The organism is Pseudomonas asplenii, from assembly GCF_001293465.1.
Lineage (GTDB): Bacteria > Pseudomonadota > Gammaproteobacteria > Pseudomonadales > Pseudomonadaceae > Aquipseudomonas > Aquipseudomonas fuscovaginae_B.
Genome location: NZ_JSYZ01000021.1, coordinates 41,749 through 86,024, shown reverse-complemented (window position 1 = coordinate 86,024; position 44,276 = coordinate 41,749). Strand labels below are relative to the sequence as shown.

Genomic DNA, 44,276 nt, shown 5'->3' with positions numbered 1-44,276 from the left:
ACCTTATTCAGGACGGGACACCCGCAAACGAAAAAGCCCCTGTCACCGAAAGATGACAGGGGCTTTTTCATGCCCATCCGCTGCTGTTACTTCACCACCTTCAGGCTAGGACGCCCACTCGGACGCGGCGGCTCCGGCCCATCGTCATCCGGCTCGACTTCATTGTCGTCGTCTTCCAGTGGCGACTCGAGATCGAAGACCATGCCCTGGCCGTTTTCCCGGGCATAGATCCCGAGAATCGCGCCAATGGGCACATACAGCGTATGGGCCACACCACCGAAACGCCCCTCGAAACTGACCGCTTCGTTATCCATGTGCAGGTGACGCACGGCACTTGGAGAAATATTCAGGACGATTTGCCCGTCGCTGGCAAAGCCTTGCGGCACCTGGACCGAGGGGGCCTCGGAATTGACCAGGATGTGCGGCGTACAATCGTTATCCACTATCCATTCGTACAGGGCACGAACCAAATAAGGACGGCTGGAGTTCATTAAGCAGCTCCTTGGCGCATATCGCGTTCGACACCAGACAGGCTTGCCTGGAAAGCCTCACGCGCAAACTGGCGCTCCATATAATCGAGCAGCGGCTTGGCTTGCCGCGGCAGTTCAATACCCAGAATTGGCAAACGCCAGAGTATCGGTAATAGACAGCAATCGACCAGACTTTGCTCCTCACTCAGGAAGAAAGGCTTGTCGGCGAACAACGGAGATACCCCGGTGAGGCTCTCGCGCAGTTCCTTGCGCGCCTGCACACGCGCCGGCTCCTTGGTCCGCGAGTCCAGGATCAGGTCGACCAGCCCGCACCAGTCACGCTGGATGCGATGCATCAGCAGCCGGCTGTTGGCCCGCGCCACGGGATAAACCGGCAGCAGCGGTGGATGCGGGTAACGCTCATCCAGGTATTCCATCACCACAGTCGACTCCCACAACGCCAGGTCACGATCGACCAGGGTGGGCAGGCTGCCGTAAGGGTTCACTTCAGTCAGCTTCGCTGGCTGACGTCCCGCCTCGACACTGATGATCTCGGCACTGACACCCTTTTCCGCCAACACAATACGCACTCGGTGGGAATAGTGGTCGGCGGGGTCGGAGTAACAGGCCAACCGATTGGTCACGCCCATGGCGGTCCTCCTCGCTTGTTTGAAATGGTCGAAACGCAAAAACGAGCGCGCCCAAGGGAAGCCTCCCGTAACGAGTGGAGAAGACGGCCGGCGAAGCCTTTTCGGCTCCGCCCCCTCCACACCAGTTCGTTACGTCTCAGAGGCACCCTTGGGCGCGCACGATTGACTGACAGCTATATTACAACGTTATCAGTGCACATCCTTCCAGTATTCGCGCTTGAGCAGATAAGCGAATACGAAGAGGAAGGCCAGGTACAGCAGAACGTAAGTACCGATGCGCTGATGCTGCAGCTTCACCGGGTTGGCCGAGTAGGCCAGGAAGGTCACCAGGTTCTTGACCTTCTCGTCGAACTGCTCTTCCGTCAAGGCACCGGTTTTCGGCACGATGGTCAGTTGGTCGCACGCTTCATGAGTCAATGGCGTGCCGGTCAGCGGATCATACTGCTTCTTGCCATTCTCGACGATTTGCACCTGCTTGCAACCGACGACCTGACGACCCTGCAGGCCCACCAGCACGTTCGGCATGCCGACGTTCGGGAAGACCTTGTTGTTCACGCCCCATGGACGTGCCGGATCCTCGTAGAAAGAACGCAGGTAACCGTACAGCCAGTCGGTACCACGCACCCGCGCCACCAGGGTCAGGTCGGGCGGAGCCGCACCGAACCAGGCCTTGGCATCCGCCGGCTGCATGCCGATGCTCATGTGGTCGCCGATCTTGGCGCCGGTGAACACCAGGTTCTTGAGCATCAGGTCATGGGGAATACCCAGGTCATCTGCGACCCGCTCGTAACGCTGGAACTTGGCACTGTGGCAACCCATGCAGTAGTTGGCGAAGGTCCGCGCACCATCCTGCATGGCCGCCTTGTCGGAAACGTCGATGTCGACCTTTTCAAGCTCGGGACCACCATGCTCGGCAGCGAAGGACAGAACCGGCAGGGCCGCGAGCAGCAAAACAGCAAATAGTTTTTTCATCAGCCAGTCACCCTTTCCGGAACCGGTTTGGTCTTCTCGAGCCGGGTATAGAACGGCATCAGAATGAAGTAGGCGAAATACAGCACGGTGCACACCTGCGACAGCAGCGTACGCTCCGGCGTCGGCGCCATGACGCCCAGCCAGCCAAGGATCAGGAAAGACACACAGAAGATCACCAGCCAGATCCGGCTCAGCCAGCCCTTGTAGCGCATCGACTTGACCGGACTGCGATCCAGCCACGGCAGCACGAACAGCAGGGCAATCGAGGCGCCCATGGCGAGAACCCCCATGAGCTTGTCCGGCACCGCCCGCAGGATCGCGTAGAACGGTGTGAAGTACCAGACAGGGGCGATGTGCTCCGGCGTCTTGAAGGCGTTGGCCACCTCAAAGTTCGGTTTTTCCAGGAAATAACCGCCCATTTCCGGGAAGAAGAACACTACGGAACAGAAGACGAACAGGAACACCACCACGCCGACAATGTCTTTCACGGTGTAGTACGGGTGGAACGGAATGCCGTCCAGCGGTACGCCGTTTTCGTCCTTTTTCTTCTTGATGTCGACACCATCGGGGTTGTTCGAGCCCACTTCGTGCAGCGCCAGGATGTGCAGCACCACCAGGCCGAGAATCACGATCGGCAGGGCCACCACATGCAGGGCGAAGAAGCGGTTCAGGGTGATCCCGGAAATCAGGTAGTCACCGCGGATCCACTGGGTCAGGTCGTTACCGATGACCGGGATCGCGCCGAACAGCGAGATGATCACCTGCGCGCCCCAGTAGGACATCTGCCCCCACGGCAGCAGGTAGCCCATGAAGGCCTCGGCCATCAGCGCCAGGTAGATCAGCATGCCGAACAGCCAGACCAGCTCGCGCGGCTTCTGGTACGAACCGTAGAGCAGGCCACGGAACATGTGCAGATAGACCACGATGAAGAACGCCGAAGCGCCGGTGGAGTGCAGCAGACGCAGGATCGCGCCGTACTCGACATCACGCATGATGTATTCGACGGAGGCGAAGGCCTCTTCCGCCGAAGGGGTGTAGCTCATCGTCAGCCAGACACCGGTGACGATCTGGTTGACCAGCACCAGCAGCGCCAGGGAGCCGAAGAAGTAGAGGAAGTTGAAGTTTTTCGGTGCGTAGTACTTGCTGAGATGGTCTTCCCACATCTTGGTGGCGGGGAAGCGCGCATCAACCCAATCCATGAACTTGCTCATCACGCTTTCTCCTGATCGACGCCAACGACAATGATCGTGTCGGACTCATAGGAATGCGGCGGAACCGGCAGGTTCAAAGGCGCGGGCTGAGCCTTGTAGACACGACCGGCGAGATCGTAGTGGGAACCGTGGCAAGGGCAGAAATAGCCGCCTACCCAGTCCTTGCCGAGGTCGGCGGGTGCCACTTCCGGACGGAAGGTGGGAGAGCAACCCAGGTGGGTGCAGATACCGATCAGCAGCAGGACTTCCGGCTTGATCGAACGCGTCTTCGGATCGACGTAGGGGGGTTGTACCGAGTTCTTGGAGGTTGGATCGGAGAGCTGCCCCTCGATCTTCGTCAGATTCCCCAGGATCTCTTCGGTGCGGCGAACGATGAAGACCGGCTGGCCACGCCACTCGGCAATCATCTGCTGCCCCGGGTCGATCTTGGCGATATTCACTTTCACCGGTGCACCGGCGGCTTTCGCCTTGGCACTGGGAAACCATGACCCCACGAACGGGACCGCAGCCCCTACCGCTCCTGCAGCTCCTACCACGGATGTGGCTGCTACGAGAAAGCGACGCCGGCCTGCATTCACGCCGTCATTGCTCATTCAGTCCTCTCCCATCAGCTTTGTGGCCTGTTAAATCAGGCGTCTAAGTAAAAATCTATCGTTATAAAAATTTTGCCGAATGGTAATGAAAAGCCCCACCTCTGACAAGGTAATTACCCGGCACACAGTGCCCCAGGCCTTGTAGTATAGGGGGTCTACGGATGTGGCAAGTTGTCACAGCAAATATTTCGCCCATAAAAAAAGCCCGGTTCCACATGGGAACCGGGCTTCTTTTGAAGCGGGTAGCGAATTAACGCTTCGAGTACTGCGGACGCTTACGCGCTTTACGCAGACCCACTTTCTTACGCTCAACTTCACGAGCGTCGCGGGTAACGTAACCAGCTTTACGCAGGGTGCTGCGCAGGGTTTCGTCGTAATCCATCAGGGCACGAGTGATGCCGTGGCGGATTGCGCCAGCCTGGCCACTCACGCCACCACCGATGACAGTGACGTAGACGTCGAACTTCTCGACGGTCTCGGTCAGTTCCAGCGGTTGACGAACTACCATGCGGGCAGTTTCGCGACCGAAGAACGTGTCCAGGGAGCGGTTGTTGATGGAGATGTTACCGGTACCTGGACGCAGGAAAACGCGTGCGGTTGCGGTCTTGCGACGGCCAGTGCCGTAGTTTTGAGTCGCCGACATAATGAACTATTCCGTTAAATCTTCAGTTCTTGGGGCTGCTGAGCAGTATGAGGGTGTACAGCGCCCGCATAGACTTTCAGCTTACGGTACATGTCGCGACCCAGCGGGTTCTTAGGCAGCATGCCTTTTACCGCGGTCTCGATCACGCGCTCAGGGGCCTTTGCGATCAGCTTTTCGAAGTTGATCGACTTGATGCCGCCCGGGAAACCGGAGTGGGAGTAGTACATCTTGTCGGAGGTTTTAGCACCGGTCACACGAACCTGCTCGGCGTTGATGACGACGATGTAGTCACCGGTATCGACGTGCGGGGTGTATTCGGCTTTGTGCTTGCCACGCAGACGGCTCGCGATTTCGGTGGCCAGACGACCCAGGGTCTGACCAGCAGCGTCGACGACAAACCAGTCGCGCTTAACTGTTTCCGGTTTAGCAGTAAAAGTTTTCATTCTTTATAGCCTCAGGGGCCGCCTGTAAATAAGACGGCGGATCTTACTGAATAGTGCGTACTTTGACAAGGTCAAAGGCAGCCGGATACAGACGCTATCGGGGGCTCGGGTCGGCGCGTCCGTTCAACGGCAAGATTCTTTGGCGGCGGCGCATCACTTCCACTGCATAAAGAGGTGCGCAATTATCCAGATTGCCAAAAAAAATTCAACCTGCTTTTATGGGTGTTTTCCCACGGGAGCAGCCAATGGAATACCGTCAGCTAGGCCGAACCGACCTGAACGTGAGCGCAATTTGCCTGGGGACCATGACCTGGGGCGAGCAGAACACCGAGTCCGAAGCCTTTGCCCAGATCGAGCGCGCCAAGGCCGCCGGCATCAACTTCATGGACACCGCCGAGATGTACCCGGTGCCGCCCAGGGCCGAAACCTATGCCAGCACCGAACGCATCATCGGCAACTGGTTCAAGCAGCGTGGCGATCGCGACCAGTGGGTCCTGGCGAGCAAGATCGCCGGCCCCGGCAACGGCATCGGCTATATTCGCGACGGCAACCTCAAGCACAACCGCCGGCATATCGTCGAAGCCCTGGATGCCAGCCTCAAGCGCCTGCAGACCGACTGGATCGACCTCTACCAACTGCACTGGCCGGAGCGCAGCACCAATTTCTTCGGGCAGTTGGGCTACAAGCACAAGGCCGACGAGGCCTTCACGCCGATCGAGGAGATCCTCGAAGCGCTGGACGAGCAGGTCAAGGCCGGCAAGATCCGCCACATCGGCCTGTCCAACGAAACGCCATGGGGCACCATGAAATTCCTGCTCGAAGCCGAGCGCCGCGGCTGGCCGCGGGCGGTGTCGATCCAGAACCCCTACAACCTGCTCAACCGCAGTTTCGAGGTCGGTCTGGCGGAAGTCGCCCTGCGCGAGCAATGCGGCCTGCTGGCCTATTCGCCGATGGCGTTCGGCTTCCTCTCGGGCAAGTACGAAGGGGGTGCGCGCCCGGAAAAGGCCCGCCTGAGCCTCTACAGCCGCTTCAGCCGCTACTTCAACCCGCAATCGGAAGCCGCCTGCAGCCGCTACGTCGCCCTGGCCCGCGAACATGGCCTGGACCCGGCACAGATGGCCCTGGCGTTCGTCACCGGGCAGCCGTTCGTGACCAGCAACATCATTGGCGCCACGACCCTGGAACAGCTGGACAGCAACATTGCCAGTGCCGAACTGAAGCTGTCGGAGGAAGTGCTGGCGGGGATCGAGGCGATCCACAAGGATCAGCCGAACCCGGCGCCGTAAACCGGGAACGGGGTCTGCCATGAGATCCTGTTCGCGGATGAATCCGGCTCCCAGGAAGCGCGACGCATATCAGCCAGGTTCTGCAGCTTATCGGCAGTAAGCTGAAGACCGTTGGCCCCCACACGGCGTCGCGTAGATCACAGGTTCCGTGAGCGCCGAAAAACTGTGGGAGCCGGACTCATCCGCGAACGGGCCATCCCGGGCTGCGCTGCCTCAGCTCCCGCCCTCACAGCGACCGCGCAATGATCTCCTTCATGATCTCGTTGGTCCCCGCATAGATCCGCTGCACCCGCGCATCCGCCCAGGCCCGGGCCACCGGGTATTCCCACATGAAACCGTAGCCACCATGCAGTTGAACGCACTCGTCGAGCACCTTGCACTGCAGGTCAGTGCCCGAGTACTTGGCCATCGCCGCGGTCGGCACATCGAGCCTGCCCTCCAGATGCAACTCCAGGCAGCGGTCGACGAACACCCGGCCGATCTGGATCTCGGTGGCCATCTCCGCCAGCTTGAAGCGGGTGTTCTGGAAGTCGGCGATCGCCTTGCCGAAGGCCTTGCGTTCGCGGGTGTAGTCCAGCGTCCACTGCAACGCCGCCTCGGCCGACGCCAGCGCACCCACCGCCACGGTCAGGCGCTCCTGGGGCAGTTCCTGCATCAGGTAGGCGAAGCCCATGCCGGCCTGCCCCAGCAGGTTCTCCTTCGGCACGCGGACATCCTGGAAGAACAGCTCCGAGGTGTCCTGGGCCTTCATCCCGACCTTCTCCAGCCGCTTGCCCTTGGCAAAGCCCGGCGTATCGGCCTCGACCAGGAACAGGCTGGTGCCCTTGGCCCCGGCCTTCGGATCGGTCTTGGCGACCACGATCACCAGGTCGGCGAGAAAGCCATTGGTGATGAAGGTCTTCGAACCATTGAGGACATACTCGTCGCCATCGAGCACCGCCGTGGTCTTGACCCCCTGCAGATCGGAACCGGCCCCCGGCTCGGTCATCGCGATGGCCGTGACCATTTCGCCACTGACCAGGCGCGGCAGGTACTTGAGCTTCAGCGCTTCACTGCCGTAATGCAGGATGTACGGCGCGACGATGTCCGAATGCAGCGAGAAGCCGATGCCGCTCAGGCCCAGCCGGCTGATCTCCTCGATCACCACCGCGCTGTAGAGAAAGTCCGCCGCCATGCCGCCGTAGGCCTCCGGCAGGTGGGAGCAGAGCATCCCCGCCTGCCCCGCCTTGCGCCACAGCTCGCGATCGACATAACCACGCTTTTCCCACTGGGCATGAAAGGGCAACGCCTCCTGCTCGAGGAACTTGCGTACGCTGCCGCGGAATAGCTCGTGCTCGGAACTGAACAGGGTTCTGGGGATCATGCGGGCACCTTGCAGACACACTGAAGCCGGGATTGGCCCAGTGAGCCTATGCCAGCGTTTTGCCTCGAACCACTGGACACATGCGACAAAAAATAAGACGATCCAGCCGTTTGTTGACCACTATCCCTTATAAGAATAATCGAATCATGGCTAACACTTCCTCGACGTCCTTGCGGCGCGTCAGCATCCTGGCTACCGACCGGGTCTTCGCCTCGACCCTCATGCAAGCCAAGGACTTCTTCCATCTCGCCAGCCTGCGCCATGGCAAGCAGCTCGGCCAGGGGCTCACACCCGCCTTCGAGACACGCCTGGTCAGCCCGGACGGCAACCCCGTGGGCAGCTTCAGCGACGTGATCATGCCGGTGGACGGCGGCCTGGCCGATACCGATGTGATCATCCTGCCGGCGTTCTGGGACGACTTCGACAACCTCTGCCAACGCTACCCGCAGGTCCTGCCCTGGCTGCGCGAACAGCACGCCCGTGGCGCCGTGCTCTGCGGCGAGGCGACCGGGGTCTTCTGGCTGGCCGAAGCCGGCCTGCTCGACGGCAAGGAGGCCACCACCTACTGGCGCTTCTTCAACACCTTCAGTGAACGCTTCCCCAACGTCCACCTGAACCAGGACAAGCACCTGACCGACGCCGACAACCTGTACTGCGCCGGCGGCACCACCTCGGCCTGCGACCTCTACATCTACCTGATCGAGCGATTCTGCGGGGCCAACATCGCCCAGGCCGTGGCCCGCGACATCCTCTACGAAGTGCAGCGCAGCTACGCGCCGGGACGCATCGGCTTCGGCGGCCAGAAGCTGCACCAGGACGTGATCATCCTGCAGATCCAGCAGTGGCTCGAAGAACACTTCGCCGACAAGTTCCGCTTCGAGGATGTGGCCCGCGACCACGGCATGAGCATCCGCAACTTCATGCGCCGCTTCCAGACCGCCACCGGCGACAAGCCGCTGCACTACCTGCAGCGCCTGCGCATCGAGACCGCCAAGGGCCTGTTGTCCGGCACCCGCAAGAGCATCAAGACCATCAGCTACGAGGTCGGCTACGACGATGCCAGTTTCTTTGCGCGACTGTTCCGCCAGCACACCGAACTGTCACCGAACCAGTATCGACAACAGTTCCAGCAGGCCGCCTGAACCGCGGCGCTGCTGTCCGACTGCATAGGCAGGAGCGCCCTGAACCTCCATACCAGAATACCGCGCAGTCCCCACCTCGAAACTCCAGACTCGTTCGGCAACCCTCTCCCAACGGCCAATGACAAGGAGTTTCAAGGATGCCGTCCGAATCGCCCGCAACCCCCATACACGGTACGCCTCAACCGGACAACAATCGTTGGCGCCCCCCTTTCCCCAACCCGCCCGACTTGTGTTTCGACTATCGAAAACTGGTTGAACAACCCGGCGGCATTGCCGATGCCAGCGGTATCAATCACAAGGTCGCCATCGTTGGCGCCGGAATAACCGGGCTGACCACGGCCAGGGAATTGCTGCGCTGCGGCTTGCGCGACATAACCCTGTTCGAACAATCGAGCCGGGTCGGTGGGCGCCATCTGACAGTGGTGGACCGAAGCCTGCCCGCCGGCGCCGGCTCCACCCCCTTCGAAATGGGCGCCATGCGCCTGCCCTTCTTCAATCGACGCGGTGAACCGCCACTCGAAGGGCGATCCCTGCAGGCCTACTACACGAAGCTGTTCCAGTTGAAGATTTCCGACTTTGCCAACCCCGGCAGCGCCCATGTGAACGGCACCGGGATTTTCCTGCGCGACGGCCTGCTGGACACGCAAACCACTCCACAGATGCTCATCTGGAACAACCATGACGGGCAAACGCCGCCACCCGGTGAATCGCTGCAGCGGGTATATGGCAAATGGAGGGCCTTCGTTGCACGCCTGGACAAGCAGATACAGACACACTATGCCGGCCCGGGTTGGGAAAGCCTTTGGGCAGCCATCGCCCAGCGTTATGAAAGCCTGTCGTTTCGCAGTCTGCTGGCTCTGGCACCGCTGGAGAACTGGAATCCATCCAACCCCGGTGACTTCGGCGGGGTGGGTATGAACGCAGAGGAATCGGCGATCTTCTACGCGATCGGTATCGGCGACGGCAGTTGGGGAGCATTTTACGACGCGTGCTGCCTGTATCCGATACGAACCGCACTCTTCGGGTTCAGCGACCAGTTGCAACTGATCCACGGTCGCGTCGACGATCGAGGCAAGCCTCTACCGGCACCTCATCTGCACCAGTACGAACTGCTCGACTCCCACGGGCTGGCTTTCGATGGCCCCCGATACCTGGGAGTTGCAGCGCTGGACGAGTGCATGCTGTTCCTGGATATCGACAAGCCAGGCAGTTCCTTTTTCGACCATTGCAAACAACGCGGAGCGGGATTCTCCAGCCAATCCAGGGTCACGGGCCTGAGCAAACTGACCAACCAGAAGATCCGCGTGCACTACGAACGGCAATGGAGCGACCCACAGCGACGCCTGTCCTGCCACGAAGACTTCGACTCGGTTGTACTCACCCTGCCATCCTGGCTGATCGAAACCACGATCCAGCTCGTTGGCTTCACCGAGCAGATGCTGCCATTTCAAATCCGCAACGCCTACCAGACAGCGCACTGGGAAACCAGTTGCAAGGTATTCGCGCCCTTGCAGAAGCGCTTCTTCAGCGACGCCCATGGCATTCCCCAGGCGATGGTCACGGACAGCCTGATTCACGACGTCTACACCTACCGCTACAACGAGAGCTACCCCAACGACTGCATTCTGCTGAGCTACACCTGGGAGGACGATGCGACCAAGCTGGCGATATTCAGCGACCGGGAACTGGTCGCCAAGTGCATCGCCGAGCTGGACCGGATCCTGCTGCGCGCCAGCAATATCAACCGACGTATTTCTCCCTACATCGATGCCGACAAGGCCCGGGTCCATCGCTGGATCACTGATCGCAACGCTCTCGGCGCGGCACGGCTGTATCGCCCCGGGACCTACTACGATGTCATCGACCTGATGAGCTACAACCGCAACTACTCGGCCGGCAGTGGCCTTTACCTCTGCGGGGAGTCGTTCTGCGTCGACGCCGGGTGGACCGAACCCTGCCTGCGCGGAGCGGTGGACACCGTCATCCACCTCTGCGACAGGATTGGAGCCCGTTTCAACGGCGGGTTCAGATTGAATGATTACCCCATCTACGCCAGCCGCCCGAAAACGCCTGGGAACGTTCAAAATACCTCGCCGACATCAGGAAATACCCCGCAGAACTCAGAGGAAAAAGCCGACAGATAAATTTCGTTTGATGGCATCTCATAAACCCACCAATTCAATCGGATTGGGTAATAAGAATGAGAGCACATCAAATGAATGACTCCAGACACGCCATCAGCCCCGCCCGCATTGCCGTCGTACAGTTCGACCCCCAAGTCGGTATCACCCGACGCAAGCACAACCTGCAGCGCACTCTCGAGCTTGCAACCCAGGCGGCGAGCGCCGGAGCCAATCTCATCGTGCTGCCGGAACTGGCCAACACCGGCTACATGTTCCGCGACCGCGAGGAAGCTTTCGCCCACGCCGAGGAGATTCCGGCCGGAGACAGCGTACAGGCCTGGATCGACCTGGCCTGCAAGCACCAGGTCTATCTGGTCGCGGGTCTTGCCGAGCGTGATGGCATACAACTGTTCGACTCGGCAGTACTGATCGGCCCGCAAGGATTCATCGGCAAATACCGCAAGGCGCACCTATGGAACGCCGAGAAGCTCTGGTTCACTCCCGGTGATCTTGGCTTCCCGGTGTTCGATACCCCTATCGGGCGCATCGGCCTGCTGATCTGCTGGGACATCTGGTTCCCCGAAGTCCCGCGGCTACTTGGCCAACAGGGCGCAGACATCATCTGCAGCCTGAACAACTGGGTCTGGACCCCACCCCCACTGTTCGACCAAAGCGGCCGTTGCATGGCGTCCTACCTGACCATCACCGCCGCACATGTCAACAACGTCTTCATCGCCGCTGCGAACCGCATCGGCAGTGACCGTGGCGAGCGCTTTCTAGGTTGCTCGTTGATTGCCGGCACCAACGGTTGGCCGATTGGCGAAGTGGCAAGCGCCGAGGAGGAGGTCATCCTGTATGCCGACATCGACCTCTCCCAGGCTCGCAGCGCACCGATCTGGAACAGCCTGAACGACCTGCCACGTGACCGTCGCGCCGATCTCTATGACAGCATGCTCGGCTATACCCGCCATCCTGCCCTACCACGCTGACAAGGAGGCGGTCATGAACAAGCGGTCCTTTGAGAACCAACGTGACTACCTGCCTGCCTACCTGCTCACGCTCTACCTGGTGATTCCCTGCCTGCTGATTGCCTGGATGATGCTGTCGGGCAGCCTGCCGCCATGGCCGGACTACCAGCACATGATGGACAGCCTGCCAGCGCCGGGCGCCTGGCTGCGCTGGTGGGTCGGCGATATCAGCGAAGTGGCTTTCTACAAACACGAATTGGCTTCACTGGGGCTGCTGGCCGGCGCCGCCCTCGGCCACTGGGCCTACCGCCAGGGCAAGTCCTGGCAGGGCTTCGCCATCGCGTATGGCAGCGGACTGTGGCCCTGGCTGATCAGCAGTTCGCTGCTCGGCCTGCTGCTGAGCAACCTGTTGTGGGGCTGGACTGTTCCACGCTTCGGCTGGCAACCAACGTTCGCCGCTTTCGTCTCAGTGCCAGCGGCGACGGTGCTGCTGTTCGGTGCAGGCTGGAGAATCGCCGTTACCGGTGCGGTGATGGGCGCGCTGCTGGTCACACCACTGTGCCTGTTACTGGTCAATTTCCTGTGCACGCCACTGGAACTGCCCGCGGTCATTGGCAACGTGTCAGGCATGGCACTGGGTAGCGTGCTGGCCTTTCTCATCTGCCGGAGTTGGCCGATGCTGGTACGGCCTCTGCCGCCAGCCCGCGAAACATCGGCATCCCCCCAGCCAGCCCAAACGCACAAGTATGGCTTGGGCTGGGGCATGCGCCGGGTGCTGGCGGACTTCTCCGAAGCACCGTTCTTCGGCAACGAGTGGGCAAGTCTCGGCCTGCTGCTCGGCGTGCTGCTGGCCTATGTGCTGAACCCGCTCGCGCCGGCCTATGGCTCGGGCCTGCTGCTGTCGATACTTGCAGCTCAGGCACTGTCCTCGGTCATTGGCGTCACGCTCTGGCGCCAACAATGGATCGAACTCGGCTGGTATCCCACCTACATACCGATCGTATCGGTGGCTCCCGCTGCGGTCCTCAGCCACGGCGGCAGTCCCCTGGTGGTACTCGCCAGTGCGATGTTTGGTGCCCTGCTTGCACCGCCCCTGGCCGTGGCACTGTCAAGGCGTCTGCCCACTTACCTGCACCCGTACATCGGCAACGTGTTGTCGATGGCCATCAGCACCCTGCTGATCGTCCCGCTGGTGGGGGTAATGCTGCGCCTGACTTGATCCTCGCAGGCTCGCCAACGGAATTGCCCCATTGCGACCACTCCCCTGAACCGGCACTCCCCTTGGGTTGCCGGCCAGGTTCTTTCAGTCCTCAACCAGCGAGTACACCATGTCCCTTCCCTTGCTTTCCATCGCTGCCCTCGGCGGCACTGTCAGCATGCAGGCAGCCCGCCCGAACGGCGGAGTCATGCCCAGCCTGGACGGCCAGACTCTGCTGTCTCAGGTCCCGCAACTCAACGCAAGCGCCCGGGTCATCGTCGAAACCTTGTGCCTGCAAGCCAGCGCCTCGCTGGATTTCGAACGGCTGCTCGATGTCCTGGCCTGGGCTCGGGAACAGGTTGCCCAAGGGGCCAGCGGGGTACTGATCACCCAGGGGACTGATACCCTGGAGGAATCCGCATTCTTCCTCGACCTGCTCTGGCCGTTCGATACGCCACTGGTGTTGACCGGAGCCATGCGCCCGTCCTCGCAACTCGGCGCCGACGGCCCGGCCAACCTGCTGCAGGCCGGTCTGGTGGCGCTGGCTGCCGAGAGTCGAAAGCGGGGCGTCCAGGTGGTACTCAACGGCCAGGTTCACGCCGCTGCCCGGGTACGCAAGATCGACGCACTGGCACTGGAGGCGTTCAGCTCGCCGCTGTTCGGTCCGGCCGGGCTGATAATCGAGAACAACGTCCGCTACCTGCACCCACCGGCAGAGCGCAGGACCCTGCCACTGCCGCAGCGTCTCGACCAGCGAGTCGCCATGCTCGAGGCGACCCTGTCAGCCGACACCCTGCTGCTGGAGCAGCTCCCGGGGTTGGGTTACGAGGGGCTGGTCATCGCCGGCTTCGGCGCCGGTCATGTCAGCGAGCACTGGGCCAACATTGCCGCTGGCCTGGCGCGACATATCCCGGTGGTGGTGGCAACACGCACAGGTGCGGGCCCGACGGCGACCAAATCGTATGGCTTCATCGGCAGCGAGATGGATCTGCTCAAGCGCGGAGTGCAGATGGCTGGCGCCCTCTGCCCGCGCAAGACGCGAATACTGCTGTGGCTACTGCTCGGCTGCCAATGCATGGAGGAGTTGCCCGACTGGCTCGGGCATTTCGACCTGTAGTCGAGGGGGCGTCGAGCGACGCCCCGGACGCTGTCCTAGGGCTTGTGCGCCCGCGACAGGAATTCGTGGGACTGCATTTCCAGCAGACGGCTGAGGGTCCGCTGGAATTCGAAGGTCAGGCGACCACCAGTGTAGAGATCCTTGAGCTCGACTTCCGCCGAGATGATCAGCTTGACGTTGCGGTCGTAGAACTCGTCGACCATGTTGATGAAGCGACGGGCGATGTCGTCGGTGGTGACGCTCATCTGCTCGACGCCGCTGAGCAGCACGGCGTGGAAGATCTTGCCCAGCTCGATGTAGTCGTTCTGGCTGCGCGGACCGTCGCACAGTTCGCGGAAGTCGAACCAGGCCACGTCATCACAGGTGCGCAAGGCGCGGATCTCGCGGTTCTCGATGATCAGCACATCGTTTTCCACCGCCTGGGTGCATTCCGGCGTCAGCGCGCGGAAGCTCTGGCGCAGGCTTTCGTGGGCGGCTTCATCGAGCGGGAAGTGATACAGCTCGGCCTGTTCGAGGTGACGCAGGCGATAGTCGACGCCGCTGTCGACGTTGACGATCTCGGTGTTCTGCTTGATCAGGGCGATCGCCGGGAGGAAACGCGCGCGCTGCAGACCGTCCTTGTACAGGCCGTCCGGGACGATGTTCGAGGTGGCGACCAGGGTCACGCCGTTCTTGAACAGCTCTTCCATCAGGGTGCCGAGGATCATCGCGTCGGTGATGTCGGAGACGAAGAATTCATCGAAGCAGATCACCCGGGTCTCGGCGGCGAAGCGCTTGGCGATGATCGTCAGCGGGTTCTTCTCGCCGCCCAGGGTCTTCATTTCCTCGTGCACGCGCTTCATGAAGCGGTGGAAGTGCGTACGGGTCTTTTCCTTGAAGGGCAGCGCTTCGAAGAAGGTATCCACCAGGTAGGTCTTGCCGCGACCCACGCCGCCCCAGAAATACAGGCCCTTGACCGGCGCCTGGTCTTTCTTGCCGAACAGCTTGCCGAGCAGGCCCGGTTTGTTCTGCGAGGCCGCGACCAGGTCGTCGTACAGGCGCTGCAAATGGCGCACAGCCGTTTCCTGGGCCGCGTCATGAAAGAACTCGGGACGTTTCAGATCAGCTTGATATCGTTCTAGGGGCGTCATAATTTCGTTAGCGAGGTAACAAAAACGGGCCGTCACTTTAGCGATGGCCCGTAGGAATGGCAATCGGCCCTTGGTCGGGTCGAACGTTGGGTCAGTCCTGAACCGGCGTCAGAGCCACGCGCAGAGCCTCGATGGCCGCGTCACGGGCCGCTTCGTCGGTGAATTCGGGGCTGTCGGCGACACAGGCGCCTTCCAACCACACGCCGAAGCTGCGAGCCTCGCTGCGGATATCCAGGGGCTGGCCCGTCTGCAGTTGCCTGGTCACCGCACCCGCCGTCTTGCCGTCGGCAAAATTGCGCGACAACAGCAATTGCTCGCCATCGGCCGCCAGCAGGCGGAAACGGAAGCTGTCGTCCTCGCGGAAGCTGACGAAACGCGCGGCCTTGGCGGCCTTCTTCTTGCTCGTCTCGGCCACCTGCACCGGGTTGACGAACGAACGCAGGCCGACCGCTTCGCGCAGTTGCGAGAGGAAGGGCGTGGCCACCTTGCGGGCTTTCTGCGCACCGGCCTGGAGAATGTCTTCCAGGTCCGCCGGGCGGGAAATCAGTTCGTGATAACGCTCGCGCTTCTCGCCCAGTTCGGCATCGAGCAACTGGAACAGCCGGTTCTTCGCTTCGCCCCAGCCCAGGCCATCCAGCAGCTCGGCGCGGAAAGCGGCAGCCTGGTCGAGCGTGGCGAACGCCTGGTACAGGGTGAACAGGTGCGAGTTGTCCGGATCCTTGGCTTCGCCCGGCGCGCGGGAGTCGGTGACGATCCGCGAAATGGCGTCCTTCATGTCCTTGGCACTGGTGAACAACGGAATGGTGTTGTCGTAACTCTTGGACATTTTCCGGCCATCCAGGCCCGGCAGGGTCGCCACGCTTTCCTCGATCAGTGCCTCGGGCATGACGAAGAACTCCTTGCCCTGGCCGAACAGGTGGTTGAAGCGCTGACCGATGTCGCGGGCCATTTCCACGTGCTGGATCTGGTCGCGACCGACCGGCACCTTGTGCGCGTTGAACATCAGGATGTCCGCCGCCATCAGCACCGGGTAGCTGTACAGGCCCATGCTGATCCCGGCATCCGGGTCCTCGCCCGTCTCGACGTTCTTGTCCACCGAGGCCTTGTAGGCGTGGGCACGGTTGAGCAGGCCCTTGGCCGCGACGCAGGTCAGCAGCCAGGTCAGCTCGGGGATTTCCGGGATGTCCGACTGGCGATAGAAGGTCACGCGGTCCACATCCAGCCCACCGGCCAGCCAGGTCGCGGCGATTTCCAGGCGCGAACGCTGGATGCGCAGCGGGTCGTCGCACTTGATCAGCGCATGGTAGTCGGCCAGGAAATAGAAGGAGTCGGCATTGCTGTCGCGGCTGGCCAGGATCGCCGGGCGGATGGCGCCGGCGTAGTTGCCCAGATGCGGCGTGCCGGTGGTGGTGATGCCGGTGAGGATACGCGTACGAGTCGTCATGGGTAATCGCTTAGTCAGACTGCTATCAATTCGAGAGGCGCGGCAGGAGCAGATCCTTCAGATCGGTCAACTTGCCATGAAAAAAGTGTCCGCATTCTGCCACTTTCAGCAGCTCATGGGGACGATCCAGCGCAGCGGACCAGTCATAGACCAGCTGGGGATCGATCACTTCGTCGGCTTCCGGCTGGATCAGGGTCAGCGGGCAGCCCACTGGCAGACGGTCCTCGGCACGCAGACGCATCACCGCCGCGGCCACCATGAACAGGTGCCTGAGCGACTGGCCACGGGCTTCCAGACGACCGCCGAGGGTGGCCGCGACGAAACCGCCGAAGGAGAAACCGAACAGCGTCAGCGGCAGGTCCGGATGTTTCGCCAGCAACCACTGCGCGGCGGCCTCGGCATCATCGACTTCACCACTGCCCATATCGTGGCTGCCAGCACTGGCCCCGACACCGCGGTAGTTGAAACGCAGGGTGATCAGCCCGGCATCGCGGGCGGTGCGTTGCAGGGTCGAGACGACCTTGTTGAGCATGGTCCCCCCCTGCACCGGGTTGGGGTGGCAGATCAACGCCAGACCGCGGGGCTCGGGGTTGTCCAGGTACAAGGCTTCCAGTTGACCGACCGGGCCGTCGATGAAAAAAGCGGTTTCACGCATAAGCAAGGAATGAACTCCGTGACCTCTCTAGGGGTCGACTCGTCTAGCTAAAAGTCTGTGCCTGACAGCTTGCGACCAGAAGATCGCGGTATACAGCGCAGGTCCGAGCCGTTAACGTAAAGCAAAGCCGTTTATAGAGGAAGGACTCGTGGAACACTCGCTCTTAGTTTGGTTGTTGCCGACTCTTGCCCTGGTTGCCGGTGTCGCCATCGGTTTCCTGGTCGCCCGTCTGGTCCCGAGTGCCGCTCCCAGCAGCACGCAGCGTCAGCTGGACGATATCCAGGAACGTTTCGATACCTATCAGAATGAGGTGGTCACCCACTTCAACAGCACCGCTGCCCTGGTCAAGAAACTCACCCAGAGCTACCAGGAAGTGCAGGACCATCTCGCCGAGGGCGCCAACCGCCTGGCCCTTGACGAACTGACCCGCCAACGCCTGCTGGCCGCCCTGCATTCCGAAGCGCCCCAGGCGCCACGGGAACGCCTGACCCCGCCCCGGGAAAACCAGGAGCCGCCGCGTGACTACGCGCCCAAGGCGCCGAATGCGCCCGGCATGCTCGACGAGCATTACGGCCTGAAGAAATAAACCGACTTCAGCCCCACGAAAAAGCCCGCCCGATCAGTGATCAGGCGGGCTTTTTCATTTCACATCCGGCCTTCAGTCAGGCACTCAAGGATACTGCTGCACCGGCTGACCGTATTGCTGGCCCTGCGGATACTGCTGGTACTGACCCTGTTGCTGGTATTGGCCCTGCTGCTGGTACTGCCCTTGCGGCTGACCATACTGCTGGCCAGGAATGGCACGCAGGTTGACTTCCACCCGGCGGTTCTGCGCCCGGCCATTGACGTCGGCGTTGCTGGCAATCGGGTTGTCCGGGCCGGCACCACGGGCCGACAGGTTGGCACCGTTGACGCCCTGCGAGGTCAGGTAGTTGGCCACGCTCTGCGCGCGACGCTGGGACAGGTCCATGTTCAGCTGGCGGCTGCCGGTGCTGTCGGTGTAGCCGACGATCTCGATCTGGTTCTGGTTGAACTCCTTGAGCGAGTTGGCCAGGTTGTTCAGCGGCTGGTAGAAGCTGCTGGCGATGGCATCGGAGTTGGTGGCGAAGGTGATGTTGCCCGGCATGATCAGCTTGATCTGGTCACCCTGACGCTGCACCTGGACGCCGGTGTTGGCCATGCTTTCACGCAGTTTCTTTTCCTGCTGGTCGGCGTAGTAACCGTAGCCGGCGGCACCCGCGCCAGCGACCAGGGCACCGATCAGTGCGCCCTTGCCACGGTTGTTGTGGTCGATGGCGGCACCGGCGACGGCACCGGCCAGGGCGCCCAGGCCACCATACTTGACGGTTCTGCTCATGCCCGAGGAGCCACCCTGCTCCACCTGTCCCTGGTTGTAATACGGGTTTTGCGTTGCACAGCCGGACAGCATGGCAACGGTGGTTGCGACGAGAATCAAACGACGCGAGGTGAACATGGATCTAGCTCCTACTCATTGAAAGTGCAGAGGCCGTTGGCGATGGACCTGTGCTGGCGTTTGAACACGACCGACGGCAAAAATTCCATGAAACCTTTCAACCGCGCACAAAAGGGTTTTCACGCATCTCATCGCCCAGCCGGGTGTCGGGCCCGTGACCGGTGACCACCGTCGCCTCCTCGTCCAGCGTATACAGGCGCTGCCTGATCGAACGGACGATGGTGGCCTGGTCGCCACCCCACAGGTCGGTCCGGCCGATGCCACGGCGAAACAGCGTGTCCCCGGCAATCAACAGTCTAGCCTCGGAAAACCAGAAGCTCATGGAGCCCGGCGTATGTCCCGGCGTATGCAGGGCCACGCCACAGCCACAGGCCAGTTCCTCGTCATCGGCCAGCCACCGGTCCGGCGACGGTACCGGCGTGTAGGGCACGCCGAACAGGTTGCACTGCATCTCCAGGTTGTCCCAGAGGAACTGGTCGTCCTTGTGCAGATGCAGGGAGGCCCCGGTTTTTTCCTTCAATTGGCCGGAAGCCAGGAAATGATCCAGGTGCGCATGGGTGTGGATAATGCTGACCACCTTCAGGCCCAGGGCATCGAGCCGGGCCAGGATCAACTCATGGTTGCCCCCCGGATCGACGACGATGGCTTTTTTCGTCAGCGGATCACCGATGATGGTGCAGTTGCACTGCAACGGGCCGACGGGGAAGGTTTCGCGGATCAGCGCGGGTTTTGCGGCGTCCATGGGCTGCTCCTGCAACAGGCTCGAAAGACCATAAAAAGGCCCCTGGCGATTGAGGTGCCGAACCAGGGACTCTGTTGCGAAAAGTATAAGGAGTCGCCTCCACCGGCTTCAAGAACGCGACCCGGCGGCCATGTCCCGGGCTGAGTCGCCCCGGTAGCCGTTGCCGAACGTCGCCTGCAACTCATCGACGCTGCGCGCCAGCAGTTGCCTGAGTTCCGGCAGCCATTGCGGGTCGTCGAGCACCCGGGCAATCGCGGCGGCATCGCCATACATCAGTTCACGCTCCAGCGCCCCGGCACGCTGTGACAGGGCCTGGGCCCCCATGGTCCCGGAACTGCCCTTGATCGCATGCAGCACCGCGGCCAGCGCCGGCCCGTCACGGTCCTGCAGATGGTTGGGCAGCAGCGACAGTTGCTTCTCCAGTTCCGCCCCGAAACCGTAGAGGACCGTAGAGATCAGTTCGAGATTGCCGCCAAAGCGGGCCATGATCGACTGGCGCGCTTCCAGCACCGTGTCCGCCGCGCCACCGGCGGCTTCGGGCACTTTCGGTTGCGACGTTTCACGACCGGTCTGCAGACGCAGGGTCAGTACCAGTTCCTCCAGGTCGATGGGCTTGCTCACATGGTCGTTCATCCCTGCCGCCAGGCAGGCCTCACGATCGCTGCTGGAGGCATTGGCGGTCATCGCCAGGATTGGCAGCGAGGCGAAATCGGCCTGCCGGCGAATCCTCCGGGTCGCCTCCATGCCGTCGATATCCGGCATCTGGATGTCCATCAATACCGCATCGAAAGGAGTCGAAGCGCAAAACACCTGGCTGACACCTTCCAGGCCACCTTCGGCCAGGACCACTTGTGCACCCTCGCCCCTGAGCAGTTCGTCGGCGACCTGGCGATTGAGCGCATTGTCCTCCACCACCAGCAGGCGCATGCCGGCCAGACGCCGCTGGCGCACAGGCCCCGGCCGTACCTCGGGAACCGCTTCGCTGCTGCTGAAAGCCCGCTGCACGGCATCGGCCAACTGCAGGGGCGTCACGGGTTTGGTGAGGAAGCCGACGAAGGGGGCATCGCCTTCATGATGCACATCCGCCAACACCTCCCGGCCGTAGGCAGTGATCATGATCACCATCGGCGGTGGGGCGCTCTGTTCCTGCAGGCTGATCAATCGTGCAGCACTGAGCCCGTCCATGTCCGGCATGCGCCAATCCATCAGCACCACATCGTAGGGTTCGCCACGCATCTGGGCATTGCGCACGCTCTCCACCGCCCGCGTGCCGCCATCCACCGTGTCCGCCGTCCAGCCCAGGGAGCGCACGGTACGTAGCAGCAGCTCGCAGGCCATGGAGTTATCGTCGGCCACCAGCAGGCGCATCTGCGAATCCACACCGGGGCAGGACAACCGCAACGGCTCGGTGCGGGCCACGTCCAGGGTGATGTCGAACCAGAACCGGCTGCCGCTGCCCTCCTCGCTTTCGACCAGCAACTCGCCGCCCATCAGGCCGACCAGGCGCTTGCAGATCACCAGGCCCAGCCCGGTACCGCCAAAGCGGCGGGTGGTCGAGGCCTCCGCCTGGGTGAAGCCCTCGAAAATCCGCTGCTGTTGTTCGGCGCTGATGCCAATGCCGGTATCGCAGACCTCGACCCGCAGTTGTACCTGGCCCTCCAGGCGCTGCAACTGGCGGAGGCTGACCACCACCTGGCCCTGCTGGGTGAACTTCAGGGCATTGCCCGCCAGGTTGATCAGCACCTGCTGCAGACGCATGCTGTCGCCGACCAGGCTGCCCGGCAGCTCGGAATCGAGGTCGAACATCACCTCGACCTCCTTGCTGCCCTGGTTGCCCGCCAGCACCACGGCGAGGTCGCGCATCAACGCCTCGAGTTCGAAGGTGTGCAGGTCCAGGCGCAGCTTGCCGGCTTCGATCTTGGAGTAGTCGAGAATGTCGTTGAGCAACCCGAGCAAGGACTTGGCCGCAGTCTGGGCCTTGACCACATAGTCGCGCTGACGGGCATTGAGCTCGGTGTGCTGCACCAGTTGCAGCATCCCCAGCACCGCATTCATCGGCGTGCGGATTTCATGGCTCATGTTCGCCAGGAAGAACGACTTGGCCGCACTGGCGCTGTCGGCGCGGTCCCGGGCCTGGAGCAGGTGCGCCTCCAGCTCGCGCTGGGTGGTGATATCCCGATTGATACCGGTCACCCGGAGCGGCTGCCCCTGGGCATCGCGCTCGATCTGCGCACCGGCCTGGATGATACGGATCCGGCCATCCAGCGCGAGCACCCGGAACACCGGGTCGTAGACTCCCTCGCCGGCCACCGCCGCCGCCAGTTGCGCAGCGACCGCCTCGGCATCATCCGGATGCACGCGCTCGTACCAGTGCGCGTAGGTCAGGCCATTGTCCTTCAGGCTCAATGGCTGGCTGTAGAACTCGAACATCCGCTCGTTCCACTGCAGCGTGCCGTCGGCCAGGGTCCAGGTCCAGATACCCAGTTCCGCCACGTCGGCGGCCATCAGCAACTGGTCGCGAATCAGCCGCACCGATTGCAGGCTCAGGTCCAGCTGGTGTTCGGCCACCTTGCGTTCGGTGATATCGATCGCGATGCTCAGGTACCCGGTCAACGTGCCTTGCTCATCACGCAGCGAAGTCACCACCAGGTTCACCGGCACGTGCCTGCCATCCTTGTGCACATAAGTCCATTCGCGGATTTCCGAGTGCTCGAACTCCGGCTTGTGGGCAAACACCCGGAAGCCCTCGATGGCTTGCCCATATTCCCGACTCAGCTCGGCACTGCGCTCGGCGATTTCCTGCTCCAGATGCAGGATCGTCGGCGTGGCCTTGCCCACCAGTTGCGCGGCACGGTAACCGAGCATCTGTTCGGCGCCTTCGTTGAAGAGACTGATGACGCCATCCAGGTCGGTGGCGATGATCGCTACCCTGGAAGCCGAACGCAGCACGCTGCTGAACAACAGGTTGATACGCCGCAATTCCGAGGTCCGCTCAGCCACCTGCTCTTCCAGATTGGCATTGAGTTCGAGAATTCGCGCCTCGGCGGCCTTGTGCGCGGTGATGTCCCGCAGAATCTTCGAGGAACCGATCACCGCACCGCTTTCATCGCAGATCGGCGAGACATTCGCCGAGACATTGATACTGCGCCCGTCCTTGCTGTGACGCACGGTGTCGAGGTTGACGATCGTCTCGCCGAGCGCGATGCGCCTGAGGATCTCGGCCTCTTCCGCCGCCAGCCCGGGTGGCACGATCAGCTTCAGCAACGGCTGGCCGACCGCTTCCTGGGCGGTGTAGCCGAGCAGTTTTCGCGCTCCCCGGTTCCAGTTGGTCACGACACCGTCCAGGGTCGTGCCGATGATCGCATCCGCCGAGCTTTCGACGATCAGGGCCAGCCGCCGCTGCTCGGACAGCACCTGCAGGCGCCGCCGGGAACTGACTCCGGCGATGGCCACCAGTGCCGCCACCAGCACGCTGGCCAGGGTTCCAAGCACAAACACCACCAGCGGCGAAACCTGGTGCAGGCGCTCGATGAACAACGGCAGTGCCTGCAGCTCGATCTGCCAGCGGCGCCCGTAGATGTCGCGTTCCAGGGTCCGGCTCGGCAATCCTGTCGTCGCCGCCTCCGCGTCCTGAGCCGTCTGGTAGAACGCCACCGCCGGCCCCGGCCCGGTGATATCGCGCAGACGCAGATTGATCGCCTCGCTTTCCGGCACCAGGCCAGCCAGGACACTCTCGATCATCAGCGGGGCATAGCTCCAGCCGACGACTTCCGCCTCCCGCTCCGACTCGGTCTTGGGCACGATGCCGCTCCTGTAGATCGGCAGCAGGATCAGGAAGGACTGCTTCGGCTTGCCCACCGCCTGCACCAGCGTGATCGGCGAAGTGAGCCGCACCTCCCCGGTACGCGCGGCCATCCGCGCCGCTTCGGCACGATCAGGCTGCGAAGCGATATCCAGGCCGATGGCCACCGCCTGATCGCGGTTGGGCTCCAGGTACTGGATCACATACAGATCGCCCTCATGGGGAGCGAACTGGCGAATGCTGAAACTGGGCGAGCTGTCGTCACGCGCCCGTTGCAGAAACTGCTCCAGGTCCTGGGCCGGTACCCGCCGGATGAAGCCGAAGCCGCGGGCCCCGGGGAACTCGACCGGCACGTCACGGGTGAGGCTGTAACGGTGAAACGTCTCGCGCGTCAGGTTCTCTTCGCCACTGGCGACGATGGCGCCCCGCGCCCCGCGCAACCCGTACTGATACTTCTGCAGCCGGCCAACCACCGCCTCCACCGCGCTGTCGGCCGCGTTGGCCAGTGCTTCGCGGGCGCGCTGCTCGTTGGTGTTCTGCAGGATCTGACAACCCACGAAAGTCGCAACCAGGCCGATGACCAGAAGCGTGATGGCGCGCCCGTTCAGGGCGTACAGATGAAATCGGTTCAACTCGGGCTCCCTCGGGCAGTGGGCTTGTGCCGGTGACGGCGTGCCGCTCAACGGCTCATGTCGCCTGTGACCAGGAGGCCAGCAGGGTACGTATCTGGGCAAACGGAACCGGCCGGCAGTACAGGTACCCCTGCATCACCCGACATCCCAGTTCCAGCAGCAACTCGGCCTGCTGCCAGGTCTCCACGCCCTCGGCCACCAGCTCGAGCCCCAGTGCCTGGCCCAGCTTGATGATCGCCTCGACGATGGCCAGGTCGCTCTTGTCGGTAAGCATGTCGCGCACGAAGCTCTGGTCGATCTTCAGCACATCGATGGGAAAACGCTTGAGGTAGGCCAGGCTCGAATAGCCGGTGCCGAAATCGTCGATGGCCACGTGCACACCCAGCGCCTTGAGCGCCATCAGGGTTTCGCGGGCGTTGTCGGTGTCACGGGCCAGCACCCCTTCGGTGATTTCCAGCTCCAGCCACTGCGGGGCGAGCCCGGAATCGAGCAGGATGTCCTTGACCATCCCCAGGAACGACGACTCGCGGAACTGCACGGCACTGATGTTGACGCTGACGCAAACCGGAAAACCCTGCTCGTGCAGTTTGCGCGTCTCCTTGCACGCCTGGAGCATCACGTATTTGCCGATGGGGATGATCAGCCCGGTTTCCTCGGCCAGCGGGATGAAGTCCGAGGGCGAAACCAGATTGCCGCCACCATCGCGCCAGCGGATCAGTGCCTCCATGCCGACCACCCGATGCTCGCGGACATCGACCTTGGCCTGGTAGAAAACCTCGAACACCCCATCGTCGATGGCGGCGCGCATATGCCGTTCCAGCAGATGCCGGGCGCGCATACCGCTTTCGATGGCCGGCGAGAAGAACTGGTAGCGATTGCGTCCGGCCTGCTTGGCCTGGTACATCGCGGAGTCGGCATGGCGGTAGAGCGACTCCAGGTCTTCGCTGTCCTCCGGAAACACGCCGATGCCGATACTGGCGCTGAGGTCGTAGCGATTGCCTTGCAGCGAGAAGGGGTTGGAAATGGTGGTCAGCACCTGCTCGGCAAAATCGCCGACCGCCTCGAAACTGTCGACCTCCGACAGCAGGATGATGAACTCGTCCCCACCCTGCCGGCTGAGGGTGTCCATGCTGCCGAGGATCAGCGACAACCGCGTGGCCACGTACTTGAGCATCTGATCACCGACCGAATGCCCCATGGAGTCGTTGATGGCCTTGAAGTTGTCCAGGTCCAGCAACAGCATCGCCAGCCGACCGTGATTGCGCCGGGCCATTTTCAGCGCCTGTTCCGCCCGGTCCTGCAGCAGCATGCGGTTGGGCAGGCCGGTGAGGGCGTCATGATTGGCCAGGCGCTTGGCCTCGTTGCGCAGGGTCAGGTGGGCGTTGATATGGGCCCTGGCCACCGGCAGGTTGAGGGGTTTCTGGATGAAATCGATCCCCCCGTAGCCCAACGCCTGCAGCTCGTAGTCGGCCTGGGCATGGGAGGTGACGAAAATCACCGCGGCGTCGGACAGCTTGGGGTCGGCCTTGAGTGCCCGACAGACTTCGAAGCCGCTCATGTCGGGCATTTCTATGTCCAGCAGAACCACATCCGGACGAAACTGGCGAGCCACGCGCAAGGCTTCCTCACCACTGCTGGCGACATACACCTGTGCCAGGTCCCGCACCGACTCACTGAGAATAAGCGCATCGGTTGTCTGGTCATCGACTATCAGCACAACCGGAGCGGGATTGAAGGAGGTTTCACGCATTCCTTGCTCCCAGACATTCCTTGGTAACTCATGATCGAAGGGCGCCGGAGGTTTCCCGCCCTCTGGGCCACCACAGGACGTGCGGCGCGGCAGGCGTCGCAAAGGAAATCACACGTCTATTGGTTATAGCGCAGACAAGGCGTATAGCCACCCCCTGGACGGGGATTACGCCGCAAACTACTGCAGCAGCCCCAGGTCCTGGGCCCGCGCCACGGCCTGAGTGCGCCGCTCTACGCCCAACTTGCTGTTGATGTGGCTGGCGTGGGTTTTCACGGTGTGCAGCGAGATGAACAACTGGTCGCTGATTTCCTGGTTCGAGCAGCCCTGGGCGATCAATTGCAGAACCGCCAGCTCGCGGGCGCTCAATTGTTCGCTCGGATGGCTGGGCTCACGTACCACCTGGGCCGGCAACAGCCCCAGCAGACTCTGGCGCAGGGGCGTGTCCGGCCCCGCCAGCAACTGCTCGCGCATCCACTCCGGATGGCTGCCGCTCAGGGCCTGGAACGGCAGCAGGGCTCCGCCGGTTCCGGCCTCCATGGCCCGGGCGAACAGCGAACGGGCCTGGGCGTCCCGCGACTCGGCGAGCGCCAGCACCACCAGTTGATTCCAGGCCAGGATGCTGAGCAGTTGCCCCCCGCTGGCCTGCCCCTGGGCCACCAGCCTGCCCAGGCGCTGCCGGGCCGCCTCGGGTCGGCCCTGGCGCACATCGAGTTGCGCCTGCTGCAACTCGATGTGCGCCGGCAGTTGGGGATGAAACTCCGGCGCGGCGGCCGGCTGCTCGCCGGTGTAGGTCTGCCCCAGGCGACCGAGCCAGGCTTCGGCCAGGTCGACACGCCCTTGGGCCAGCCACAGCTCGCATTTGACCAGGGTGATCATCGCCAGGTAGTAGATCGGCGGCACATCCCAGACATGCATCAGCCGCTCGGCTTCGGCCAGTTCGGCAAAGGCCCTGGCAAAGTCGCCGCCCTGGCCTTCCTGGCAGGCGATCACGCAATAGCCGATCAGCACGCTGACATCACGACAGGCCCGTGCTTCGTGCAGTCCGGCCAGCAGGCGCTGGCGCGATGCCTGCGGTTGCAGGCGCAGGTTCAGCAGGTAGCCCTCGTATATCGTCAGCCGCGCCCGTGCCGCATAGACCCGTTGCGCGGGCAGGCCCTGCAGGCGCTGCAAGCCTTGCCGCACCTCCTCCAGTGCCCGCAGCACTTCGCCGCGCGCCTGCAGCACCCGCGCCCGGTCATAGTGGGCCAGCGCCTCGAACAGCGGGTTGCCGACCCGCTGGGCCAGTTCCAGGGACTCCCGGTTCAGGCTCCGGGCGCGCCACAGGTCGCCCTCGGCAATCGCCAGGTTGGACAGCGTCGACAGGCACAGCAGGCGCTGCCCATAACGCTTGTGGGGCAGGCTGAGCAAGGCCTCGCCGCAATAGGCCAGGGTCCGCTCACGATCACCGCGACCGCGGGCGATGATGCCACTCAGGGCCAGCCACTGGGCCAGCATGGACTGCTGCGCGGTGGCCGACGGTGCTGGCAGGAAGTTGCTCAGGTTGCTGGCCAGTTCCTGCGCCGCATCCAGTTGACAGGCCAGCCCCAATGCCCAGGCGTACAACACGATCAAGCGTGGCGAACTGGTCAGCAGGCTGTCGGGCAGGTCCATTTTCCAGCGCAGCAGCATGCCGACGTTCTGCTCGGCCAGCAGTTGCTCCTCGGAAAGGTTCTGCACCAGGTTGGCCGCCACATCCAGGTGACCGGCGCGCAAGGCCTGCTCCACCGCTTCATCCAGCAACCCCTGGGAGCTGAACCAGCGGCAGGCGCGCAGATGCAGGCTGGCGGGTGGGACCAGGCCGTTGGCCGCGGGGCGGCTGCGCAGCAGGTCGGAAAACAGATGGTGGTAGCGGAACCAGTGGCCATGCTCGTCCAGCGGCACGAGAAAGACCTGGTGCGATTGCAGGTAATCGAGAATCTGCCCGCTGTCATGGGACTCGCGGATCGCATCGCACAGCTCGCGGCAAAAACGCTCCTGGGAAGCGGTGTCGTAGAGAAAGGCCTGGACGTGCGCCGGCAGGAAATCGATCACCTCCTCCAGCAGGTAGTCGCGAATCAGGCCCTCGCCGCCATGCAGGACCTGGGGCAGTTGCTCATCGTTGGCCTGTGCCGCCAGCAACCAGAAGCGCAGACCGGCGACCCAGCCCTCGCTGCGCTCGATCAGGGTCTGCAGGGCTTCGCCGCTCAAGGCGTTGCGGTGCCGGTCGAACAACGCCATGGACTCGCCGAGCGTCAGCCGCAGGTCCTGTTCGCTCAGTTCCAGCAATTGGCGCGACAGGCGCAGACGCGCCAGGTGCCATTCCGGTCGCTGGCGACTGGTGACCAGCACCAGCAGCCCCGGCGGCAGGTGGTTGAGAAAGAATTGCAGGCAACGGTCGAGCACCGGTCCCTGGGCCAGGTGATAGTCATCGAGCACCAGCAGCAGGGGCCTGTTGTTCGAAAGCTGTACCGCCAACTCATCGAGCAGCCCGTCCAGCCACTCCTCGAAGGCGAACGGCTGATGACGCTGGCGCATTTTCAACAGGCCCAGCGCCCGGCCACCCAGGTCGGGAAAATACTGTTGCAGGCCATCGAGCAGACGCTCCAGGAAACGTCCCGGATCGCTGTCGCGCGGACTGAGCCCCAGCCACAGGCTTTGCCAGTGGCCGGGCAGGCTCTGGCAGAACTCCACCGCCAGCGAACTCTTGCCAAAACCGGCCGGGGCACTGATCAGCAGCAGACGGCCATTGAGCCCCTCGCCCAGACGTTCGCACAGACGAGGTCGCAGCACATGCCCTTCTGGCAACGGCGGTCGGTAGAAGCGTCCTTCCAGTGCAGGTATGGCCGGGACCACGGGGTCTGGCATACGGAACAGATCAGTCATGGCCGGCTCTTGTCAAAGGCGGTTATCGGCAAGGCACATCAGCGCAGACTAGCGGGAATGGTCAGCGCAATGAAGGTTTTTTAGCGTAAATGTGTCGAAATGCCTGCATATTGAAATATCTAGCCACAGTTTTGCCGGGCAAAAAAACGCCCCGAACCTGTCGGGGCGTTCTGACAGAGGATGCGCCTCTGTCCTACGAAAAACCTCAGCGAACGCCGTCCTGGCGCAATGCTGCGGGGGTGAAGTCACTGGTGCTGGCGGTGAAGCCGAAGTCATACGCCTGCTTCTCTTCGTTCTTCATGCCCAGCGCCAGGTAACGGCCGGACTGCAGGTCGTAGAGGGTTTCCAGGGCGTACCACGGCACCTGCTTGTCGTAGTAGTTCTCGGCATGGGCCTCGGCCACGCGCCACAGTTGGCCACGACCGTCGTAGTGGTCGATCACCGCCGCCTGCCAGGTGTCCTCGTCGATGTAGAAGTCACGCTTGGCATAGATGTGGCGCTGGCCTTCCTTCAGGGTCGCGACCACATGCCAGACCCGGCGCAGCTCGTAGCGAGCCAGGTCCTGGTTGATATGACCGGCCTTGATGATGTCGGTGTACTTGAGTTTCGGATCGTCGAGCTTGTAGCTGTCGGAGGCGATGTACATCTCCTTCTTGCCTTCGAGCTTCCAGTCGTAGCGGTCCGGTGCGCCGTTGTACATGTCGAGGTTGTCGGAAGTGCGCAGGCCGTCGGCCGCGGTACCCGGGCCGTCATAGGACACCTGCGGGGCACGCCGCACGCGACGCTGGCCGGCGTTGTAGACCCACGCCGAACGCGGCTCCTTGACCTGGTCGAGGGTTTCGTGAACCAGCAGCACGCCACCGGCCAGACGCGCCGGCGCGGTCACCTTCTGCTTGAAGTAGAACAGGATATTGCCCGGGTTGGCCGGATCGTAGTCCTTCATCTTGTCGCGGAAAACGAACTGGTCCTGGAAGTACACCAGGCTGAACGAACCGTTGGCCTGGGGCGTGGCCTGGGTCACCAGGCGGGTCACGCTGCCGCCGCGATAGCGGGTGATGTGGTTCCAGATCACTTCCACGCCGCTTTTCGGGATCGGGAACGGGATCGCCGTCTTGAAGTTCTCCAGGCCGTTGCCGCCGCTGACCAGGTTGGTCTTGGTGGCGTTCTCCCTGATCGCGGCAAACACGTCATCCGGTACCGTGGCACCGCGGTGGGACGGATACACCGGCATCTTGAAGGTGTCCGGGTAGCGCTTGATCATCGCGTACTGGCCGGGCGCCAACTGGTTCTTGTACTGCTCGACGTTCTGCGCGGTGATGGTGAACAGCGGTTTCTCGCTGGCATACGGGTCGGAGAGGAAACCCTTGCTGTCGACGCTGCCGATGTTCTTCGGCATCGGTTTCCAGGCCGGGATGGTGCCGGCCGCGTTACCGGCCATTTCCGCACCCATCGGGGTCAGGCTGGTGCCGAGCTTGGCGGCTTCGTCGGCCGACACCGCCGCCATCACGCTGCTCGCCAGCATGGACAGCCCGAGTACGCCGACCTGCAACAGATTCTTGGTCATTTTCATGTTCTTGTTCTTCCTGAAATTCAGCCCGCTTAGAAGTTCACACCGACGCTCAGCGCCACGAAGTCACGGTCATCCACCGTGCTGTAGTCGCCGCCGAAGAAGTTGGTGTAGGCCAGGCTCGCGGTGTAGGTGTTCTGGTACTCGGCATCGAGGCCCAGGCTGACCGCCTTGCGACCTTCCTCGAAGTTGCCGCCAGGACCTGGCGAGTAGCCTTTCACGTCGTGGGACCAGGCCACGTTCGGCTTGAGGTTGACCCCGGCGAAAACGTCCGGGTATTCCCAGATCGCCCGGGCGCGGTAGCCCCAGGAGGTGGCGGTGGTGAAGCCGTCGTTGTCGCAGTTGGAGGTACGGTTGCTGCCATCCGCGCCAGCGCCAGCACCCGCAATCGTCGAAGTATTGAGGGCTGCGCAGAAACCATTCGGCAGTCGGCCAGGGCCGAATACCGGATCGCGACCGTAACGAGCCTTGGACTTGCTCTCAAGCCCGCCTACATGGGTCACACCCACCTCTCCTACCAGGGTCAAGCGACTCGCGCCCATGACCTGGTCAAGAAAATGTGTGAACGTGGTCTGGAATTGAGTGATTTCCTTGCGGTTGTAGCCGTGCAGGTCCTGACCGATCACCCCCTTCAGCGGGGAGGCATTGCCAAAACCGGTGAGCGGGGTAACGCCGGCATACAGGATGTCCGTGGTATTCAATTGAACTGGAGCGTTTGGACGATAGCTCAGTTCGCCGCTCCAGGCGGTGCCTGTAGGCAGCGTGGTGGAGAAGCTCAGGCCATATAGACGAATGTCCTCCGGATACTCGACGAAATAACTGGAGTTACCCGCAATATAGACCGGGGCAAGTGAACCGAATGCGGGTGCGGTGAGAAACGCCGCACGGTTTGCCGCCGTAGCGCTGAAGATCGGCGCACGGCTGTGGTAATTCATGAAGTACGCGCCGAACTCCGTATCCAGCGGCTCATAGTTATAGTGGAACGCGACACCGAATTGACCGCCGTCGCGTGCATCGCGGTCACCGGCACGACGAACCAGCGTGCCCTCTTCGTTGATGTCCAGGCCCCTGGCAGTCAAACCCGCGAGGGCAGCTGGACTGGCCGCACCGATGGTCGAGCGCTTGGCCAGCAGGCGCAGGTTGTCTTTGCAACCATCGGAAATCACATCGGGCTGCGAGAAGAACGTCCCACAGTTATCCGTCACCGTCTGGTCCCATTCCAACTGATAGAAGGCCTCGGCTGACAGGTTGTCGGTGAGCGTCTGGGACACATAGAACATGTTGACCGGAATCAGGCCTTCCTTGATCTCGGCCCCCGGACGACGGAACGCCGACACGTCGATCGGGTTGATGGAGTTGATACCGCCACCAATGAAGGTGCTCTCACCCCAGCTCACCACCTGCTTGCCGAAACGCACGGAGCCCGGCAGGTCAGCAATGGAATAGTTGTGGTAGACGAAGGCATCGAGAATCTGCCCGCCGGACGACTTGGCGCCTTCCTTGCGGTTGTCGTTGCTGACGTTCTTGAATCTCAGGTCCTCGTCTTCCAGCTTGAAGTCGTACCAGTACTTGCCGCGCACGAACACACCGGTATCGCCGTACTTGAGTTCCAGGTCATGGATACCCTTGAAGATCTTCGAGAAGGTATCCCCGGCCTTGAAGTTCAGGTGTCCGTCATCGGAGGTCTGCGACAGGCCCTTGCCGCCGTTGTTGACGCCAATCAGGTTCTTGTTGGGGTTCTGGGTCGACCAACTGGCCCCCAGCGACAGCGACGAGTCGAAACTGCCCTCGATTTCACCGATGTTGAAACTGACACCGAATGCGGGGCAAGCGAGCGTAGAGGCGAGGCTGACGGCCAGGGGCAACTTCGCCCGGCGCCAGAACTGGTTTACTGAGATCATCGACACTACTCCATGTACTTTATTGTTATGGCAGTGAGCACTTTCAAGAACGCCCCGTCACATGGAAATCCCGCTTTCCTGTCTCGTTCGAGGTGGCACGTTCATAGCGCGTGCCTGCTCCGTTATTGAAAATCCCTGGGCGGACTATAGCCAGCAGGTAGTACTGCTTGATCCCTCTAAAGTGTGATTTGCAGTCGCAACCACTCTGGCACAGCCTTTTGACCCGCCTCGCCACAATCGGCTCGGCAAGCATGGCCGAAAAAAATCATTTGGCAAGGCAAGCGCTTGCTTGGTCGGGGATTGCCACGCCCGGACGGGCGTGGCGAGAAGGAATTACAAGGTGGAAAGGAAGGCGCTGTTACTCTCCTGCCATTCGACGATATCGAGGCGGATACGCTTCTTGTCGAGCTTGCCGACGCTGGTCTTGGGAATTTCAGTAACAACGGCGATCTGGCTTGGGATCGCCCACTTGCTCAGGTGGCCCAGCTCGACGAACGGCTTGAGATGTTCCTTGAGTTCCCGCGCATCGAGCTGATGGCCCTCGCGCAGTACCAGCAAGGCAAACGGACGCTCGCCCCATTGCGGATCGGCGATACCCACCACCGCCACTTCGCGGACGCCCGGATGGCGGCTGACCAGATCTTCCAGGGCCAGGGACGACACCCATTCACCGCCGGTCTTGATCACATCCTTGATCCGGTCGCGGATGTCGATCACGCCCATGCTGTCCAGGGTCGCGACATCGCCGGTGTGCTGCCAGCCCCCGGCCCAGAGCTGGGCGCCCTTCTCCGGCTCGTTGAAGTAGCCTTCGCTCAGCCACGGTGCACGCAATACCAGCTCACCCTGGCTTTCGCCATCGGCGGGGAGGAAGTTGCCGTCATCGTCGATGATCGCCGCCTCGACCAGCGGCCCCGGCACACCGGCCTTGATCCGGTAGGTGGTGCGCTCGTCCTCGCTGCCGGCCATCAATTCCTCGTTGAGGTGGGCGCAGGACACCAGCGGCCCGGTCTCCGACATGCCGTAGGCGGCCGTCAACTGGATGCCGCGGCTCTTGGCCGTCTCGTACAGCGTGCGATTCAATGCGCTGCCGCCGATGACCATCTTCCAGCCCTTGAAATCGACGCCCTGCGCGGCTTTGGCGTTGAGCACCATCTGCAGAATGGTCGGCACGCAGTGGGAAAAGGTGACCTTCTCCCGGCGCCACAACTCCACCAGGTACTCCGGATCGTAGCGCCCGGGATAGACCTGCTTGAGCCCGAGCATGGTCGCCACATAGGGCAGGCCCCAGGCGTGCACATGGAACATCGGGGTGATCGGCATGTATACGTCGTTGGTGCCCAGCAGCCGCACGCTGTCGACACTGCCCATGACCGTCGCAACGCCCATGGTGTGCAGTACCAGTTGCCGATGGCTGAAGTACACCCCCTTGGGGTTGCCGGTGGTGCCGGTGGTGTAGAAGGTGGTGGCGACGGAGTTCTCGTCGAAGTCCTGGAAATCGTAGACCGGACTGGCCGCCGCCAGCAGTTGCTCGTACTCGCCGACCAGGTTCGGCAGATCGGCCGTGGTCGAGTCGGTATCGGTGAGCAGCAGGGTCTTCTCCACGGTGGTCAGTTGCCCGGCGATCGCCTGGTACAACCCGACGAACTCGCTGTTGACCAGCACGAAGCGGTCATCGGCGTGGTTCATGGTGTAGAGGATCTGCTCCGGCGACAGACGCACATTGATCGTGTGGATCACTGCACCCAGCATCGGAATGGCGAACATGCACTCCAGGTAGCGATGGCTGTCCCAGTCCATCACCGCCACGGTGTCGCCGGCCTTGACCCCGGCCTGTGTCAGCACGTTGGCCAGGCGGGCGACCCGTTCGGCCAGGGTCGGATAGCTGTAGCGCACCTTGTCGCGGTAGACGATTTCGCGGGTCTTTTCATAGCGGCTGCCGGACATCAGCAGCCGCTTGATCAGCAGCGGGTATCGATAAGCGCCTTCGGCGGGCGGAATTACGCGTGTCTGCAACATGGAGTTCCCTTTCTCTGACTGCACGGTCGTGGCTAAAGATAGGCACTCTAGAGGCGCCGCGCACTCTCTAAATCAGCCAAAGGGATGATTTGCAGACGGACGCGAATAATGGCTAGGGGACATTATTCACGCCGAAACAGCGCGAACCTCAGGCCACCTGCCCCGCCGGCAACTGTGCCGGGGTCCTGGGAAACACCAGTGCGGCGATGAAGGTCAGGGCAGCGAACCCGGCCAGGACCAGGTACAGCCCGCTCAATCCCTGGCGCGGCTCGAGGTAGGCGATCAGCGGAATCGCCGTGGCGCTGGCGCCGAAGGACAGGCAGTAGCGCAGGGCAAATACCCGCGCCTGCCACTGCGGCGCGACGAAGTTGGCGACCATCGCGTCGTTCACCGTGACCTGGCCGAACACCACGAACATCAGCGCCGCCCCCAGCACCAGCACCGACAGGCCATCGACCTGGGCCAGACCGAACAGCAGCGGCGCCTGGCACAGCGTCAGCAGCACGAAGGGCCATTTGAGGCTGACGCGGTCGATCACCCGGCCGATGCTCAACTGCGCGACCGCGCCGAAGGCATAGGCCAGGCTGACCACCAGGCCGAGAGTCTGCGGCGAGGCGAACAGCTCATGCAGGCGCTCCTGGAACAGCTTCGGGTAGGTCATGGTGGTAGCGTTGAACACCACCCCACCGGTGGCGGTGACCAGCGCCAGCACGCTGAACACCATGACCATCGAGATCTGCCGGCCATTTTCACCCTTGGGGCGGGTGTGGGCGGTCAACGGAATCGGCTCCTCGCGAACCTGCAAGGCAAAGCCCACGCCCAGCAGGATCGAGATCGTTCCGGGCAGGATGAATGCGGCGCGCCAGCCGAAGTACGCCACCAGCAGACCGGTGATCAACGCCGAGAATGCCACGCCGAGGTTGCCCCACATGCCGTTGATGCCGATTTCACGGCCGCGGTTGCGTGCGTAGCTGACCAGCATCGCCGTGCCGACCGGGTGATAGATCGCGGCGAAGACGCCGATCAGCGTCAGCCCCAGGGTCAGCATCGGCGCCGTGCGGGTGAGGCCGGTGAACACCGCCGCAGCGCCGATGCCGAAAAAGAACAGCAGCATCATGCTGCGTCGACTCCAGCGATCGCCCAGCCAGCCGGCCGGCAGCGAACAGGCGCCAAAAGCGATGAAACCACCAAGGGACAGGCCGATCATCGCGGCAAAATCCAGGCCGAAGGTCTCGCCCATACCCAGCACGGCGGCGGGAAAGATCAGCATGAACATGTGATCGATCACATGGGCGGCATTGATGTAACGGATCACGTTTCTGGCTTGGTGCATGAAGGCACGCCTCACGAAAGTCGGGGGGAGCCTTATGCTAGGTTGGCAATAAAACGCATTTCTGCCATATAAGTCATCGAATCGGACAGAGTGAGTCTGGCGCACATGCTGATCAGCCATTTTCTCCACGCCCCCGTCAGTGCCTACCCGCGGGACTACCCCGATGGCGCTCACCAGGAGCGGCACCGGCATGCCGAAGCGCAGTTGCTGTACGCGGTCTGCGGCGTGATGCGGCTGGTGACGGACCAGGGGGCCTGGATCATACCGCCGACCCGGGCGGTGTGGATTCCACCGCAGGTGGAACATGAAATCTTCATGAGCGGCGAGGTGCGCATGCGCTCGCTGTTCGTCGCTGCCGAGCTGTCACCGGCCAACCTCCAGGGCTGCTGCGTGCTGGCGGTCACCCCGTTGCTGCGCGAACTGATCATGCGTGCGGTGCAGGGGCCGAAACAGGCCGGCAACCCGCTGATCCAGCAACTCATGCTGGAGGAACTCGCCACCCTGGAAAACCTGCCGCTGCACATTCCCATGCCCAGCGACCGTCGGCTGCAGCGGATCTGCCTGGCCCTGCTGCAGACCCCGACCCACCCCAACACCCTGGAGGACTGGGCCCTGCAGGTCGGGGCCAGCACCCGGACCCTGGCCCGGCTGTTCCAGCAGCAACTGGGGATGAACTTCAACACCTGGCGCCAGCAGTTGCGCCTGATGGAAGCCTTGCCCCGACTGCTGGCCGGAGACAGCGTGCAGCAGGTGGCCAAGGCCTGTGGCTACGGCAGTGCCCGGGCATTCAGCTCGATGTTTCGCCGCCTGCTCGGGGAGAATCCGCGGGAGTACGTCGCCAATCTGAACCAGTTCAGCGCACTCAACGCATCTCGCTGAACGCCAGCTTCACGCCAATGGCGATCAGCACCGCGCCCATGGTCCGGTCGAACCAGTGGCCCATGCGGGCGAAGCCGGCGCGAACCCGCGGCTGGCTGAACAGCCGCGCCACCAGGCAGAACCACAGCGCGGTGGCGGCAGCCAGGTAGACGCCATAGCCGGCCTGGATCGCCAGTGGGGTATGGGGGTTGATCACCACGGTGAACAACGACAGGAAGAACAGCGTCGCCTTCGGGTTCAGGCCATTGGTCACGAAGCCCGCCACGTAGGCCCCACGCGCCGTGCGCTCGCCAGCCTCTCTGCCCAGCGCCTCGGTGCTCGCCGCCGCCGGCCTGGCGCGAAGGGCCTTGAAGCCGATGTACAGCAGGTACGCTGCTGCCAGCCATTTCAGCACGTTGAACAGCACGATCGACTGCGACACGATCAGGCCGATGCCCAGCAGCGAATAACCGACATGCAGGAAGATCGCGCTGCCGACCCCCAGGGCGGTCCAGGTGCCGGCACGGCGCCCGTGGGTCACGCTTTCCCTTACCACCACGGCAAAGTCGGGCCCCGGACTGGCCACCGCCAGCAGGTGGATCAGCGCAACGGTCAAGAATTCGGTCAGGTACATGGACACGTCGGTGGACTCCTCGGTAACGAGTGGCCTGTACGGTTAATTCGAACACTCAAGTTCGGGTCCAGGGGTTTGCCAGACAAGGCGCCATGACGAGTCGTAGCAGGGCTACGGCGAGGAGTGGCAGCGCAGTCTGGCGAAGCCTGGGCCCGGAGTGGGGTATGCGAATTTAGCCACACAGGCCACTGGGCAGGTCATCTGTTAGGCTGGCTACCTTACGCGTTCACCCGACAGCAAAAAAGGTACAGTTGATGAGCCACCCTCGCCGCGCGGTATTTCTCGATCACCCGTCCCTGGACCTCGGCGATCTCGACCTCGCCCCCCTGCGCAGTTGCTTCGATGAATTGCGCCTGTGCAGCCGGACCACGGCGCAGAACCTGCTGGAAAACCTGGAGGGCGCGACCGTCGCCATCAGCAACAAGGTGCCGCTGGATGCCGCGACACTGGCGGCCTGCCCCGAGCTGAAACTGATCCTGGTGTCCGCCACCGGTACCAACAACGTCGACCTGGTGGCTGCCCGCAAACAGGGGATCACCGTCAGCAACTGCCAGGCCTATGGCACGCCGTCGGTGGCCCAGCACACGCTGATGTTGCTGCTGGCCCTGGCGACCCGTCTGAACGACTACCAGAAGGCCGTGGGCGAAGGCCGCTGGCAGCAGGCGACGCAGTTCTGCCTGCTGGACTTCCCGATCGTCGAGCTGCAGGGCAAGACCCTCGGCCTGCTCGGCCATGGCGAACTGGGCGGAGCGGTGGCCAGGCTGGCCGAAGCCTTCGGCATGCGCGTGCTGCTGGGGCAGATTCCCGGCCGGCCGCAGCGTGACGACCGCATCCCCCTGGCGCAATTGCTGCCACAGGTCGATGCCCTGACCCTGCACTGCCCGTTGAACGAACACACCCGCCACTTCATCGGTGCCACCGAGCTGGCCCTGCTCAAGCCGGGCGCCTTCGTGGTGAATACCGCCCGCGGCGGCCTGATCGACGAGCAGGCGCTGGCCGATGCCCTGCGCAACGGTCATCTCGGCGGTGCCGCGACCGACGTGCTCAGCGTCGAGCCGCCCAGCGCCGGCAACCCGCTGCTGGCCGGCGACATTCCGAGGCTGATCGTCACCCCGCACAACGCCTGGGGCAGCCGCGAAGCCCGGCAGCGCATCGTCGGCCAACTGGCGGAAAACGCCCGGGGCTTTTTCGCCGGGGCAGCGCTGCGGGTCGTCAATTGATAGACTGCCGGACTTTTTTTCAGGGAGCAGACCATGGATCCGCGCAGTGAAGTACTGCTTCGTCAGGCCGAATATTTCCAGGGCAACCTGCTGCTGGTGGGCCTGCCCGCCGACGACCTGCTCGGCCACCTGCCCAATGCCCGCGGCTGGTGCTGGCATGCCGGTGACCAGGCGGCGCTCGACGCGCGTTTCGCCGGACGCAGCCACTTTGGCGTAACCCCACCCGAGGCGGCGTTCGACGCCGCCGTGGTGTTCCTGCCCAAGTCCCGCGAATTGGCCGACTACCTGCTCAATGCCGTCGCCGCCCGGCTGCCTGGCGGCGAGCTGTTCCTGGTCGGCGAAAAACGCGGCGGCATCGAAGGCGCGGCCAAACAGCTGTCGGTACTCGGCAAACCGCGCAAGCTCGACAGCGCGCGGCATTGCCAGCTGTGGCAGGTCACCGTCGCCGAGGCCCCGCAGGCCAAACCGCTGGAAAGCCTGGCCAGGCATTACCGGCTGGACCTGACGGACGGCCCACTGACCGTGGTCAGCCTTCCGGGTGTGTTCAGCCATGGCCGGCTCGACCGTGGCACGGCCCTGTTGCTCGAACACCTGGACAATCTGCCTGGCGGCCCCCTGCTGGATTTCGGCTGCGGTGCCGGCGTGCTCGGGGCCGTGGTCAAACGCCGCTACCCGGACAACCAGGTGATCCTGCTCGACGTCGATGCGTTCGCCGCCGCCAGCAGTCGCCTGACCCTGGCGACCAACGGTCTGGAAGGCGAAGTGCTGACCGGGGACGGCATCGAGGCCGCCCCCCTCGGTTTGAGTACGATCCTGAGCAATCCACCGTTCCACACCGGGGTTCACACCGACTATCAGGCCAGCGAGAACCTGCTGAAAAAAGCCGGTAAACATCTGCAAAATGGCGGCGAACTTCGCCTGGTCGCCAACAGCTTCCTACGCTATCAGCCGCTGATCGAAGAACACCTGGGCCCCTGCGTGACCCAGGCCGAAGGCGACGGTTTCCGAATCTACAGCGCCCGGCGTCGCTGAAAAATAAACGCTTGCGCAATGGGTTTTGCCTAGGCAGAATCCGCTCCGTCCTAGGGGAGTAGTCTCCCACGAGCGCCACGCTCGTCCGGCATGCGTCAACATACTTGGTCCTCAGACCATGGCGCATGCGACCCACGGTTCGCACAGACGAGCCCGGGGTTTGACAAGACCTATGACACGCACACCTTACCCGGGGCGGGAAGGCTGTACGTGTCATAGCCGTGTCGACCCGCCCCTTAGGAAAACCTGATGCTGGATTCCCTTCTCGTTCCCACCGCAATCGTTGCCTTGGCCGAAATCGGCGACAAGACGCAATTGCTCGCGCTCATCCTGGCAGCTCGTTTTCGCAAACCCTGGCCGATCATCGCCGGTATCGTCGCCGCGACCCTGGCCAACCATGCCGCAGCCGGTGCGGTAGGCGCCTGGTTCGGCAGTTTCTTCTCGGATGCGGTCCTGCACTGGATTCTCGCCGCGAGCTTCACCGCCACCGCGTTGTGGACCCTGGTACCGGACAAGATGGACGATGACGAAGCCAGCACCAGCCGCCGGTTCGGCCCGTTCCTGACCACGCTTATTGCCTTCTTCCTCGCGGAGATCGGCGACAAGACCCAGGTCGCCACGGTCATGCTGGCGGCCCAGTACCCGGAACTGTGGCTGGTGATCATCGGCACCACCCTGGGCATGCTGATTGCCAACGTGCCGGTGGTGCTGGCCGGCAACTTCGCCGCCGACAAGCTGCCGCTGACCCTGATCCGTCGCCTGGCCGCCTCGGCGTTCTTCATCCTGGCGCTCGTCGCGGTGTACAAGGCACTGCAGAGCAGCGGCTGGATCTGATGGGAACCACGGTGGCGAGGGGCAGCCCCCGCCACCGTGGGCAATGGACAGGCTCTGCGGTCCTCAGGACTTGCGGGCCTGCTGGTACAGCGGCATGACCTTCGGAATGGCCGCCTGCAACGAGGCGATCCGGCTGCTGGACGCCGGGTGAGTGCTCATGAACTCCGGCGGCGCGCCTTCAGAGGCCTTGCTCATCTTGTTCCACAGGCTGATGGCCGCATTCGGGTTGTAGCCGGCGCGAGCCGCCAGTTCCAGACCGATCAGGTCGGCCTCGTTTTCGTTTTCGCGGCTGTTGGGCAGGGTCATGCCATAGTTCGCCACGGTATCGGCCAACGCCAGGCTGTCCTTGCCCAGGCCGAACAGGGCACCCGCACCCTGCTTGGCCATTTCCAGCCCGTAGGCCTTGGACATCGCTTCGCGCCCATGCTCCCGCAGGGCGTGGGCGATTTCATGGCCCATCACTGCGGCGATCTCGTCGTCGGTCAGCTTGAGCTGGTCGATCAGGCCGCTGTAAAAGATGATCTTGCCGCCAGGGCCGCAGTTGGCGTTCAGTTCATCGCTTTTGATCAGATTGACTTCCCACTGCCACTGGGCCGAATCCGGACGGAATGTCGGCGCCTGGGCGATCAGCCGGTTGGCGATGGCCTGAACCCGCTTGGCATTGGTGCTGGTCTTGTCCAGCACCCCCGACCCCTTCGCCTCACCCAGCGTCTTCTGATACGACTGGGCGTACATCTGATCGACTTCCTGGCTCGACAACATGCTGAACATATATTGTTGGCGCTGGACACCCACGGCACCACCACTGGTGGTATTCACCGCCTGGCACCCGGCCAGCAGCAGCCCTGTCGTCAACGCACACAAAACCAATCGTTTAGTCATGAACACTCTCCCTGAAAACTGCCGGCTATCCTAGGCGGTGATGTGTATCGACGCCAGATACAAAGCATCTGTAGTCCTGGATTTCAGACGAGCTTCAACATTTGTAGGAAAAAATTCACGATCAGCGCCACAGCGCGATCCATCAGAGCTGGGGACTTACTCATTTACGACATGGGCACACTCAAAACAGTCATTTCCTGCCCGCCCCCTAATGCCCGGCCGATGCCCTGCCGATATAACCGTACAGACGTCACCTACCGCGTCCGGAGCCTCCATGAAATTCAAGTCGATTCAGTTTTCCGTCGCGGCCCTGGCCGGCGCCATCGTTCTCAGCGTGGTCGCCGCCCTGGTGATCTATGCCCTGGTGTCCGGTGCCAAGACCCAGGACATGGTGCAACAACGTACCCAGGAACAGTTCGAACAAGTCATCGAACAACGTCTCAATGCCCTGGCCAGAACCCAGGTCAGCCAGATCCAGCGCGAGCTCGAGGCGCCTCTGCTGATCGCCTCCGGCCTGGTGCATGTCAACGCCCTGATCGGCACTCCGGACGCCGACGGCAAGCCGGTCCTGAGCATCAGCCGCGAACAGCTGATCAGCCTGATCAAGGAAAATGTCGAGCGCAATCCCAAGGTGCTCGGCGCCTATATCGCCTGGGAAAAGAACGCCCTGGATCACAACGACGCGGCCTATGCCGGCAACGCCACGGCCGGCGCGGCCAAGGACGGGCGTTTCCTGCCCTGGTGGTTCCGCAACGACGACGGCAGCCTGGGCTTCTCGACCCTGGTGGACGTGGACGACCAGAAGTTGCTGTCCACCGGCGTGCGGGCGAGCGAGTACTACCTGTGCTCCAAGGAAACCGGCAAGACCTGTGTGATCGACCCGGCGCCCTACAAGGTCGGCGACAAGATGGTGATGCTCGCCTCCTTCATCCAGCCGATCATGCTAGGCGGCGCCTTCCAGGGCATCGTCGGTGCCGACCTGTCGGTGAACTTCATCCAGGACATGCTGCTGGCGGCCAACCAGAAGCTGTACAACGGCGCCGGTAACATGGCCCTGGTCGGTACCAACGGCCGACTGGTGGCCTACACCAAGGACCCGAGCAAGTTCGGCGAAAAGGTCAGCGATATCCTCGATGCCGATAAAGTCGCGACCATGGGCAAGCTCAATCGCGGCGAGGTGACCTACAACGTCGACAAGAGCAAAGGGCTGATCGAGCTGTACCTGCCCTTCGGCATCGGCCAGAGCGATGCACGCTGGACCCTGATGATGCAACTGCCGCTGAACGCGGTGATGGCCGACCTGCAGAAACTCCAGGGCGAACTGGACGAACAGCGCAAGGCCGACGTGTTCGGCATGGCGGTGGTCGGCCTGGTCATCGCCGCGCTCGGCCTGCTGGTGATCTGGCTGGTCGGCCACGGCATCGCCCGGCCACTGCGGCAGATGGTGGCGATGCTCGACGATATCGCCCAGGGCGAAGGCGACCTGACCCGCCGCCTGAGCAGCGACCGCGCCGACGAACTGGGCTCGATCGCCAAGGGTTTCAACACCTTCCTGATCAAGTTGCAGGCGATGATCAGCCAGGTGGTGACCTCGGTGCAGAGCGTCAGCGACTCCTCGGAACACACGGCCGACATCGCCATCCGCACCAACCTGGGCGTGCACAAGCAAATGGCCGAGATCGATCAGGTGGCCACCGCCGTGCAGGAAATGACCGCCACCGCCCAGGACGTGGCCCGCAACGCCACCCAGGCGGCACAGGCCGCCAGCCACGCGGACATGGCCGCCAGCGATGGCATGCGCATCGTGCGCGATACCTCCGCCGCCATCGGCGACCTGGCCGTGGAAATCGGCCGCGCCGTGGGCGTGGTGCAGACCCTGGCCAAGGACAGCGAGAACATCAACGCGATCCTCACCGCCATTCGCGGCATTGCCGAGCAGACCAACCTGCTGGCGCTCAACGCGGCGATCGAGGCGGCCCGCGCCGGCGAACAGGGGCGTGGTTTTGCCGTGGTCGCCGACGAGGTGCGCAACCTGGCCCAGAAGACCCAGCAGGCCACCGAAGAAATCCAGTCGATGATCCAGCAGTTGCAGCAGGGCACCCGCGAAGTGGTCAGGGTCATGGAGGACAGCCAGCACAAGACCGACGAAAGCGTGCAGCACGCGGCCAAGGCCGCCGAGGCGCTGGAAACCATTACCCAGGCGGTGTCGGTGATCAACGACATGAACACCCAGATCGCCAGCGCGGCCGAGGAACAGAGCGCGGTGGCCGACGACATCAACCGCAACGTGATCAACATCGGCCAGGTGGCGAACGAGGTGGCCGGCGGGGCCGACGAGTCGAGCACGGCCAGTGCGCAACTGACCAAGCTGGCGGAGCAGCAGCGGCGCCTGATCAATCAGTTCAAGGTCTAGCCTGAAAAAGCCCACCCCCTGTAGGAGCCGGGCTTGCCCGCGAAAGGGACCTCCAGGCCGCTAAAAGCTTCGCGGGCAAGCCCGGCTCCTACAGGGTTTCCGGTTCAACACCCAGCCCGGCCCCGACAGGAGCCAACTCATTGCCGGGCCTCAACCCGGCGTCAGGCACTCCGGCGCATTGAGCTTCGGATCATTCACCAGGTTGGCCAGCAGGCGCTCGCGCAACGGCATCTGCGGGCTGGCCAGCAACCCCTGCAACACATGCAACGGGGTGTCCTCGGCCAACCAGGCGGCCTGCCCCGCTTCATCGAGAATCAGCGGTCGGCGCTGACTGGCCGCCGATTGCGTGACCACCGCCGTACTCAGCCAGACCTGCTCCTGCACCGGATAGGCCTCCCAGATCGCCGCAAAAAACAGGCTGGAGCCCTCGGCCGGCGTCAGCCAGTACGGCCGCTTGCGCTGGGTGCCGCGCCACTCGTAGAAACCGTTGGCCGGCAACAGGCAACGCCGCTCGCGAAACGCCTGGCGGAACATCGGCTGCTCGGCCAGGGTTTCGGCCCGGGCATGGGCCGGCGTGCGCGACAGGTCGGTCAGCCAGGCCGGCGTCAGCCCCCAGCGGGCCCTGGCCAGTTCACGCCGGCCGGCGTTGGCACGCAGGATCAGCACCGAATCGTTGGGCGAAATGTTCCATTGCGCCTGCTGATCGGCGGGAAAACCGGGCAAGGCTGCAAAGGCGGGGTTCCAGCGAAACAGGGCAAAACGTCCACACATGGGGCAATACGACTCGTTCTGTAAACTCGATCAGGGTGCTAGGCTATGTACGAAATCGCTTGAAACTTGGTTATGCAGCGTTAAAAACCGGCTCGGAATGCTCATT

35 protein-coding genes, 1 pseudogene and 1 riboswitch are annotated in these 44,276 nt (G+C 62.8%); of the genes and pseudogenes, 13 read left to right on the top strand and 23 right to left on the bottom strand.

From position 1 onward, the window contains the following. Window positions 1-86: 86 nt before the first annotated feature. From PF66_RS25660 to rplM, 7 genes are all read right to left on the bottom strand, one after another. Window positions 87-491: a ClpXP protease specificity-enhancing factor gene (locus PF66_RS25660; protein WP_054059875.1), complete on the bottom strand. Its 405-nt coding sequence runs from the start codon at window positions 489-491 to the stop codon at window positions 87-89. Then, window positions 491-1,120, bottom strand: a complete 630-nt coding sequence (locus tag PF66_RS25655) for a glutathione S-transferase N-terminal domain-containing protein (RefSeq protein ID WP_054059876.1) — start codon at window positions 1,118-1,120, stop codon at window positions 491-493. The genes PF66_RS25660 and PF66_RS25655 overlap by 1 nt, the downstream gene beginning before the upstream one ends. 189 nt (window positions 1,121-1,309) lie before the next feature. Beyond that, on the bottom strand, window positions 1,310-2,092 hold the full coding sequence (locus PF66_RS25650) for a cytochrome c1 (protein WP_054064178.1): 783 nt from the start codon (window positions 2,090-2,092) through the stop codon (window positions 1,310-1,312). After that, on the bottom strand, window positions 2,092-3,303 hold the full coding sequence (locus PF66_RS25645) for a cytochrome b (RefSeq protein ID WP_054059878.1): 1,212 nt from the start codon (window positions 3,301-3,303) through the stop codon (window positions 2,092-2,094). The genes PF66_RS25650 and PF66_RS25645 overlap by 1 nt, the downstream gene beginning before the upstream one ends. Further along, window positions 3,303-3,896, bottom strand: coding sequence for a ubiquinol-cytochrome c reductase iron-sulfur subunit (gene petA, locus PF66_RS25640; protein WP_026145298.1), 594 nt, complete (start codon window positions 3,894-3,896; stop codon window positions 3,303-3,305). Before petA ends, PF66_RS25645 begins: the two co-directional genes overlap by 1 nt. 250 nt (window positions 3,897-4,146) lie before the next feature. Further along, on the bottom strand, window positions 4,147-4,539 hold the full coding sequence (gene rpsI, locus PF66_RS25635; protein ID WP_054059879.1) for a 30S ribosomal protein S9: 393 nt from the start codon (window positions 4,537-4,539) through the stop codon (window positions 4,147-4,149). A gap of 14 nt (window positions 4,540-4,553) precedes the next feature. Next, entirely contained in the window at window positions 4,554-4,982 is a 429-nt protein-coding gene (gene rplM / locus PF66_RS25630; protein WP_017904821.1) for a 50S ribosomal protein L13, read from the bottom strand. A 245-nt stretch (window positions 4,983-5,227) separates the two neighbouring features. On the opposite strand from rplM, the gene PF66_RS25625 reads away from it, so the two are divergent. Next, window positions 5,228-6,268, top strand: a complete 1,041-nt coding sequence (locus PF66_RS25625) for an NADP(H)-dependent aldo-keto reductase (protein ID WP_054064177.1) — start codon at window positions 5,228-5,230, stop codon at window positions 6,266-6,268. 226 nt (window positions 6,269-6,494) lie between these two features. Here PF66_RS25625 and PF66_RS25620 read toward each other — a convergent pair whose 3' ends face one another. After that, complete coding sequence (locus tag PF66_RS25620; protein WP_054064176.1) at window positions 6,495-7,631, bottom strand: acyl-CoA dehydrogenase family protein; 1,137 nt, start codon at window positions 7,629-7,631, stop codon at window positions 6,495-6,497. Window positions 7,632-7,852: 221 nt separating this feature from the next. Between PF66_RS25620 and PF66_RS25615 the strand changes: the two genes are divergently transcribed. From PF66_RS25615 to PF66_RS25595, 5 genes are all read left to right on the top strand, one after another. After that, window positions 7,853-8,773, top strand: coding sequence for a GlxA family transcriptional regulator (locus tag PF66_RS25615; protein ID WP_193394231.1), 921 nt, complete (start codon window positions 7,853-7,855; stop codon window positions 8,771-8,773). 137 nt (window positions 8,774-8,910) lie between these two features. Beyond that, a complete protein-coding gene (locus PF66_RS25610; protein ID WP_081009911.1) occupies window positions 8,911-10,917 on the top strand; it encodes a flavin monoamine oxidase family protein in 2,007 nt (668 codons plus the stop codon). Window positions 10,918-10,988: 71 nt separating this feature from the next. Further along, the gene (locus PF66_RS25605) at window positions 10,989-11,885 is read left to right on the top strand and encodes a nitrilase family protein (RefSeq protein WP_054064174.1); all 897 of its coding nucleotides are present in this window, start codon (window positions 10,989-10,991) and stop codon (window positions 11,883-11,885) included. 13 nt (window positions 11,886-11,898) lie between these two features. After that, window positions 11,899-13,083 carry a hypothetical protein gene (locus PF66_RS25600; protein WP_054064173.1) on the top strand — a complete coding sequence of 395 codons (1,185 nt, stop codon included), beginning with the start codon at window positions 11,899-11,901 and terminating at the stop codon, window positions 13,081-13,083. 109 nt (window positions 13,084-13,192) lie between these two features. Continuing rightward, window positions 13,193-14,179, top strand: coding sequence for an asparaginase (locus PF66_RS25595; RefSeq protein ID WP_054059885.1), 987 nt, complete (start codon window positions 13,193-13,195; stop codon window positions 14,177-14,179). 35 nt (window positions 14,180-14,214) lie between these two features. Here the strand turns inward: PF66_RS25595 and zapE are convergent, their stop codons facing one another. The 3 genes from zapE to PF66_RS25580 form a co-directional block, all read right to left on the bottom strand. Further along, window positions 14,215-15,309: a cell division protein ZapE gene (zapE, locus tag PF66_RS25590; RefSeq protein WP_026145296.1), complete on the bottom strand. Its 1,095-nt coding sequence runs from the start codon at window positions 15,307-15,309 to the stop codon at window positions 14,215-14,217. Window positions 15,310-15,400: 91 nt separating this feature from the next. Then, window positions 15,401-16,753 (bottom strand): tryptophan--tRNA ligase, encoded by a 1,353-nt coding sequence (locus PF66_RS25585; RefSeq protein ID WP_054064172.1) that lies wholly within the window; start codon window positions 16,751-16,753, stop codon window positions 15,401-15,403. A gap of 25 nt (window positions 16,754-16,778) precedes the next feature. Continuing rightward, window positions 16,779-17,408, bottom strand: a complete 630-nt coding sequence (locus tag PF66_RS25580) for an alpha/beta hydrolase (protein WP_054059887.1) — start codon at window positions 17,406-17,408, stop codon at window positions 16,779-16,781. Window positions 17,409-17,556: 148 nt separating this feature from the next. Here PF66_RS25580 and PF66_RS25575 point away from each other — a divergent pair, with 148 nt between their 5' ends. After that, the gene (locus tag PF66_RS25575) at window positions 17,557-17,994 is read left to right on the top strand and encodes a YhcB family protein (protein ID WP_054059888.1); all 438 of its coding nucleotides are present in this window, start codon (window positions 17,557-17,559) and stop codon (window positions 17,992-17,994) included. A gap of 84 nt (window positions 17,995-18,078) precedes the next feature. On the opposite strand, the gene PF66_RS25570 is transcribed toward PF66_RS25575, so the two are convergent. The 9 genes from PF66_RS25570 to PF66_RS25530 all read right to left on the bottom strand — a co-directional run bounded on the left by PF66_RS25570 (window position 18,079) and on the right by PF66_RS25530 (window position 35,526). Next, a complete protein-coding gene (locus tag PF66_RS25570; protein WP_054064171.1) occupies window positions 18,079-18,882 on the bottom strand; it encodes an OmpA family protein in 804 nt (267 codons plus the stop codon). 97 nt (window positions 18,883-18,979) lie between these two features. Then, complete coding sequence (locus tag PF66_RS25565; RefSeq protein ID WP_054064170.1) at window positions 18,980-19,624, bottom strand: MBL fold metallo-hydrolase; 645 nt, start codon at window positions 19,622-19,624, stop codon at window positions 18,980-18,982. 108 nt (window positions 19,625-19,732) lie between these two features. Beyond that, complete coding sequence (locus PF66_RS25560; protein WP_054064169.1) at window positions 19,733-24,058, bottom strand: hybrid sensor histidine kinase/response regulator; 4,326 nt, start codon at window positions 24,056-24,058, stop codon at window positions 19,733-19,735. A gap of 55 nt (window positions 24,059-24,113) precedes the next feature. Further along, window positions 24,114-25,808, bottom strand: a complete 1,695-nt coding sequence (locus PF66_RS25555; protein WP_054059892.1) for a putative bifunctional diguanylate cyclase/phosphodiesterase — start codon at window positions 25,806-25,808, stop codon at window positions 24,114-24,116. Between the two features lie 177 nt (window positions 25,809-25,985). Further along, entirely contained in the window at window positions 25,986-28,709 is a 2,724-nt protein-coding gene (locus PF66_RS25550; protein WP_054064168.1) for a LuxR C-terminal-related transcriptional regulator, read from the bottom strand. 205 nt (window positions 28,710-28,914) lie between these two features. Continuing rightward, window positions 28,915-30,279, bottom strand: a complete 1,365-nt coding sequence (locus PF66_RS25545) for a DUF1329 domain-containing protein (protein WP_054061455.1) — start codon at window positions 30,277-30,279, stop codon at window positions 28,915-28,917. Between the two features lie 29 nt (window positions 30,280-30,308). Next, window positions 30,309-32,177, bottom strand: coding sequence for a DUF1302 domain-containing protein (locus PF66_RS25540; RefSeq protein ID WP_054064167.1), 1,869 nt, complete (start codon window positions 32,175-32,177; stop codon window positions 30,309-30,311). Between the two features lie 333 nt (window positions 32,178-32,510). Then, complete coding sequence (locus PF66_RS25535) at window positions 32,511-34,193, bottom strand: fatty acid--CoA ligase (protein ID WP_054061453.1); 1,683 nt, start codon at window positions 34,191-34,193, stop codon at window positions 32,511-32,513. Between the two features lie 148 nt (window positions 34,194-34,341). Next, a complete protein-coding gene (locus tag PF66_RS25530; protein ID WP_054064166.1) occupies window positions 34,342-35,526 on the bottom strand; it encodes an MFS transporter in 1,185 nt (394 codons plus the stop codon). A 105-nt stretch (window positions 35,527-35,631) separates the two neighbouring features. Here PF66_RS25530 and PF66_RS25525 point away from each other — a divergent pair, with 105 nt between their 5' ends. Then, a complete protein-coding gene (locus tag PF66_RS25525) occupies window positions 35,632-36,405 on the top strand; it encodes an AraC family transcriptional regulator (protein WP_054061451.1) in 774 nt (257 codons plus the stop codon). On the opposite strand, the gene PF66_RS25520 is transcribed toward PF66_RS25525, so the two are convergent. Next, on the bottom strand, window positions 36,389-37,018 hold the full coding sequence (locus PF66_RS25520) for a LysE family translocator (RefSeq protein ID WP_054064165.1): 630 nt from the start codon (window positions 37,016-37,018) through the stop codon (window positions 36,389-36,391). The two genes, PF66_RS25525 and PF66_RS25520, sit on opposite strands and share 17 nt — an antisense overlap. Before the next feature lie 254 nt (window positions 37,019-37,272). On the opposite strand from PF66_RS25520, the gene PF66_RS25515 reads away from it, so the two are divergent. The 3 genes from PF66_RS25515 (at window position 37,273) to PF66_RS25505 (ending at window position 40,104) form a co-directional block, all read left to right on the top strand. Next, window positions 37,273-38,238 carry a 2-hydroxyacid dehydrogenase gene (locus tag PF66_RS25515; protein WP_054064164.1) on the top strand — a complete coding sequence of 322 codons (966 nt, stop codon included), beginning with the start codon at window positions 37,273-37,275 and terminating at the stop codon, window positions 38,236-38,238. Between the two features lie 33 nt (window positions 38,239-38,271). Next, window positions 38,272-39,270, top strand: a complete 999-nt coding sequence (locus PF66_RS25510) for a class I SAM-dependent methyltransferase (protein WP_054064163.1) — start codon at window positions 38,272-38,274, stop codon at window positions 39,268-39,270. 40 nt (window positions 39,271-39,310) lie between these two features. Beyond that, window positions 39,311-39,432: riboswitch (yybP-ykoY riboswitch) on the top strand. Between the two features lie 87 nt (window positions 39,433-39,519). Continuing rightward, window positions 39,520-40,104 carry a TMEM165/GDT1 family protein gene (locus tag PF66_RS25505; protein WP_054058556.1) on the top strand — a complete coding sequence of 195 codons (585 nt, stop codon included), beginning with the start codon at window positions 39,520-39,522 and terminating at the stop codon, window positions 40,102-40,104. Window positions 40,105-40,167: 63 nt separating this feature from the next. Here PF66_RS25505 and PF66_RS25500 read toward each other — a convergent pair whose 3' ends face one another. Continuing rightward, entirely contained in the window at window positions 40,168-40,986 is an 819-nt protein-coding gene (locus PF66_RS25500) for a M48 family metallopeptidase (RefSeq protein ID WP_054058555.1), read from the bottom strand. Between the two features lie 40 nt (window positions 40,987-41,026). Here PF66_RS25500 and PF66_RS34050 point away from each other — a divergent pair. Then, window positions 41,027-42,541, top strand: a pseudogene (locus tag PF66_RS34050) (HAMP domain-containing protein); the annotation flags it as partial. A 15-nt stretch (window positions 42,542-42,556) separates the two neighbouring features. Then, a complete protein-coding gene (locus PF66_RS34045; RefSeq protein WP_416773424.1) occupies window positions 42,557-43,399 on the top strand; it encodes a methyl-accepting chemotaxis protein in 843 nt (280 codons plus the stop codon). Window positions 43,400-43,549: 150 nt separating this feature from the next. Here the strand turns inward: PF66_RS34045 and PF66_RS25490 are convergent, their stop codons facing one another. After that, on the bottom strand, window positions 43,550-44,170 hold the full coding sequence (locus PF66_RS25490) for an SOS response-associated peptidase (RefSeq protein ID WP_054058553.1): 621 nt from the start codon (window positions 44,168-44,170) through the stop codon (window positions 43,550-43,552). Window positions 44,171-44,276 lie beyond the last annotated feature (106 nt).

What these genes read in the sequence shown, in the direction of transcription:
- PF66_RS34045 (WP_416773424.1), top strand. Translation starts at nt 42,557, where the DNA reads ATGATCAGCCAGGTGGTGACCTCGGTGCAGAGCGTCAGCGACTCCTCG.
- PF66_RS25610 (WP_081009911.1), top strand. Translation starts at nt 8,911, where the DNA reads ATGCCGTCCGAATCGCCCGCAACCCCCATACACGGTACGCCTCAACCG.
- PF66_RS25585 (WP_054064172.1), bottom strand. Translation starts at nt 16,753, where the DNA reads ATGACGACTCGTACGCGTATCCTCACCGGCATCACCACCACCGGCACG.
- PF66_RS25505 (WP_054058556.1), top strand. Translation starts at nt 39,520, where the DNA reads ATGCTGGATTCCCTTCTCGTTCCCACCGCAATCGTTGCCTTGGCCGAA.
- PF66_RS25645 (WP_054059878.1), bottom strand. Translation starts at nt 3,303, where the DNA reads ATGAGCAAGTTCATGGATTGGGTTGATGCGCGCTTCCCCGCCACCAAG.
- PF66_RS25545 (WP_054061455.1), bottom strand. Translation starts at nt 30,279, where the DNA reads ATGAAAATGACCAAGAATCTGTTGCAGGTCGGCGTACTCGGGCTGTCC.
- PF66_RS25500 (WP_054058555.1), bottom strand. Translation starts at nt 40,986, where the DNA reads ATGACTAAACGATTGGTTTTGTGTGCGTTGACGACAGGGCTGCTGCTG.
- PF66_RS25540 (WP_054064167.1), bottom strand. Translation starts at nt 32,177, where the DNA reads ATGATCTCAGTAAACCAGTTCTGGCGCCGGGCGAAGTTGCCCCTGGCC.
- PF66_RS25625 (WP_054064177.1), top strand. Translation starts at nt 5,228, where the DNA reads ATGGAATACCGTCAGCTAGGCCGAACCGACCTGAACGTGAGCGCAATT.
- PF66_RS25520 (WP_054064165.1), bottom strand. Translation starts at nt 37,018, where the DNA reads ATGTACCTGACCGAATTCTTGACCGTTGCGCTGATCCACCTGCTGGCG.
- PF66_RS25530 (WP_054064166.1), bottom strand. Translation starts at nt 35,526, where the DNA reads ATGCACCAAGCCAGAAACGTGATCCGTTACATCAATGCCGCCCATGTG.
- PF66_RS25595 (WP_054059885.1), top strand. Translation starts at nt 13,193, where the DNA reads ATGTCCCTTCCCTTGCTTTCCATCGCTGCCCTCGGCGGCACTGTCAGC.
- PF66_RS25490 (WP_054058553.1), bottom strand. Translation starts at nt 44,170, where the DNA reads ATGTGTGGACGTTTTGCCCTGTTTCGCTGGAACCCCGCCTTTGCAGCC.
- PF66_RS25660 (WP_054059875.1), bottom strand. Translation starts at nt 491, where the DNA reads ATGAACTCCAGCCGTCCTTATTTGGTTCGTGCCCTGTACGAATGGATA.
- PF66_RS25655 (WP_054059876.1), bottom strand. Translation starts at nt 1,120, where the DNA reads ATGGGCGTGACCAATCGGTTGGCCTGTTACTCCGACCCCGCCGACCAC.
- PF66_RS25600 (WP_054064173.1), top strand. Translation starts at nt 11,899, where the DNA reads ATGAACAAGCGGTCCTTTGAGAACCAACGTGACTACCTGCCTGCCTAC.
- rpsI (WP_054059879.1), bottom strand. Translation starts at nt 4,539, where the DNA reads ATGTCGGCGACTCAAAACTACGGCACTGGCCGTCGCAAGACCGCAACC.
- PF66_RS25620 (WP_054064176.1), bottom strand. Translation starts at nt 7,631, where the DNA reads ATGATCCCCAGAACCCTGTTCAGTTCCGAGCACGAGCTATTCCGCGGC.
- PF66_RS25650 (WP_054064178.1), bottom strand. Translation starts at nt 2,092, where the DNA reads ATGAAAAAACTATTTGCTGTTTTGCTGCTCGCGGCCCTGCCGGTTCTG.
- petA (WP_026145298.1), bottom strand. Translation starts at nt 3,896, where the DNA reads ATGAGCAATGACGGCGTGAATGCAGGCCGGCGTCGCTTTCTCGTAGCA.
- PF66_RS25615 (WP_193394231.1), top strand. Translation starts at nt 7,853, where the DNA reads ATGCAAGCCAAGGACTTCTTCCATCTCGCCAGCCTGCGCCATGGCAAG.
- PF66_RS25535 (WP_054061453.1), bottom strand. Translation starts at nt 34,193, where the DNA reads ATGTTGCAGACACGCGTAATTCCGCCCGCCGAAGGCGCTTATCGATAC.
- PF66_RS25580 (WP_054059887.1), bottom strand. Translation starts at nt 17,408, where the DNA reads ATGCGTGAAACCGCTTTTTTCATCGACGGCCCGGTCGGTCAACTGGAA.
- PF66_RS25550 (WP_054064168.1), bottom strand. Translation starts at nt 28,709, where the DNA reads ATGACTGATCTGTTCCGTATGCCAGACCCCGTGGTCCCGGCCATACCT.
- PF66_RS25555 (WP_054059892.1), bottom strand. Translation starts at nt 25,808, where the DNA reads ATGCGTGAAACCTCCTTCAATCCCGCTCCGGTTGTGCTGATAGTCGAT.
- PF66_RS25565 (WP_054064170.1), bottom strand. Translation starts at nt 19,624, where the DNA reads ATGGACGCCGCAAAACCCGCGCTGATCCGCGAAACCTTCCCCGTCGGC.
- zapE (WP_026145296.1), bottom strand. Translation starts at nt 15,309, where the DNA reads ATGACGCCCCTAGAACGATATCAAGCTGATCTGAAACGTCCCGAGTTC.
- PF66_RS25570 (WP_054064171.1), bottom strand. Translation starts at nt 18,882, where the DNA reads ATGTTCACCTCGCGTCGTTTGATTCTCGTCGCAACCACCGTTGCCATG.
- rplM (WP_017904821.1), bottom strand. Translation starts at nt 4,982, where the DNA reads ATGAAAACTTTTACTGCTAAACCGGAAACAGTTAAGCGCGACTGGTTT.
- PF66_RS25515 (WP_054064164.1), top strand. Translation starts at nt 37,273, where the DNA reads ATGAGCCACCCTCGCCGCGCGGTATTTCTCGATCACCCGTCCCTGGAC.
- PF66_RS25510 (WP_054064163.1), top strand. Translation starts at nt 38,272, where the DNA reads ATGGATCCGCGCAGTGAAGTACTGCTTCGTCAGGCCGAATATTTCCAG.
- PF66_RS25605 (WP_054064174.1), top strand. Translation starts at nt 10,989, where the DNA reads ATGAATGACTCCAGACACGCCATCAGCCCCGCCCGCATTGCCGTCGTA.
- PF66_RS25525 (WP_054061451.1), top strand. Translation starts at nt 35,632, where the DNA reads ATGCTGATCAGCCATTTTCTCCACGCCCCCGTCAGTGCCTACCCGCGG.